The sequence below is a fragment of the Streptomyces sp. bgisy100 genome, from assembly GCF_057709105.1.
The window spans coordinates 111076-165930 of the sequence record NZ_JBYITE010000011.1 but is presented as its reverse complement, the minus strand read 5'-3'; the positions used below and the strand labels follow the sequence as shown (position 1 = coordinate 165930).

Below are 54855 nucleotides of genomic sequence, written 5' to 3'. Positions count from 1 at the left end.
CTGGTGCGCCGGCTGCGCGTCAGCCCCGCGTCGGTGTCCAAGTCCATCGGCTCCCTCGAGGCCATGGCGGTGGTGGTGCGCCGACCGGATCCCGGCGGGCGCCGCGAGCGGTACGTCATCGACGACGACGCCTGGCTCCGGGCATGGCAAGCCGACACCGGCACCCACGCCGACATCGCCACCGCCGCACAGCGGGGTGTCGAGATCTTCGGCGCCGAGACGACTGCCGGCGCCCGGCTCGGCACGATGGGCCGGTTCTTCGCCCGCCTCAGCGAGCAGATGAGCGGCCGCACCCTCACCGCAGCCGCCGTGGACGACGCGCTGACCGTGCTCGCCGCCCTCGTGCACGCCGACCGGCCGCTCACTCCGGGCACGCCGGCCACCGCGCTCGACTGGCCCCGGGGCCGCACCACCGCCGCCCTGGACGTGATCCAACGGCAACCGGCCATCGCCGATCCCCTCGCCCTCAAGGCCGTCGGGCCCCGGACGTACCGTGTCACCACGAGACCGGACCGTCTCAGCCCGGCGCAACGCGCGGCACTCGACCGGTAGGCCGCGCCAACGCCTGGACCGAGCGCCTCCCATGTGTACGATACGCGTATCGTACACATGGGAGGAGGTGGCATGGTTCGGGGCAAGCCGCGAGAGGAAGCGATCTTGGCCGCCGCCATGGCGGTGCTCGCCGACGTCGGTTACCGGGCCTTGACGATGGACGCGGTGGCGGCGCGGGCGCACGCCAGCAAGACCACCATCTATCGACGTTGGCGGAGTAAGGCCGCACTGGTCAAAGCGGCACTGGACACCTACGACAGCAACTTCAACGACAGCGTTCCGGACACCGGGTCGTTGCGCGGCGACCTGTTCGCGGTGATGGAGATGCTGCGCCGCAAGGCCGAGGTGTTTCCGCTGGCGATGGTCCACGGGCTGATCACGGCCATGCGCGACGACGAAGAATTGGCCGCGGCACTCCAGGCTCATCTCGATGACGACGAACTGTCACCGTTCGCCGAACCGCTGCACCGTGCCGCAGCGCGCGGTGACGTACTCGCCGACGTCGACACCGAACTCGTGCACGACATCGCCGAGGCGATGATCCTGCGCCAGCTCCATGTCAACGCCCCATTCGACGACACCTTCATCGCTCGCGTCGTCGATGACGTGCTGCTGGCGCTGCTCACCCGGGGGGAAAGCCAATCATGACTGTGCTCATCGCGGGCGCGGGGCCGGCCGGGCTGACGCTGGCCATCGACCTGGCCCGTCGGGGCGTGCCCTGTCGGGTCGTCGACAAGGCGCCTGGCCTGTTCCCAGGGTCCCGGGGCAAGGGCCTGTCCCCACGCACCCAGGAGGTCTTCGACGACCTCGGCGTGATCAACGCGGTGCTCGCCGATGGCATGCCCTTCCCGAAGTTCCGCCGCTACTCGGGCCACGAGGTGGTGTTCGAGCGTCATGTGAACGAGTTACTGGGAGCCGAACCGCTGCGCCGCGGCGTCGGTGTTCCCTATCCGGACCTGTGGCTGCTCCCGCAGTGGCGTACCGACGAGATCCTGTACGAGCGGTTCGTCCAGCTCGGCGGCCGGGTCGAGTTCGGCACCGAAGTGCTCGGATTCGACCAGGACGCCGACGGGGTCACCGTGCAGACCACCGGTGGCCCGGTCCGCGCCACCTACCTGGTGGGCTGCGACGGCGGACGCAGCACCGTACGCAAGGCGCTGGGTGTGGGTTTCGTCGGCGAGACCTTCGAATCCGAACGGACTTTGATCGGCGACGTTCGGGCCGAGGGCCTTGACGGCGTGTTCTGCCACATGTTCACCACCGGGGCCGACCGGTTCTCCTTGTGGAACATGCCCGGCGGACAGTATTACCAATTCGTTGCCGGCGTTGCGGCGGAGGACGTGCCGGAGTTGACGCTGGACTCGGTGCGCCACCTTTTGCACGAGCGTTCCGGCCGCGCCGATATCCGGCTGCACGACCTGAAATGGATCTCGCTGTACCGGGTCAACGCGCGCATGGCGGACCGCTTCCGAGCCGGACGTGTCCTGCTGGCAGGGGACGCCGCACACGTGCACTCCTCGGCGGGCGGCCAGGGTCTGAACACCAGCATCCAGGACAGCTACAACCTCGGATGGAAGCTGGCCGGCGTGCTCAGCGGGGCGCCGGAGGCACTGCTGGACAGCTACGAGACCGAGCGGATACCGGTGGCCGCCCATGTCCTGGGCATGAGCAGCACACTGCACCGGCTGGACTTCCGGCCGCAGGAGGGCTGGACACCGGCGATCCACCAGCTCGACGTCAGCTACCACCACGGGCCGCTGGCAGTGGACGACCGCCCAGCACGGGGGCGGCTCCGCGCCGGAGACCGCGCACCCGACGGCATCCTCGACGATGGCACCTGCCTGTTCGACGTCTTCCGTGGTCCGCACTTCACCCTGCTGGCATTCGGCGACCTGCAGAATCGGCGATTCGGCGACGGCGTGCGGGTAAGGCAGGGCATCCCCTCGGACGCCTACGACGTGGACGACGGCACCCTGATCCTGGTCCGACCGGACGGGTATATCGGCGTGATGAGCCGGCGCATCGACACCGTACTCACCTACCTCGAACGGGTAACGCCCCATGTGGTGAGCCGATAGGGGTGAGGCCGGCTGTGCTCCGTCCGTCAGGAATGGCAATCCGCCTCCAGCAGCACCCGCGTCCCGCGCCGGCACCACCGGCGCGGCCCGTCGGCCCGTGCCGACTTCGTAGCGCCATCAGGATCCTGCTGCAGCATTAGTCGCCGGTCGTGCCGTCGAGCATCTCGCGCAGGATGTCCAGGTGGCCGTTGTGGCGGGCCGTCTCCTCGATGAGGTGGAGGACGATCCAGCGCAGGTCGACGTGGAGGCCGTCGCGAACGGCTCGCTCGGCCCGGCTGTCCAGGCCGTTCCCGGCGACCAGTTCGCGGTAGCGGGCGCTCTGTTCGGCGTATTCGTCGAGCAACTGCACGAGCGGGAAGTCGACGGCGATGCGCATCTCGCGGTCGGGGTCCTCCTCGGTCCAGGGGCCCCGGTCCTCCTCGCCGAGGAAGACCACCTGGAACCAGTAGTACTCGACCCAGCGGAGGTGGTTGATCACTCCGCTCATGGTCATCAGCGGTGAGCCCGGCAGGAGCGCCTTGTGGGCGTTCTCCGCGGAGACGCCGTCGCACTTGGCGCGGGCGGTGTCACGGGCGTAGTCGAGGAAGGTGGTGAGCTGGGTGCGCTCGTCCCACGCGGGAGGTGTGTCGTCGATTCTGGTCATCGAGCGAAGCGTCCCCTGCCACCGCGAGTGGTGTCGAGGCATTTATCGACGAGCCCACCCCGCTCCACCTGGCTCCTTGTCCGGCGGTCACTACAACGATTCAGCGCAGGCAGGGCCGCTGGGTACTGTCCGGTGGGCCGTTCGCCCCATCGGACACACCGCGCCATCGGACACACCGTCCTCCCGGACACACCGCCCCACCGAGCCGCCGCCGTCAGCGCTGACGTACCGACCCGGTCCCCGAGGGCTGCCGCCGTGCTCCACCCCTTGCCTAGCCCGTCATCCTCCCGCCGCCCCGCTCCGCCGCCAGGTCGGCGGCCGTCCACGCCATTCCGATCGCCCCGTCGAGCAGGGCCCGGTCGGCCGTCGCCGACCGGCTTCGCCCGGACCTCCGAACGGCTCTCGACGGCCTCGACGGGACCCGGTTCCCCGCCCTTCGCCGCGTGACCGCCGCCGGGCCGCACGGCCGCCCGGGCGCCGAGCGGGCGGGGAGGACGCCCTCCTCCGGATGAAGTCCCGGGAAGGTGATCTGCTTGCAGCGGCCCGAATATGCCGGCCCAGCCGCGCACCGGCCGGACCGGAACAATGCGCCCCGGGCCCCCGGTGAGGGCGCCCGGGGCGCAATGAAGAGTGCCCGCGGCCGCCCGGGGGCGATGCTCAGCCCGCGGGGGCGTCAGCAGTCCGGCCAGGCGTTCCCGGCTACGAGAACTGGCCGGGCTGATAGTCGCCGGCCGGCTGCTGGATGATGACGTTCGCCCGGTTGAAGGCGTTGATGAGGGCGATCCCGCAGACCAGGGCGGCCAGTTGCTCCTCGTCGTAGTGCTTGGCGGCGTTCGCCCACGCCTCGTCCGTGACCCCGCCGGCCGCATCCGCGATGCGGGTGCCCTGCTCGGCCAGCTCCAGTGCCGCCCGCTCGGCCTCGGTGAAGACCGTGGCCTCCCGCCACGCCGCGACCAGGTGGAGACGTACCGAGGTCTCACCCGCGGCGGCGGCGTCCTTGCTGTGCATGTCGGTGCAGAAACCGCATCCGTTGATCTGGCTGGCGCGGAGCTTCACCAGCTCCTGCGTCGCGGCCGGCAGCGTCGACTCCTCGAGCACCTTGCCTGCCGCGATGATGTGCTTGAAGATCTTGCCCACGGTCGGGCTGCCGAAGGCGTCCAAACGAGCACTCATTGGTGATCTCCTCTGCCGTTGTGGGTGCTTGCACCGTTACGACGGCACGGCTCGGCAGGATGTGACATGGATGCCTGTGACCTGCGTCTCCCTCTGCCGTGACTCCCGGCACCTGCCCAGCGGCGCGTACGCCGGTGCCCGGAAGCCCGGAAGCCCGGAAGCCCGGAAGCCCGGAAGCCCGGAAGCCCGGAAGCCCGGAAGCCCGGAAGCCCGGAAGCCGGGAAGCCCGGAAGCCGGGAAGCCCGGAAGCCGGGAAGCCGGGAAGCCGGGAAGCCGGGAAGCCGGGAAGCCCGGAAGCCCATCCGCGTTCCGCCGCTCCCCGCCGGGAACTCCGTACGGTCTCCCGCCGACTACCTGCACCGGGTCCACGGACAGCGGGCCCGTACGAGGATTCGAGCGGCAGGGAGAACGCATGCGCCCTCGCATGATGTGCGGTGTCATGGCGGCGGTGGCGGTCCTCGCCACCGGTTGTGGTGGCGGGACCGAAGCCGGAGGCGGAGCGGACGGCGCCGGTGCCGCCGCCCGCGGGTTCCCGGTGAAGGTGGCCGACTGCGACGGGAAGGAGACGACGTTCTCCGCTCCGCCCGAGAAGATCGTCACCAGCAACGCCTCCGGCCTGGAGATGCTGCTGCGCCTCGGCGCGGGCGACCGGGTGGCCGGAACGGGCTTCCCGCCCGGCAAGGGCACCCTGCCCGGCGGGCTCGACGGGCAGGCGCGGAAGGTGCCGGTCCTCGGCAAGGCGGTGATCCCCAAGGAGAAGCTGCTCGGTTCGGGCGCCGACCTCTACCTGGACGCCTTCGCGTCGATGGGCGGCATGGGCGGGATGGGGGGCATGGGTGACGCCCCCACCGACAAGGAGTTCGAGGCCGCCGGGATCAAGCATGTCTTCCTCGCCTCCACCGCCTGTGCCCAGCAGCAGAAGGGCCCCCGCAAGGACCTCTCCCAGGTCACCGGGGACATCCGACGACTGGGCGCGCTCACCGGAACCGGCAAGCGGGCCGCGGAGCTCGTGGCCGGCATGGACAAGAAGGTGTCCGCCGTGCGCACCGCGGTGGACGGCGTTCCCGAGCGGAAGCGTCCGACGTACTTCTTCTTCGACTACGACGCCGGCACCAAGCAGCCCATGGCCCTCTGCAACAAGCAGGTGGGCCACGCCGTGATCAGCCAGGCGGGCGCCCGCAACGTCTTCGCCGGCTGCGACGGCGACTTCAAGCCGGTCTCCTGGGAGGACGTCGTCGACCGGAACCCGGACTGGGTCCAGCTCGCCGTCCGCAACCGGGGCGACAAGGCAGCCAACGAGAAGGCCTTCGACGAGGCCGAGCGCTTCCTGCGCGGCTTCCCCGCCACCCGGGGCCTGAAGGCCGTCAAGGAGCGGAAGTTCCTGCGGATCGGCTCCGAGGCGACGACCATCGCCGGCGTCGGCAACGCCGACACGGTGCAGCGGATCGCCCGCACCCTGTACCCGGGCAAGGTCGAGGCGGACCGCTAGATGACGCTGCTCTCCTCGTCCCGGAACTCAGGGAACTCAGAGAACCCGGAAAGCTCAGAGAACCCGGAAAGCTCGGGGAACTCCCCGGATGCCCCGGAATCCCCCGACTCCCCGCCCCCCGGGAATTCCCCGGACACCCCGACCGGCACCGGTCCCCCCGGCCCGCCGGCGGCGGACGCGGACCCCTCCGGCCGCCGCGCCCACCCCGTACGCCCCGGCCCGTTCGCCGCCGTCCTCGGCGCCGCCCTGCTCGCCGCCCTCACGGCCGCCGTCTCCTGGGGCGCGACCGACGTCCCCCCGGCGGAGGTCTGGTCCGCCGTGCTGCGCCGGCTGGCGGGCGAGGCGCCCCGGCCGGGCACCGACGACCTGATCGTCTGGCAGCTCCGGGTGCCGCGTGCCCTGCTGGCGGCCGTCGTCGGCGCCGGGCTCGGCCTGGTCGGCACCGCCACCCAGTCGCTGGTCCGCAACCCGCTCGCCGACCCGTACCTGCTGGGCATCTCCAACGGGGCCTCGCTGGGTGCCGTCGCGGCCATCGTGCTCGGCGCGAGCGCCGGCGGGCTGCTCGGGCTCGGCCTGTCCGCCGCCGCCTTCGCCGGAGCCCTGGCGGCCTTCTCCCTGGTGTGGCTGCTGGCCCGCCGGGGCGGCGGCTTCTCCCCGCTGCGCCTGGTGCTCGCCGGCGTCGGCATCGGACAGTTCCTCTCCGGCTTCACCAGCTTCCTCGTCCTCCAGACCGGGGACGAACAGCAGACCCACAGCGTGCTGTTCTGGCTCATGGGCAGCCTGAGCGGCGCCACCTGGGACCTGCTGGCCCTGCCCGCCGCGGCGGTCGCCCTCGGGCTGCTCGCCCTCCAGGCCCGGGCCCGCGGGCTCAACGCCCTGCTCATGGGGGACGAGACGGCGGCCGGGGTGGGCGTCGACGTCACCCGGCTGCGCCGGGAACTCTTCGTCGTCACCAGTGTGCTCACCGGCTGTCTGGTCGCCGTGTCGGGCGCCATCGCCTTCGTCGGCCTGATGGTCCCGCACGTGTGCCGGCTGCTCGTCGGCGGCGACCACCGGCGATTGCTGCCCCTCTCCGCCCTCACCGGAGCCCTGCTGCTGGTGGTCGTGGACATCGTGTGCCGGACCGCCATGGACTCCCAGGAACTGCCGGTCGGTGTCGTCACCTCGCTGATCGGCGCCCCCGCCCTCCTCTATCTGCTGGACCGACGCCTGGAGCGCGACAGGTGAGAATCGACATCGAGGATCTGCAGGTCAGCTACGCCGGCCGCACGGTGGTCAGCGGGGTGCACCTGATGGCCGCCGACGGCGAGACCGTCGGCCTCGTCGGGCCCAACGGCAGCGGCAAGTCCACCGTCCTGCGCACCGTCTACCGCCATCTGCGGCCCACCGCGGGCCGGGTGCTGCTGGCCGGGTCCGACATCCGGGAGCTGGCCCCGGACCGGGCCGCCCGCCACGTCGCCGCCCTGCCCCAGGAGCGCGGCAGCGACTTCGAGCTGACCGTGCGCGAGGTGGTCGCCATGGGCCGCACCCCGTACAAGCGGGCGTTCGCCGGGGACGACCGTGCCGACCGGGAGATCGTGCTGCGCTCGCTGGCCCAGGTGGGCATGGACGGGCAGGCCGGGCGGCGGTTCTCCGCGCTCTCCGGCGGCGAACGCCAACGGGTGCTGCTCGCCCGCGCGTTCGCGCAGCAGCCCGATGTGCTCGTCCTCGACGAACCGACGAACCACCTCGACATCCGGCACCAGGTGGAACTCCTCACCCTGCTCCGGGACATCCGCCGGACCACCCTCATCGCGCTGCACGACCTGAACGCCGCCGCCTCGCTCTGCGACCGGCTGCACGTGCTCGTCGGCGGCGCCGTGGTCGCCTCCGGGGGGCCGCGCGACGTCCTCACCCCGGAGCTGCTGTCGGAGGTCTTCGGCGTCCGGGCGGCGGTGACCGACCATCCGCTCACCGGCGACCCGCTGATCGCGTTCGACCACCGGGCGCCGGCGGCGGAGGCCGGTGACCGGGGTCAACGGGAGGCTGTCGCCTCGAAGTGACTGGGACGGCCGTCCCGCAGCACCAGACGGCCCCGCTGCTCCGCCGCACTGCGGTGGAGCAGCTCCCATTCCCCGTCAGGGTGCAGCAGCGGGGCGGCGTGCCAGGGCGTGGTCCAGGCGTCCCGGGCCTCCAGCAGCCGGATGCCGAACTTGGCGGCCCCGCGCGGCTGCGGATGGATGGAGAGCCGGACCGAGCGGGGGTGGTGCTCCGCGATCAGCTCTCCCCAGGCCCGGCTGCGCTGCATCACCCCGTACGCCCGTCTGCGGCAGTCGCGCTGCAGTGCCGACCGCGAGCCGTCGAAGGACGCGGTGTCCTCGACGAGGAAGCGGGTGATCCCGCGGTACAGGCGCAGCGTGCCCTCGTCGGACTTCGCCCGCGCGCGCAAGTCCTCGACCGTCGGCGCGTAGCGGTCGTGGACCTGGGTCCGCTTCCGGTCGCACGGCAGGTCGCCGAAGACGTCCCGCAGATCGAAGGTGTCCAGATGGTCCAGGCCCTCGTCCCGGATCATCGCCCGCAGGCCGTCCCCGTAGGCGTCGATGTGCGCGTCGGAGACCTTGATGAGGTCCCCGAAGACATGGCCGTCGGAGCAGATGAGCATGCGTGCGCCGGGCGGATGCACCGCGGCGATCCGGGCGCACAGCCGGTCCAGGAAGCGCAGTGACCGCCGTTCGCCCTCGTCCGGCAGATGGCCGAGGACCTTGGCCGGGTTGGGGGACTTGCAGGGAAAGCCGGGGAGGGTGAACAGCACCGGTTCCCCGGCCGCGACGAACGGGGCGAGCTGGCGCGTCTGCTCGGGGAACGCGGCCGGCAGGTCCGGGGGCACCGGGGCGGTGTCCACGGTGCGCCGGTGCGGCAGCAGCAGCGACAGGATCGCCGCGCAGGTCCTCCGCTCGGCCGGGGACGGTGACGGGTGGGCAACGGGGCCGGTGAGTACGGTGCCGGCAGACGCCATCGGGGAACTCCTGGGTGGGACGGGGGCGGTGGGGGACGGCGTCCCCGGTCGGAGGCCGGTGACACGGGGACACGCACCGGCTGAAGAAACGGACCGGGGACCGGTGGACGGACCGAGGGGCGGCTGGACGGGCCGGGGCGCCCGCGTATCGGGGCGCCCGCGGACCGGGGACCTGCGGGCATGCCTTAACGGAGAGGACCCGGCACGCTCTGCGCAGCGGGGCCGGGCGCGCCCTACGAGCCGGGGCGGTGCCCGTCCCCCCGCACATCCCCTCCCGGGACGTCGGCGCAGGTCTCGGCACGGGTACCCCCGCCGTGTCCGCCGGACGCACCGGTGACCGGGCAGCCCCCGGGCGTCCAGGTGACCGGGAGTTCGTTCACCCCGCGCGCCAGGACCGCCGGAATCCACCGCAGTTCGTCCTCCGGCACGGCGAGCCGCAGCCCCGGCAGCCGCTCGACCAGCGTCCCGATCGCCACCTGGAGCTCGATGCGGGCCAGCGCCGCACCCGGGCAGAAGTGGATGCCGTGCCCGAACGCGAGATGCGGGTTGGGCGACCGGTCGAAGTCCAGCCGGTCGGGGTCGGGGAAGCGCTCGGGGTCGCGGTTGGCCGCACAGAGCGAGACGATCACCGAGTCGCCGGCCGGGATCCGGGTGCCGTGCAGATCGGCGTCCTCGGCGAAGAAGCGCCAGGTGGTCAGCTCGAATGCGCTGTCGTAGCGGAGGAGTTCCTCCACCGCCCGCGGGAGGATCTCCGGCTCGGCGCGCAGCCGTTCCAGCTCCGCGGGGTGGCGCAGCAGGGCGACGAGGGCGGTGGTGATCTGGTTGGTCACCGGCTCCTGACCGGCCACCAGCAGCTGGAAGATCATGGAGTCCAGCTCCTCCTGGCTCAGCTCCCCGCTGTCCCGGGCGGCGACCAGCCTCCCGAGCAACTCCTCCGAGGGGTGCGACCGCTGGTGGGCCACGACATCGGCGATGTACGTCTGGAGGGCGCGCAGCCGGGCCTCGTACGCGGGGCGGCCGGGGTCGTCGGGGCCGACCGGCTGGACGACCTTCCCCCAGTCGCGGTCGAACCGCCCGGCCAGCTCCGGGGCCAGCCCGATGACCTCGGCCAGCACCTGGAACGGGAACCGGGCGGCGAAACAGGCCACCGCGTCCATGCCGCCGTCCGCGGGCACCGCGTCGAGCAGCGCGTCGGCCATGGCCCGGAACCGGGGGCGCAGGGCCTCGACCCGCCGCGGCGCGAACGCGTCGAGGACCAGTCGCCGCATCGTGGTGTGCTTCGGCGGGTCCTGGTGCAGCAGATGCACCTGGAGCTGGGAGTGCTGCGGTTCCGGCATGATCGAGGCGCGCCGGCGCCAGGCGGCGTTGCCCCGGGAGTGGTGCTTGCCCAGCCGTTCGTCGTTCAGCGCCCGGTGGGCGGCCTCGTAGCCGGTGACCAGCCAGGCGGCCACCCCGCTGGGGAAGCGCACCCGGTGGACCGGACCCTCGGCGCGGAGGGTTTCGTACAGCGGATAGGGGTCGCGCTTGTAGTCGGTGCCGTGCAGCGGCACGGGATCGGGCTGTGTCATGGCGGTCGCTCCTGACCTGCGGGGATCGGCGGACGGAATCGAGGGACGGGACCGGAGTGCGGTTCGCTGAACCGGGACCGGAAGGCTCCGGCGGGAAGCCGGGGCGGGTGGACGCAAGCGGGGACCTGCGGGCTCAGAGGACGAGTTCGGGCCGGTGGTGGCCCAGCCACAGGGCGAGATCGACGACCCGTTCCAGCCGCAGCCGGTCTCCCCACTCCAGCCGCGCGGGGTCGGTGTCCAGGCAGGGCTTGATGGCGCGTTCGTCGACGAGATCGCGGACCGTCCCGCCGTGCGCCCCCAGGGCGTCGCGCGCCATGTCCTGCAGGCCGCGGTTGTAGTCGGGGTGATGGGTGGCCGGATAGTGGTTCTTCGCCCGGTGCAGCACGGAGTGCGGCGCCAGACCGGTGCCCACCGCCCGCAGCAGGCTCTTCTCCCGGCCGTCGGAGCTCTGCAGCTCCCACGGGGTGGAGAAGGCGTATTCGACGAGGCGGTGGTCGCAGTACGGCACCCGGACCTCCAGCCCCTGGGCCATGCTCAACCGGTCCTTGCGGTGCAGCAGTTGCCGCAGCCAGCGGGTGAGCGAGAGGTGCTGCATCTCCCGCTGCCGGTGCTGCACCGGGGACTCGCCGTCCAGGTGGGGCACGGCGGCCAGCGCGTCCCGGTAGGTGTCCCGCTGGAATGCGCCGATGGCCAGCGTGTCCGCCAGATCGGGGTGCAGCGGCATGGCGGCCTCGTCGCCGGTGACGAGCAGCCACGGGAAGGTGTCGGCGGCCAGCGCCCGGGGGCTGTGGAACCAGGGGTAGCCGCCGAACACCTCGTCGGCCGCCTCCCCCGAGAGCGCCACGGTCGAGTGCTGGGCGATCTCGCCGAACAGCAGGTAGAGGGAGGTGTCCATGTCCCCGACGCCGATGGGCGAGTCCCGCGCGGCGACCACGGCCGTGCGGTGCTCGGGATCGAGCAGGGTGCGCGGATCGAGGACGACGGTGCTGTGGTCGGTGCCGATGAACGCCCCGGCCTCGGTGGCGTACGGCGTGTCGTGGCCGGTGCGCAGCACGTCGCCGGTGAACCGCTCGGCCTGGTCGCTGTAGTCGACGGCGTAGGAGCGGAGCCGGGCCTCAGGCCCTTCCCGGAGCCGGAGTTCGTCCGCCAGCAGCGCGGTCAGGACGGTGGAGTCGAGTCCGCCGGAGAGCAGCGTGCAGCGGGGGACGTCGGCCGCGAGCTGCGCACGGGCGGCCCGGTCCAGACGGCTCCGCACCTCCTCGACGGTCTCCTCCGGGCCGTCGGTGTGCGGCCGTGCCTCCAGCTGCCAGTAACGCCGTTCGGTCACGCCGCCGCGGTCCAGGACGGTGATGCCGCCCGGCTCCACTTCCCGGACCCCCGCCCAGAGCGTGGGGCCGGTGGAGAACAGCAGGCTGTAGGCCGCGCGCAGGCCGTCCGCGTCCACCCGCGGCCGGACAGCGGGGTGCGCGAACAGCGCCTTCGGCTCGGAGCCGAAGACCAGGCCACCGGGGATTCGGGCCCAGTGGAGGGGCTTGACCCCCAGCCGGTCGCGGACCAGCAGCAGCCGCTGCCGCTCGCTGTCCCAGACGGCGAACGCGTACATCCCCTCCAGCCGGTCGGTGAGCGCGTCCCCCCACTCCTGATAGGCCCGGAGCACCACTTCGGTGTCGCTCCGGGTGCGGAAGTCGTGGCCCCGGCGCCGCAGTTCGGTCCGCAGCTCCTCGTGGTTGTAGACCTCGCCGCTGTAGCTCAGCACCACTTCCGCGCCCTCCGGCCCGGCGGTCATCGGCTGGACACCGCCCTCGAGGTCGAGCACGGCGAGCCGCCGGTGGCCGAGAGCGGCGTACGGGCCGCACCAGATTCCGGAGGCGTCCGGTCCGCGGAGGGCGAGGGACGCGGTCATCCGCTCGATGACCGGAACCTGACGGCGCGGGTCCTCATCGAACGAGACCCAGCCTGCGATGCCGCACATGGCGCGGCTCCTTTGCTGTCGGGGGAGGGGGAGGGGGAGGGGGAGGGGGGGAGACGGATCCGAGGACGGGCGGCCGAAGGGCACGGGGCCCGGGGCCGGCAGGACGGGAGAGGCAAAGGGGCAGGAGGCGGGACGAGCCGCAAGCCGGCGCGCCGGGCCCTCAGCCCTGCCGCACCGCCGCGGCACCGGCTCTCCGCGGACCGGGCCGCAGCGCGAGCAGCGGAACCGCCGCGCACGCCGCGACCGCGGCGGCGGCCAGAGCGGTCCGTGCCCCGGCGCCACCCGGCCCGGACAGCCCCCACACCGCGGTCGCCAGGGCCGGGCCGAGGGTGAAGCCGAGGCTGCGCGCGAGCTGCACCGTGGACCCGGCGGTGGCCAGCTGTGCGGCGGGCACCGCGCTCATCACCAGGAACTGCGCGGGGCCGCCGTACAGGCCCATCCCCACCCCGGCGATGGCGAGTTGCCAGGCGATCCGCACCGGCTGCCAGCCGTCCCCGGCCGCCAGCAGGACGAAGCCGACGGCCACCAGGACGCCGCCGGCCACCGCGACCGGCCGGGGGCTCCAGCGGTCCGCCAGCCGACCGCCCACCGGCCCGGCCAGCGCCATGCCCAGCGGGAAGGCGAGCAGGGTGAGGCCGGTGACCGAAGCGCTCAGGCCGTCGTCGCGCTGGAGATGCAGCGCCGTCACGTAGTGCACCGCGGCGAACGCCGCACCGAGCGCCAGGACCGCGCCCTGCGTGCCGTACGTCCGTGCCTCCCGCAGCACCGCCAGGACGGGCCGGCCGCCCGGTCCGCGCGCCCAGGCCACCACCAGGGGGAGCACCAGCAGGGCCGCCCACGCCCAGCGCGGCGATCCGGGGGCCAGCGTCAGGGCCAGCAGCGCCGCCGCCACCGCGCCCGCGATCAGGGCGGCGTCCACGGCCTCCCGCCGGCCCGGGGCGGTCAGCCGCCCGCCGCGGGGCAGTGCCGCACGCGCGATACCCCAGGCGACCAGGCACAACGGCAGTTTCACCAGCAGCACCGTGCGCCAGCCGCCGTGGTCCAGCAGCAGCCCGCCGAGGGCCGGTCCGCTGACCGCGCCGAGCGGCCCGAGCGTCGCTGGCACACTCATCGCCCGGCCCCGCACCTCGGGGCGCACCGCCCGGGTGGCCAGCACCGGCATCAGCACGAACAGCAGCGCCCCGAAGGCGCCCTGCAACAGCCGTGCTCCGATCAGCCACCCCATGGCCGGGGCCAGAGCGGCCGCCGCGGCGGACAGCGCGAACCCGGCGACCGAGGTGAGCAGCGCGGGGCGCATCCCCACCCGGTCGAGCCACCGCCCGGCGGGCAACAGCAGGGCCACCACCGGCAGTTGATAACCCAGGACGGCCCACTGGGCGGTCTCGGCGGGAACCCCGAAGCTCTCCCCGATGTCGGCCAGCGCCACATTGACGATGCTCATGTCGAGCATGGCGACGAAGGAGAGAATCCCGGCGACCGCGACCAGGCTCCACCGGTCGGACTCATCGCTCCCCGTGTCCTGCTGCATCACCGCCTCCTTCCTCTGTTCCGCGCGCGGGTGTCGGCGCGTCGGTACAGAGGTCGGGCGAATCCGCACGGGAGTTCCCGTCGATCGCCAGAGATTCCGCGGAAGTTGCCGTCGGGGACGACGGGGGCAGGACGAACGACGATGCGGGCGGGGGACCGGGGCCGGACGAACGACGATGCGGGCGGCGGCGACCGGGCGCCGGATGAACGAAGGCGCGGCCAGGGGCTACCGGGCGCCGGACGAGCGGACCGCCGGCGCCGCCCCGGCCGCTCCTGCCGCTCGAGCCGTCCCGGTTCGCCCGGCTCCCCGACGTCCGGGGACGCCGCGCGAACCGGACGCCTCGGGGCCCGGCCCGGTTCCGGCTCCCGCGCCGCGGGGAGCAGGCGTACGGCATCCGCACCGAAGCCCGCTCCCCGCTCCCCGCGTCCGGCAGGGTGACCGGCTCAGCGAGACGCGCCGGCGAGCAGCGCCGGCCGACGCTTCCGCACCGCCGGAGCGGGCCGGACCACGGGCTCCGTGGCCCGCGGGCCCTCGGGGGTGCCGGAGGTGTCCTCCTCCGCCGCGTCGAGCAGGGAGACCAGGGTCTCCCGGGCCCGCGCGACCCGGGAACGCACCGTCCCGATCGGGCAGTCGGCCACCGCCGCCGCCTCCGCGTACGGCAGCCCGAGGAGCTGTGTCAGCACGAACGCCTCCCGCCTCCCCGCCGGCAGCACCGACAGCAGCTCGGAGAGGGCCACTCCCTCGTCGAAGCCGGGCAGTCCGCGCGGCTGGGCCCGTTCCGCCGCCGACTGCCAGTCCTCGACCCCCGCCAGCCGCGGGCGCGCGGACGTGGCCCGGATCCGGTCGGCCACCACCCGGCGGGCGATCGTCAGCAGCCAGGTGCGCGCCGACGACCGGCCCTCGAAGCCCGGGAGACTGCGCAGCGCCCGCAGATAGGTGTCCTGGACCAGATCGTCCGTGGCCTGGGCATCGCCGCTGAGGTGGGTGACGTACCGGCGGACGTCGAGCTGGGTGCTGCGGACGAACGCGTCCACGGACTCGCGGTCCCCGGAGCGGGCGGCCAGCGCCCATGCCGTCACCTGCGCGTCGTCACGCATGGGCCGCCTCCTCGCCGGAGTGTCGCCGTCCGCCGTACCCCTCGGAGAGGATGGACGCATGCAGTGTTCCCGGATCCGTACCGCCCTCTCCGCCCGCGCCGATGGCGAGGCACTGCCGCCGGACGTCGACGGTCCGGCGCTCGACGCGCATCTGGCGGGCTGTCCGGAGTGCCGCCGCTGGGAGCGGCAGGTCCAGCGGCTGCGGGAGTTCACCGGCTCCGCCGAAGAAGCGGATCCCGGAGCCGAGGGCCTGCTCGCCGCGCTGCGTGCCGCGCTCGACGGGGACGGGGAGACAGGAGGCACGGGACAGGGGGAGTCGCGCGCCGGCTGAGCGGCCCGGCCGCTCCGCGGGCCGCGGTCCGGTGCGGGGGACGGCCGGAGCCGACCGCGGCGCCCGGTTCGCCCCCGTCGCCCGTGTCCGGGCAGGTGTGCAGGCAGGTGTCATCGTGCGAGGTCCTTCGCGTGTGCCGGTCACGGCCGAGGGCGGACCGGTGGAATGGACGGCCGGGGCGGATACGGCGGGTCGCCGCGCCCGTCGGCCGATGGCTCCGTGCTGTCAGCGGACAGCGAGCACGCGCGGCGGACCCCGGGTCGAGATGACGTGGACGAGCAGCAGCCGGGGGAGCGGCGGCCGGGCCTCCCGCGCGGCCCGTCGGGCCGGGAGCGGCTCCGGCACCGGCGCGGCACCGCCCACGGCGAGGGCCAACGGCGCGAACAGCCGGGCGGACACCGCCCGGACCAGCCGGAACGTCGCCCGCTCCGCACCGGACAGCCAGACCGCACCGGCGAGCGCGATCAGCACATGGACCGCGACCATGCCCACGGCCCCGCCGCCCGCCGCCATACCGTCCATCGCCGCGTGCATCCCGTCCATGCCCGCCATGGGGTCGGCGGCCCCGTGGGCGAGATGCTGCGCATGGCCGGCCGGCCCGCCGTGGTCCACCGGGGACATACCACCGCCGGACCCGTGGGCCAGGGCGTCGGCAACTCCGCCGCTCCGCCCCGCCTGTGCCGCGCCCCCGTTCATGGCGTCGGCCGGGTGCGGGGGAGCGCACAGCAGCTGTGCCAGCCACTGTCCGGCGAACGACCGGGAGGGGAGGGGACGGAGGAGGACCTGCGCCAGCGAGAACACCCCGTGGAGCAGAGCCTGTGTCGCCAGCGCGGTCGCACCGACCCGGAGGGAGCCTCGCTCCCGGCCCGTCGGCCGCCACACCCCGGCGGCCGTCAGGGCGGCGGCGCCGGCCACCACCCACCAGGGCAGCGGGGCACCCGACATCGACGCGTGCCCCAGCGCGGAGAGCAGCGCGCACACCGACGCGAACACCGCTGTGCGCAGTGCTCGCAGCTCAGTCCCCGTCCTCATGGTCCGGTCATCGTCGCACCCCGCCCCGCTCCGCGGAGCGACGGGGCTGAAACTGATCACCTGCCAGGCTCGCACCGGTCGCACGGAGTTGCATACGTCGGACGGTCCCGGAACGCTCAACGGCGCCCGTGATCAGTGCCCTTGCCCGTGAGCGTGGGCGCTCGCCGGACCCGGGCCGACCGAGCGGCGGAGCGCCTGATCACGGTGACGGAGGGCGGAATTCCGCGACCTCGCTCGGCCACGGAGACAGCTCGCACCGCGAGAAGCGGGAACGTCTCACCACGTCTCACAGGGAACGGGGAAGGGGAGACGAGGGAACAGGTCCTTGCAGCAACCGGGAGCGGCCCCTGCGGAAGCCGGACGGCTCAGACCATCGCGCGCTCCGGCATGGGCTGCTCTACACCGTCGACCTCCAGGCTGCACCGGGGGATCAGTGCCCCGAGGCGCGGCTGGTGCACGAACACCCGGAACGGCACGGGCGGGTCGCCGGGCAGCTCGCCGGTCAGCACGCTGGTCCCCGTGCCCTGCACGCGCTGACGGAAGACTTCCTTGCCGTCGACCAGCAGCTCGATCCGGCTCGTCCGGCCGGGACGGACGTTCACGGTGATCGAGTGGCCGTGATGATCGAGGTGGAAGTGGTGGCTACGGCCCATGACGCACCTCCGGAATGACGCCGGTACCTCCACCCTAGGTCCGGTACGCCGTCCCTGCCTGCGGGCACATCCTCGCTCCGGGAATCCGGGAAGGTCCCCCCGGTCCGGGCCCCAGGATGGCGGATCACGAAGATCCATCTGGCGCGCGAGCAGGGACGGAAGCCGTTGTCGTATACCCGGTGTACCGGCCGCGGGCTCAGCGCTGGGCGGCGGTGTACCCGAGCAGAGCAACCGCGAACCCCACGATGACCAGCAGCGACCACAGCCAGTTCGGCACGCCGAGCGTGGACGGGTCCGGCGGGCTGCAGTCCGGACGGCCACACTGCGGGCAGGTGTGAGGCGGCTTGGTCATCGCAGCACCTTCTGTAACACCAGGACGGCGACCCCGGCGAGGATGGCCGGGATGGGCGCTACGACCATACAGCCGGAGCTCGTCCCGTTCCCCTGGTCGCCGCCGGGGCCGGGCTTCCTGTGTCCCTTGACCTCGGCCCTGTCGCTGTACTCCTTGTAGTCGCTCATGGGTCTCACTCCTTCATGACGAGGGCATGGCCACGCCGCGGCGGGTGTTTCATGCGGGGTAGAGGTGGGGGCCGCCGGCGGAGGGGGAGTGCCGCCGGCGGCCCTGTCTCAGGTGCGGCGCCGTTCGTAGATGGGGCCGCCGCTCGCGGCCGGGTCCAGGGGCCGGAGTCGGTAGATGCTCATGCAGTCCGGGCAGGAGTAGAGGATTCCGCCTGGGCCGGAGCCGGTCTCGATCAGGGCGATCAGGGTGGGCCGGTCAGTAAGGCCTTGGTGCCAGTGGCACCACCGTTCGGCGGTCACGCTTGCTGCCGGTGCTGGTGGTGGACCAGGAGCCAGTGGCAGTCGCGGGCGAGTGCGTCCACCTGGATGTGGGCGGCGAGTGGCCCCTTGCCGAGTCCCTGCTTCACCTGGTGGTGGATGTTGTCGAGTCGGGCGCGGGCGGTGTACCACGTGATGCTGCCGCGCCAGAGCCGGTCGGCCGCGGCCTCTGCGTCGGGGAGCAGCAGCTCGATGTGCCCGCGCAGGCGGGCTTCCAGGTCGGTCAACTCGTCCATGACGAGTCGGCCGGTGCCGGTTCGTAAGGCTCGGTCGATGGTCGCTTGGATGGTGGCTTCGTCGATGGGGACGGGGGCGTCTGGCGCGGCCGTGCCCTCGGGCGGTTCGTTCATTGCGGCAGTACTCACGATGCGCGCCTTCGTGTCGTCTCGGCGCCCGCTCCACCCCTTGTGCTCTTCAGGGGCGAACCGAGCCGTCAACAGCCGCTCGCGGGGAGTGACCGATACCCAGACAACTCCCTTGCCTGACACCCTGGTTAGGGCGTTGAGCCGCTCACCTGACGGCCTGACCTAGGGCGATTTAGCCGTTCCTTTACCTGGCAGGTGGAGAGTGCGCGGGCTACCGTGCCCGCATGGACGCGATCCGCAATACCGTCCTTGAGGCGTGGATGACCGAGCACGGATACAGCTCCAACAGCCTGGCCGACGCGGTGAACAGGGCTGTTGAAGAGCTGACGGGACACCTAGGCGGGCTCGACGGGTCATCGATCCGGGCTTGGAAAGCGGGCCGGGTTTCCTGGCCGAAGTCGGCAACACGTACCGCACTTGAGGACGTCACCGGATTACCCGCCGTCGCTTTGGGGTTCGTGCCACGGGGCCGACCTGCACCCGCCCCAGCGTCACCGCAGCAAGAGGAGCCCGATATGAAGCGCCGTACCCTCGTCGGCGGCATCGCAGCGGCGGCCGGCGCAGCAGCCGCACCAGGAACCGCGTCACCGCGTCGAATCGGCATGAGCGACGTCAACCGACTGAACAAGCGCTTCGCCGAGATCGTCGCCAGTGACCACCGACACGGTGGGCAACTCGGCATCGAACAGCGGGCCGCCGCGCTAGCAGACGAGGCGCTCAACCTCCAGAACGCGGGCAGCGCCACACAGCGGGTACGGAGCAGTCTCTACGCCTCCGGGGCGGCATTCCGCTCGTCTGCGATGTGGGCCGCCATCGACGGCCGGCGCTACGACGTCGCGAAGGCGCACATGCGCGAGGCCCAGGCCCTCGCGGAGATGTCAGGGGACCAGGCGATCAAGTTCCGCATCTGGAGTCACGCGGGCACCATGTATCGCCACATGGGGCGCCCTGCCGATGGGGGCGCCGCCAACGACGTCGCCCGCAACCTCCACCTCACACGCCGTGACCCACTGTTCGCATCCCTCGGCCTGGCCCGCCAAGGTGCCATCCACGGCACGGCGCAGAATCGGAGCGGTGCCCACCGTGCGTTCGAGCAGGCGCAGGACGCAATGCTGCGCGCCGATCCTGCCGACCACCGGCCAGTATGGTTGCTTGCTTTCTACGACCAGGCCGAACTGGACTCCCTGGCTCTCTCCGCATACTTGGCGCTCGGCGACTACCCGACCGCCGAGTATCACGCTCACCGCTGCCTGTCCTCGCTCCGGCCCCACATGGTCAGGTCCCGGGCGATCGCGACGACCCGTCTCGCTCACGCCCTGCTCGCGCAGGGCGCCGCCGACGCTGCTACGGCCGCCGCGATGAAGGTTCCCGCGGACGCTGCCACTCGCCATGCCCGGGTGTCCCGCATGCTCCAGGAGTTCGGGGCCGCGCTCCGCGCCACCGCACCGCGCAGCACCGCCGTTCAGACCTGGACCGAGCACACCACAACCTGGAGCACTGCCGCATGACCATGGCACCCGCCACCGACCTGCGCACGTTCACCAACCTGGACACCGCCCGCGGCGACCTGCTCGACGTGTACGCCGAGGTGCGTGCCCCACTGCTCCACCTGCCGAACTACGCCGTCACCGCGTTCGGCGAGCGCATCGACCGGCACGCTACCGAGGCTGGATTCACAGCCGTCCTCGCGTACGCGGACGGGCATCCGGTCGGCTACGCGTACGGCAACACCATCGAGCACGGCGACCGGTACTGGCAGCGCACCAGTCCGACGCCGGCGGAGAAGTACACCGAGCACCCGGCCGTGGCTCTTAAGGAGATCGGCGTCCGACCGACCTGGCGCAAGACCGGAACGGCCCGCCGCATCCACGACGCCCTCCTCGCCCCACGCGAAGAGCGGTTCGTCACGCTCATGGTCAACCCGTCCGCCGGGGAAGGAAAGGTCCGCGCGCTCTACGAGTCCTGGGGGTACGAGGACATCGGGCACAGCCAGCCATCACCAGCCTCGCCTCTGCTGACCGTGATGATCCGCGCCAACCGTTGACCACCACGGAAGTTGCGCATGTTCCACCACTACGCACCCACACCTCCAACCGCACAGGCCCAGGAACGCACTGGTCAGACGCTCGAAACTGCGTGAGCGATGCGTGAGCGGACGACAGAGCACCAGCCGTCACGAGCAGGGGCAAACGACCTGCCGGATGGTGCTGACCTGCAAGGACAGCACCATCCTGCACGCACGAACACCCTCGATCACCGGGTCCCGTCCCGCTCCCCGGGCCCCGCTCACCCCGAAGCCGTCACCCGTTCGGCCGAGTCCGCCGGCCGGGCCCCGGTGCCCCGCCGGGCGGCTGGGACCACCAGGGGGGTCCCGGTCTCGGGGTCGTCGATCACCTGGCAGGGCAGCCGGAAGACCTCCTCCACCAGCTCCGCCGTCACGATCTCCCGCGGCTCGCCCTCCGCGACCACCCGGCCGTCCCGCATCGCGATCAGATGGGTCGCGTACCGGGCCGCCTGGTTCAGGTCGTGCAGCACGGCCACCAGGGTGCGGCCCTGCTCCTCGTGGAGCCGGGCGCACAGGTCGAGCACCTCGATCTGGTGGGCGATGTCGAGATAGGTCGTCGGCTCGTCCAGCAGCAGCAGCGGCGTCTGCTGGGCGAGCGCCATGGCGATCCACACCCGCTGCCGCTGCCCGCCGGAGAGCTCGTCGACCAGCCGGTCGGCCAGGTCCGCGACCCCGGTCGACGCCATGGACTCGGTGACGATCCGCTCGTCCTCCTTCGACCACTGGCGCAGCAGCCCCTGGTGGGGGTAGCGCCCCCGGGACACCAGGTCGGCGACGGTGATCCCGTCCGGGGCGATGGACGACTGCGGCAGCAGGCCCAGGGTCTGCGCCACCTTGCGCGCCGGGGTCCGGGAGATGTCCTGCCCGTCCAGCAGCACGGTGCCCGAGGCCGGCTTCAGCATCCGCGACAGGGCCCGCAGCAGGGTGGACTTGCCGCAGGCGTTCGGCCCGACGACGACGGTGAAGGAGTCGTCCGGTACCGCGACCGTCAGGTCCTGGGTGATCGTCCGCCGCTCGTAGGCGAGGGTCAGCCCGCTGCCGCTCAGCCGCGTTCCGGCGCCGTCCATGGTCCGCTCTCCGTTCTCGCCCGTGCCCGTGTCGCTCGTCCGTGGCCCGCTCATATCCGGCCCGCCCTGCGCTCGGTGGCGAGCAGCCACACCAGGTATCCGCCGCCCAGCACACCGGTCACCACACCCACCGGCAGCTGGTGCCCGGCGAAGATCCGCTGGGCGATCCAGTCCGCGCCGACCAGCAGCGCGGCCCCCATGCACAGCGAGGGCACCAGGTTCGGGCCCGGGGCCCGGGTCAGCCGGCGGGCCAGCTGGGGTGCGGTGAGGGCGACGAAGGCGACCGGTCCGGCGGCGGAGGCCGCGACGGCCGCCAGCACCACCGCGGCACCCAGCAGGGACAGCCGGACCGCCTCCACCGGGACCCCCAGGGCCGCCGCGGCGTCGTCGCCCATCTCCAGCATCCGCAGCGCCCGTCCGCAGCCGAGGACGACCAGCGGCACCAGAACCGCCATGGTCACCAGGAGCGGGCCGGCGTTGTCCCAGTCGCGGCCGTCGAGGCTCCCGGTGAGCCACAGCACGGCCCGCGCCGCGTCCTCGATCCTGGCCCGGGTCAGCAGATAGCCGTTGACGCCGGTGAGGATGGACGCGACCCCGATCCCGACCAGGATGAGCCGGTATCCGTGGAGGCCCCGCTGCCAGGCGAGGGCGTAGATGGCGGCGCCGGTGACCACGCCTCCGGCCACCGCCCCGCCGGCGAGTGCCAGGCTGCCGCCGCCGAAGAGGACGACCGCGGCGAGCGCGCCGGTGGCCGCGCCCTGGGTGAACCCGAGCACGTCGGGGCTGCCCAGCGGATTGCGGACCAGGGACTGGAAGACCGCTCCCGCCAGCGCCAGCGCGCCGCCCACCAGGAGGGCGGTGACCACCCGGGGCAGCCGCACCTCGTTGACGATGAAGTCGTCCGCGGGGGCGCCGTTCCCGGCCAGGGTCTGCAGTACCTGGCCCGGGCCCATCGGGTAGTCGCCGCTGCCGATCGCCAGGACGCCGAGGCCCAGGGCCAGCAGGGCGCACACCGTGCCCATGAGCAGCGCCCGGGGGCGGTAGCGCAGCGAGACGCCGTCCGAGATTCGCAGGACGCTCATGCCCGTGCCACCTTCCGCCGCCGGACGAAGTAGAGGAAGAGCGGGCCGCCCAGCACCGTGGTGACCATGCCCACCTGGAGCTCGCTGGGCCGCGCGGCGACCCGCCCCAGCACGTCCGCGCCGAGCAGCAGCACCGGTGCGAGCACCGCGCAGTAGGGGAGCAGCCAGCGCAGGTCGGGGCCGGTCAGGGCGCGCACCATGTGCGGCACCATCAGCCCGACGAAGACGATCGGCCCGCAGGCCGCGGTGGCCGCTCCGCACAGCACGGTGACGGCGACGATGGCGCCCACCCGGATCCGGGCGGGGCGCGAGCCGAGCGCGCGGGCCGAATCGTCGCCCAGCGCCAGGGCGTTGAGCGGCCGGGCGAGGGCCAGCGACAGCAACAGGCCCGCCAGGACGAACGGCGCCACCTTCACCACGGTCCCGGCGTGGGCGTCGGCGAGCGAGCCCACCGTCCAGAAGCGCATGCGCTCCAGGGATGCCGAATCGAGCAGCATCACCGCGCTCACATACGAGTAGAGGGTGGCGTTGAGCGCCGCGCCGGCCAGCGCCAGTCGGGCCGGGGTCGCCCCCCGGCCCCCGCCGACCGCGTACAGCAGGACGGAGACGGCGGCGGCGCCGAGGAAGGCGAACCAGATGTATCCGTCGAACGTGCCCACGCCCAGCAGGGCGATCGCCGAGGCGACGGCCGCGGAGGAGCCGGCGTTGATGCCCATCAGACCGGGGTCGGCGAGCGGGTTGCGGGTCAGCGCCTGCATCACTCCGCCGGCCAGGCCGAGCGCGGCCCCGGCCAGCAGGCCCATCGCGGTGCGCGGAAGCCGCATGTCGTGCACGACGGCGTAATCGGGAGAGTGCGGATCGAAGAGGGCATTCCAGACCTCTCCGAGCGACAGTGGCTTGGAGCCGATCGCGATGCTCAGGGCCAGGACGGCGAGCAGGATCAACAGGGAACCGAGGAGGCCGGCGGCGCGCACCGACCGGCGTCCGCCGGGCGGGCGGGTGCGCGGCGGCGGCTCGGCCGTCGAATCCCCGGCAGCCGGCGGTGACTTGGTGAAGGACACGTACGGGCTCCGGTACGGGCCGTTCCGGTTGGGGGCCGGTCGGCCTATCGATATGAACTTAGGCTAGGTTAACCTAACCGGCGTTCGGCCTTCCGGGCCCCTACCGCACGAGAGAAAGACTCTGCCATGTCGCACCCCCGTGGAACCACCTCTCTGTCCCGCCGTGGGCTGCTCGCAGCGGGCGGCGCCGTCGGGCTCGGCGCGCTGGTCGCCGCCTGCGGCGAGGGCGGTTCGGCCTCGTCCCAGGGCGGAGACAAGGGCGGTGCCTGGTCGTTCACCGACGACCGTAACAAGAAGGTCTCCGCCAAGAGCACCCCCAAGCGCATCGTCGCCTTCACCGGAACCGCCGCCGCGCTGCACGACTTCGGGCTCGACGAGGAGCTCGTCGGCGTCTTCGGCGAGACCAAGCTGAAGAACGGCAAGCCCGACCCGCAGGCGGGCGACCTCGATGTCGACCAGGTGAAGATCCTCGGAAACGTCTGGGGCGAGTTCAACATCGAGAAGTACGCGGCGCTGCGCCCCGAGCTGCTCGTCACGCACATGTACGACCCGGGGGCCCTCTGGTACGTCCCGGCGGAGAGCCAGAAGAAGATCCTCAAGCTGGCCCCCAGCGTCGCCATCACCACCGCCCGGGTCCCGCTGCCGGAGCCGATCCGCCGCTACGCGAAGCTCGCCGAGTCCCTGGGCGCCGACCTCAAGGCCAAGAAGGTCACCGACGCCAAGGCCCGGTTCGAGGCGGCGGCCGAGCGGCTGCGCAAGGCGGCCAAGGCGGCCGGCGGCCTCAAGGTCATGGCCGCCTCCGGCAGCGCCGACCTGTTCTACGTCTCGAACCCGAAGCTCAACACCGACCTCATGTACTTCCGTGAGCTCGGCATCGACTTCGTCGTCCCGGAAAAGCTCGACAAGGGCGGCTACTTCGAGAGCCTGAGCTGGGAGAACGCCGACAAGTACGACGCGGACCTGATCCTGCTCGACAACCGCACCAGCGCGCTGCAGCCCAAGGCCCTGGAGTCCAAGCCCTCCTGGTCCAAGCTGCCCGCGGTGAAGGAGGACCAGGTCGCCTCCTGGAACGCCGTCCCCCGCTTCTCCTGGGCCGGCTCCGCGCCGCTCCTGGAGGACCTGGCCAAGGCCGTCGAGGGCGCCAAGAAGGTCCGCTGACCCCCACCACCCGGGAGGAGTTCCCGCATGACCACTGCCACCGCCACCGCCGCCCCGTTCCGCTTCTTCGACGCGTATGTGCTGCGGAGCGAACGCCTCGGACCGTCCATGGTCCGGGTCACCTTCGGCGGTGAACCGTTGCGGGACTTCGCCGGAGGCGGCCGGGACCAGAGCTTCTCGCTCTTCCTGCCGCACCCCGGGCAGCTCGCCCCGGTGGTCCCCACCGGGGCGGGCGACGGCTGGTTCGCCGAGTGGCGGGCCATGGACCCCGCGGTCCGGGCCGTCATGCGCTCCTACACCGTGCGGGAGCACCGCCGTGAATCCGGCGAGGTGGACGTCGACTTCGCGCTGCACGGCGACCTCGGGCCGGCCTCCCGCTGGGCGGGCCGCGCCCGGCCCGGTGACCCGGTGGTGCTGCTCGGTCCGGCCGTCGAGGACAACAAGAGCGTCGGGTTCCGGCCGCCCGCCGGGACCGACTGGGTGCTGCTGGCGGCCGACGAGACCGCGCTGCCGGCCGTCGCCGGCATCCTGGCCTGGCTGCCCCCGGGCGTCCGGGCCGCGGTGTGGATCGAGGTCCCGCACGCCGAGGACATCCAGCGGCTGTCCACCCTGGCCGACACGGAGATCACCTGGCTGGTCCGCCGCGGCCCGTCCGGCTCCGACCGCCCGTTGCTCGACGCGGTGCGGGAGGCGGCGCTGCCCGACGGTGTCCCGTACGCCTGGATCGCGGGCGAGTCCGGGACCGTCCGGGCGCTCCGCCGCCACCTCGTGGGGGAGCGCGGCTTCGACCGCCGGCAGGTCACCTTCAGCGGCTACTGGCGTCGGGGTACCTCCGAGGAGGCCCTGCTGGCGGAGGCGCTGTCCGGGGCGGCCGCCGAACGCTGAGACCGGGCCCGGGCGGGCCCCGGGCCCGGTGCACGACCCTCGGGCCTGCCGGCCCGGGGCGGCACGGCCTCCGGTGTCCGCCGCGGCGGACACCGGACGGGCCGGTTTCCTCCGGGAGTTGGGCGGAGGGGGCCGGAGAGGAAGGGGACCGGGCTCGCAAGGGTCCGGTCCATAGGTGTGCGCCATGGACGGAGCACCCGGTTCCGGGGGTGGGCCCCTGTGCCCGACGGCCGGCGTGCGGGCCCGTCCGGCCTCGCCGTCCAGGGCTTGGGCGCCCCCCGATTCGAAGTTGAATTTAGGTTAGGCTAACCTAAGTCATCGCAGGTCGGGTGATCTTTCCGGCCGCGCCCGCAACTGGGAGGACAGACAGTGAGTTTCCACGAGCACCCCGGCGACGCACCCGCGACGGGAGGCGTGTCCGGGACGGCGGACAGCAGGTCCCACCTGCTGAACCACCGCACCGCGGAGCAGTACCGGACCGCGGTGGCCGACGGGGTCGACCGCGTCGCCGCCAAACTCACCGGGGTGCGCGGACCGTTCACGGGGATCTCGCCCGAGCAGCTCGCTCCGACCGTCGACGCGATCGACCTCGACCGGCCCCTGGGCGACGCGGCCGCCGCCCTCGACGAGCTGGAGAGCGTCTACCTGCGGGACGCGGTGTACTTCCACCACCCCCGCTACCTGGCTCACCTCAACTGCCCGGTGGTCATCCCGGCCGTCGTCGGCGAAGCCGTCCTCTCGGCCGTCAACTCCTCGCTCGACACCTGGGACCAGAGCGCCGGCGGAACGCTGATGGAGCGCCGTCTGATCGACTGGACCGCCGAGCGCATCGGCCTCGGCCGGGCCGCGGACGGCATCTTCACCAGCGGCGGCAGCCAGTCCAACCTCCAGGCGATGCTGCTCGCCCGCGACGAGGCCTGCCGGATCGTCCAGAAGAACTCCGAAACGGAACTCCGCAAGCCGGAGATCCTCCCCAAGCTGCGCATCCTGGCCTCCGAGGTCAGCCACTTCAGCATCACCAAGTCCGCGACCCTCCTCGGCCTCGGCGCGGACGCGGTCGTCACCGTGCCCTGCGACCGGGACAAGCGGATGAGCGCCGTCGCCCTGGCCCGCGAGCTGGAGCGCTGCCGCCGCGAGGACCTCGTGGTCATGGCCGTCGTCGCCACCGCCGGAACCACCGACTTCGGCAGCATCGACCCGCTCCCCGAGATCGCCGACCTGTGCGAGCGGGAAGGCACCTGGATGCACGTCGACGCGGCCTACGGCTGCGGGCTGCTGGTCTCCAAGCGGCGCCACCTCCTCGACGGCATCGAGCGCGCCGACTCCGTGACCGTCGACTACCACAAGTCGTTCTTCCAGCCGGTCAGCTCCAGCGCCGTCCTCGTGCGCGACGAGCGGACGCTGGGCCATGTCACCTACTACGCCGACTACCTCAACCCGGAGCGGATGGCCAGGAAGCGCATCCCCAACCAGGTCGACAAGTCGATCCAGACCACCCGCCGCTTCGACGCGCTCAAGCTCTGGATGACGCTCCGCATCATGGGCGCAGACGCCCTCGGCGAGCTCTTCGACGAGGTGGTGGACCGGGCCGCCGACGGCTGGAAGCTGCTCGACGACGACCCCCGCTTCGAGGTCGTCACCGAACCGCAGCTCAGCACCCTGGTCTTCCGCTACCTGCCGCCGTCCGGCGCGACCCCCGAGCTCACCGACCGGGTCAACCTGCACGCCCGCGAGGCGCTGTTCGCCTCCGGTGACGCGATCGTCGCCGGAACGGTCGTCGACGGCAGCCACTACCTGAAGTTCACCCTGCTCAACCCGGAGACCTCGCTCGACGACATCGCCCACGTCCTGGACCTCATCGCCGAGCACGCCGGCCGGTACCTGGCGGAACACGCCACCCCGGAACTGAGCCACCGCCGCGCCGGCTGAACCCCCTTCCTCACCGAAATCCCCCCAGCACGGGAGACGCTGTGTCCACCCCGCACGACTTCATCGCCATCGGCCTCGGCCCCTTCAACCTCGGCCTGGCCTGCCTCACCGAGCCCATCGACGAGCTCGACGGAGTGTTCCTGGAGAGCAAGCCGGACTTCGACTGGCACTCCGGCATGCTGCTGGAGACCAGTACCCTCCAGACCCCGTTCATGTCCGACCTGGTCACCCTGGCCGACCCCACCTCGCCGTACTCCTTCCTGAACTACCTCAAGGAGTCCGGCCACCTCTACTCGTTCTACATCCGGGAGAACTTCTATCCCCTGCGGAGCGAGTACAACGACTACTGCCGGTGGGCCGCCGCCCGGCTGAGCAGCGTCCGGTTCAGCCACACGGTCACCAGCGTCGAGTACGACGCGGCCGACGAGGTCTACGTCGTCCACGCCGACGACCTCGCCGCCGGTGAGCGCCGCACCTTCCGCGCCGAGCGCCTCGTGCTGGGCACCGGGACCCCGCCCTACGTCCCCGAGTCCTGCCGCGGCCTCGGCGGCGACCTGATCCACAACTCCCGCTACCTGGACAGCAAGGACACCCTGCAGTCCAAGGACAGCATCACCATCGTGGGCAGCGGCCAGAGCGCGGCCGAGATCTACTACGACCTGCTCCAGGACATCGACGCCCACGGCTACGAGCTGACCTGGGTCACCCGGTCCCCGCGCTTCTTCCCGCTGGAGTACACCAAGCTCACGCTGGAGATGACGTCGCCCGAGTACGTCGACTACTACCACGCGCTGCCCGAGACCACCCGCGACCGGCTGGTGACCTCGCAGAAGAACCTCTACAAGGGCATCAACTCCGAGCTGATCGACGAGATCTTCGACCTGCTCTACATCAAGAACCGCCGCGGCCCCTGCCCCACCCGGCTGCTCACCAACACCGCCCTGACCGGCACCACGTACGACGAGGCCGCCGGCGCCTACACCCTGGGCCTGCGCCAGGAGGAGCAGGGCACGGACTTCGCCCTCACCACCCAGGGCCTGGTCCTCGCCACCGGCTACCGCTACGAGGTGCCTCGGTTCCTGGCCCCGGTCACCGACCGCATCGCCTGGGACGCCCAGGGCCGCTACGACGTGGCCCGCAACCACAGCATCGACCACGGCGGGAACGGCATCTTCCTGCAGAACGCCGCCGCCCACACGCACAGCATCACGGCACCCGACCTGGGCATGGGCGCCTACCGCAACTCCGCCATCATCCGCGAGATGCTCGGCCGCGAGGTCTACCCGGTCGAGAAGCGGATCGCCTTCCAGGAGTTCGGCGTGCCCGCCGGCGCGAAGGAGGCCGAGACCGTATGAGCACCACCGCCACCGTCTTCACCCGCACCGACGCAGGGCTCGGCGAGTTCGCGCTGCGCCCGGTCGACCCGGCCGCCGACGCCGCCCTGCTGCACCGCTGGGTGACCCACCCCAAGTCCGCGTACTGGCTGATGCAGGAACTCGGACAGACCGAGGTCGAGCACGAGTACCGCGAGATCGACGCCCACCCGCACCACGAGGCCTTCATCGGGCTGCACAACGGCACCCCGGCGTTCCTGGTCGAGCGCTACGACCCGGCCCACGTCGAGCTGGTAGGCCTCTACCCGGCACAGGACGGCGACGTCGGCATGCACTTCCTGTGCGCGCCCACCGACACCCCCGTGCACGGCTTCACCCGGGCGGTCATCACCACCGTCATGGAGCTGCTGTTCGCCGACCAGGCGACCCGCCGCGTCGTGGTCGAGCCCGATGTGCGCAACACCGCGGTCCACGCGCTCAACGCGGTCGTCGGCTTCGAACCGGTCGAGACCGTCGCGAAGCCGGAGAAGGACGCGCTGCTGAGCATATGCACGCGCGAGCAGTACCTCGCCGCCACCCGCACCCCGGCGTCCGCCGCGCAGTCCAGGAGCAGCAGCATGACCACCACCCCGGCCGAACCCGGCGACGCCGTCGCCCACCTCACCCCGCGGCACTGGGACCGGGCCAACCGGCTCCTCGTCCGGAAGGGCCTCGCCGAGTTCTCGCACGAGCGCCTCTTCACCCCCGAGCGCCGGCCCGACGGCCGCTACACCGTCAGCAGCGACGACGGCACCACCACCTACGACTTCGCGGCCCGGCTGCTCTCCCTCGACCACTGGCAGATCGACGCCGACAGCATCGTCCGGCGCCGCGGCGACCACGAACTCCCGCTCGACGCCCTGGAGTTCTTCATCGAGCTGCGGGGCGCGCTCGGCCTGAGCGACCGGATCCTCCCCGTCTACCTGGAGGAGATCAGCTCCACCCTCTCCGGCACCGCGTTCAAACTGGCCGGCCACAAGGCCAGTGCCGGCGAGCTGGCCCGCGCCGACTTCCAGAGCATCGAGACCGGCATGACCGAGGGCCACCCGTGCTTCGTGGCCAACAACGGCCGTCTCGGCTTCGACATCGCCGAATACCGCGCGTACGCCCCCGAGGCCGCCACCCCTGTCCGGCTGATCTGGCTGGCCGCCCGGCGAGACCGCTCCACCTTCACCGCCTCCGCCGACCTCGACCACGACGGGCTGCTGCGCGACGAGCTCGGCGAGGCCACCCTCGGCCGGTTCGCCGCCACCCTCGCCGACCTCGGGCTCGACCGCGCCGACTACCACCTCATCCCGGTGCACCCCTGGCAGTGGTGGAACAAGCTGTCGGTGACCTTCGCCGCCGAACTCGCCCGCCGCAACCTGGTGTGCCTCGGCCACGGCGACGACACCTACCTGGCCCAGCAGTCGATCCGCACCTTCTTCAACACCACCGACCCGACGAAGCACTACGTGAAGACGGCCCTCTCCGTCCTCAACATGGGCTTCATGCGCGGCCTGTCCGCCTCCTACATGGAGGCCACGCCGGCCATCAACGACTGGCTGGCCGACCTCATCGCCCAGGACGAGGTACTCACCTCGGTGCGCTTCTCGATCATCCGCGAGCGGGCCGCCATCGGCTACCACCACGAGCAGTACGAGGCCGCCGCCCCCAAGGGCTCCCCGTACCTCAAGATGCTCGCCGCCCTCTGGCGGGAGAGCCCCGTGGCCGGGCTGGAGCCGGGCAACCGGCTGGCCACCATGGCCTCCCTGCTGCACACCGACTACGACGGCGCGTCGTTCGCCGGCGCCCTCATCGAGCGGTCCGGCCTCGAGCCCCGCGACTGGCTGCGCCGCTACCTCGATGCGTACCTCACCCCGGTGCTGCACTGCTTCTACGCCTACGACCTGGTGTTCATGCCGCACGGCGAGAACGTCATCCTGGTCCTGGACGAGCAGGGCGTCCCGCAGCGCGCCGTCTTCAAGGACATCGCCGAGGAGATCGCGGTCATGGACCCGGACGCGGCGCTGCCGCCCGCGGTCCAGCGCATCCGCGCCGAGGTGCCCGAGGACCTGAAGCTGCTGTCCATCTTCACGGACGTCTTCGACTGCTTCCTGCGGTTCCTCAACGGCATCCTCAGCTCGGAGGGGACCCTCGACGAGGACGCGTTCTGGTCGACCGTCGCCGAGTGCGTCGCCGACTACCAGAAGACGGTCCCGCACCTGGCGGACCGGTTCCAGCAGTACGACCTGTTCGCCGAGCGGTTCTCGCTCTCCTGCCTGAACCGCCTCCAGCTGCGCAACAACGAGCAGATGGTCGACCTCCAGGACCCCGCCGGAGCCCTCCAGCTCGCCGGCACCCTGGAGAACCCGATCGCCCGCTTCGCCCCGCGCGCCTGACCATCAGGGCCGGCCGGTGTCCCACGCGGGCACCGGCCGGCCCGGGTTCTCCCGCCCGGACCGGACGGGCCCCCTCGGCGGCACCAGGCCGTCCATGGGCCCGCCGGACCCGAACGGAGAACCCAGCCGCCCCCCACCCCAACCGGAGCCCGCTTTGTCCGTCGTGGCCGCCGACGTCACCACCCCCGGCAGGGACGTGAGGCCCCCGACCCGCTGGCTGATCCTCGCCGGCGTCTGTCTCGCCCAGCTCACCGTGCTGCTCGACAACACCATCCTCAGCGTCGCCATCCCCTCCCTCAGCGGGGAACTCGGCGCGACCACGGCCGACATCCAGTGGATGATCAACGCGTACTCGCTGGTCCAGTCGGGTCTGCTGCTCACCGCCGGCAACGCCGCCGACCGGTACGGCCGCAAGCGCATGCTGATCGCCGGACTCGTCCTCTTCGGACTCGGCTCGGCCGCCGCCTCGTTCGCCCAGAACCCGGGCCAGCTCATCGCCGCGCGGGCCGGGATGGGCATCGGCGGCGCACTGCTGATGACCACCACCCTCGCCGTCGTCGTGCAGACCTTCGACGACTCCGAGCGCCCCAAGGCCATCGGGATCTGGAGCACCGTCAACTCGCTCGGCTTCGCCGCCGGGCCGCTGATCGGCGGCTCGATCCTCGCCCACTTCTGGTGGGGCGCCATCTTCCTCATCAACGTGCCGGTGGTCCTCATCGGCCTCGTCGCCGCCGTCCGGCTGCTCCCGGAGTCCAAGGGGCCGACGACCGGCCCGCCCGACCTCCTCGGCGCGCTGCTGTCCACCATCGGCATGGTCGGGGTGGTCTTCGCGATCATCTCCGGCCCGGACGAGGGCTGGCTCTCCGGCCCGGTGCTGATCTCCGCGGCGATCGGGCTGACCGCCTTCACCGCGTTCACCGTCTGGGAGCTCCGCGTCCCGCACCCCATGCTGGACATGCACTTCTTCCGCAACCGCCGGTTCATCGGCGCCCTGGCCGGCGGCATCCTCGTCGCCTTCGGCATGGGCGGCTCGCTGTTCCTGCTCACCCAGCACCTCCAGTTCGTGCTCGGCTACGGCCCGCTGGACGCCGGTCTGCGGACCTCGCCGCTCGCCCTCACGGTCGTCGCCCTCAACTTCACCGGCCTCGGCCCCCGGGTGCTGGCCCGGCTCGGCACGCCGTTCACCATCGCCGTCGGCATGTCCACCCTGGCCGGCGGCCTGGCCGCGGTCGCCGTCCTCGGCGCCCACGGCTACGGCGGCATGCTCACCGGACTGATCCTGATGGGGGTGGGCGTGGCCCTGGCGATGCCCACCATGGCCAACGCGGTCATGTCGGCGATCCCGCCCCGGAAGGCGGGTGTCGGCGCCGGCATCAACGGCACCCTGGCGGAGTTCGGCAACGGCCTGGGCGTCGCGGTGCTCGGCGCCGTCCTCAACTTCCGCTTCGCCGCCCTGCTCCCCGCCGCCGTCGTAGGCGCGGGCTCCCTCCCCGCGGCCCTGGCCGCGGCCGGCTCCGACCCGTCCGACCGCGCCGCTGTGGCGGACGCCTTCGCCTCCGGACTGGAGACCAGCCAGCTCTTCGGCGCGGCCGCGGTGCTGCTCGGCGGCTGGGTCGCGGCCTTCCTGCTGCGCAAGGCGGAACCGGACCGGGCGCCCGCGGCAGCGGAGTGACGGTGGGCAGGGGCGCCCGTCCACCAGGGTGACCCGCCATGACGACGGCCGGGGGCTCTCTGCCCCCGGCCGTCGTCATGGCGGGCAGGCACCGCGCCGACTATCCGTAGCGACAGGCCGCGCCGCACCCCTTGACAGCGACCTTCCCCTGCTGGATTACTGGCCCCACGCGCACGCTAACCGAATGTTCGGTCGGTTCACTGGGTGGTGGCACGGATGGCAGACGTCCCCGGGGCATCGGGGCCCGCGCAGGCGATCTTCGCTGACGACCGGGCCGCCCGCGGCCTGGGCATCGAACTGATCGAGGCCGGCCCCGGCCGGGCCGCCCTGCGAATGAGCGTCACCGAGCACATGGCGAACGGCCACGGCACCGCCCACGGCGGATACGTCTTCCTGCTGGCCGACACCGCCTTCGCCGTGGCCTGCAACAGCCACGGCCCCGCCACCGTCGCCGCCGGGGCGGACATCACCTTCGTCGCCCCGGCCCGGGTGGGCGACGTGCTCCTGGCGACCGCCGAGGAGCGCACCCGCTACGGCCGCAACGGCCTCTACGACGTCACCGTGCTCCGCGGCGACGAGGTGATCGCGGAGTTCCGGGGGCGCAGCCGGAGCGTCCGAGAGGCGAGTGTCCGAGAGGCGGAGGAGGCGCGATGAGCAGCGCGGACACGGGCCCGGGTGCCCAGGACCGGAGACTGGGCGAGGCACTCCCGGAGGAGTTGCTGGACGCCGGGGAGCGGATGACGTCCGCGGAACTCGCCGCGTACCAACTCGACCGGCTCCGGGCCACCCTGCGCCACGCGTACAACCATGTCGAGCTCTACCGGAAGAAGTTCGACGCGGCCGGCGTCGGCCCCGGCGACTGCCGCTCGCTCGCCGACCTCGCCCGCTTCCCGTTCACCACCAAGGCCGACCTGCGCGACACCTACCCGTTCGGCATGTTCGCCGTCCCGATGCCCGAGGTCCGCCGGATCCATGCCTCCAGCGGCACGACCGGCCGCCCCACCGTCGTCGGCTACACCGAGCGGGACATCGCCATGTGGGCCGACGTCGTGGCCCGTTCGCTGCGCGCCGCCGGCGGCCGGCCCGGCCACAAGGTGCACATCTCCTACGGATACGGCCTGTTCACCGGCGGGCTCGGCGCCCACTACGGCGCCGAGCGGGCCGGCTGCACCGTCATCCCGGCCTCCGGCGGCATGACGGCCCGGCAGGTGCAGATCATCCAGGACTTCCGGCCCGAGATCATCATGGTCACCCCCTCCTACATGCTCACCCTTCTCGACGAGTTCGAACGGCAGGGCATCGACCCGCGGTCCACCTCCCTCCGCGTCGGCATCTTCGGCGCGGAACCCTGGACGGAGGAGATGCGCCGGGAGATCGAGGAGCGCCTGGACCTGCACGCCGTCGACATATACGGCCTGTCCGAGGTCATCGGCCCGGGCGTCGCCCAGGAGTGCGTGGAGACCAAGGACGGTCTGCACGTCTGGGAGGACCACTTCTACCCCGAGGTGGTCGACCCGCTGGCCGACGAGCCGGGGCCGGACGGGGTGATGGCGCAGGGCGAGAGCGGCGAGCTGGTCTTCACCTCGCTCACCAAGGAGGCCATGCCGGTCATCCGCTACCGCACCCGCGACCTCACCAGGCTGCTGCCCGGCACCGCCCGCCCCGCCTTCCGCCGCATCGAGAAGATCACGGGCCGCTGCGACGACATGATCATTCTGCGCGGGGTGAATGTCTTCCCCACCCAGATCGAGGAGATCGTGCTGCGCACCCCCGGCGTCGCCCCGCACTTCCAGCTCCACCTGACCCGCCGGGGCCACCGGGACGAGATGACGGTGCGTATCGAGGCCCGCCCGGGCGCCGGCGCCGACCAGCGGCAGGCCGCCGCCGCGGCGATCACCCAAGCGGTCAAGGCGGGCGTGGGCGTCACCGTCGAGGTCGAGGTCGTGGACCCCGAAACCCTGGAGCGCTCGGTCGGCAAGATCCGTCGCATCGTCGACGCGCGGGGGAAGTGAGGGGCGGAGCCGGCCCGGCGTCCGTGGAGTGACGGCTCACGGCCGTGGACGGGGCTGCGACGCGCGGAGTTCCGTCCCCCGGGCCGACGCCGCACGGCCGTCCGCGGCCCGCTGCCGCTCTGTGGGGAGGCGTCCGTGGAGCTCGGACGCAAAAGCAAAGGCAAGGAGGTCATGCGCCCCTTGCCACTCTCAAGGTATAGCGCACCAGGGGGCTTGCGGCAAGGCCCCGGTCGTGCTGCAGAATCTCCGCTCGAAGGCCAGTACCTGCGGAAATCCGGGATTTACGACGTACCTGCGCATGCGCCGGTGTGGGGTTCTCGTGGGACGTCGAACTGCCGGTGGGACGCGCGGTGCGTTCGCGGGACCCGGCGTGGAGGCGCGGGTGTGCGCCGCCGGAGTGCGCGGAGCGGCTGGCCGAACATCGCTCTCGGAACGGGGACATGGATGATTGACGTGATCGTGGTCGGCGGCGGGCCGACCGGACTGATGCTGGCCTGCGAGTTGCGGCTGCACGGCGTGCACGTGGTCGTGCTGGAGAAGCTGACCGAGCCGACCGGGCAGTCCCGGGGGCGCGGCCTGCATGCGCGCAGCGTCGAGATGATGGACCAGCGCGGCATCCTGGACCGGTTCCTCGCGGTCAGTGAGAAGTTCCAGGTCGGCGGGCTCTTCGGCGGCATCGTCAAGCCGTGGCCGGACCGGCTGGACACCGCTCACCCCTATGGCCTGGCCACCCCGCAGCCGGTCACCGAGCGGCTGCTGACCGAGCGGGCCCTGGAACTCGGCGTCGAGATCCGGCGCGGCTGCGACGTGATCGGACTGAGCCAGGACGAGCACGGGGTGACCGTCGAGCCGGCGGGCGGGGACACCGCCCCAGAGGGCGCAGCCGGGGGCTCTTCCGACAGCGGGACCCCGGCCGCCGGGGGAGCGGGAGGGGGTGGCACGCGCCTGCGCTCGCGCTACCTCGTGGGCTGCGACGGCGGCCGCAGCACGGTGCGCAAGCAGCTCGGAGTCCCGTTCCCCGGCGAGCCCGCCAAGGTCGAGACGTTGCTGGGCGACATGGAGGTGACCGAGGATCGGGCGACCGTCGACGCCGTCGTCGCGGAGGTCCGCAAGACCCAACTGCGGTTCGGAGCCATCCCCGACGTCGACGGGAACGAGGGGCTGTACCGCATCATCGTGCCCGCCGACGGGGTGACCGAGGACCGTGCGGCCGCGCCGAGTCTCGAGGAGTTCAGGCAGCAGCTGCGTGCCGTGAGCGGAACCGACTTCGGCGTCCACTCGCCCCGCTGGCTGTCCCGGTTCGGCGACGCCACCCGGCAGGCCGAGCGTTACCGGGTCGGCCGGGTGCTGCTGGCGGGCGACGCGGCGCACATCCATCCGCCGACCGGCGGGCAGGGGCTCAACCTCGGTATCCAGGACGCGTTCAACCTCGGCTGGAAGCTGGCCGCCGCGGTGGACGGCTGGGCCCCGGAAGGACTGCTGGACAGCTACCACACCGAACGGCACCCGGTGGGCGCCGCCGTGCTGGACAACACCCGTGCGCAGATCACCCTGCTCGGCACCGATCCGGGGGCGACGGCACTGCGGGAGCTGTTCACGCGGCTGATGGACATCGAGGAAGTGAACCGGCAGGTGACCGAAATGATCACCGCCGTCGGCGTCCGCTACGACGTCGGCGAGGGTCACGAGATCGGCGAGGGCCACGAAAACGGAGAGGGCCACGAACTGCTCGGCCGCCGGATGCGGGACCTCCAACTGAAGCAGGGCCGCCTCTACGAGCTGATGCACCAGGGCCGCGGACTGCTCCTCGACCGGACCGGCGGGCTCTCGGCGGCGGGCTGGGCGGACCGGGTCGACCACGTCGTCGACACCACCGAGGAACTGGACGTACCCGCGGTGCTGCTGCGGCCGGACGGCCATGTGGCGTGGGTCGGTGACGACCAGCAGAGTCTGCACCGCCGGATGACCACCTGGTTCGGCGCGCCTGCTGCCTGAGCGCAACAACGGGTGTCCGGCGGCTCGTCCTGCACCCATACACGCTGCTCCGTACGGCGGTCCTCGACGGGGTGGGGTATGACGGTTCAGGCCGCCGCCGGTGTTGCCTTCACCCTCGTCCGCTCGTCGGCGGCGGGGCCTGGATGCTGTGACCAAGGGGGCGGGATGAGAGAGATGACGGACGGGGCGTTCGAACTCCTGTCAATCGCTGGGGAGATCGCACGCTCCCGCAGCGCGCAGCAGTGCTCGACGAAGGACTTGGCCCTCGCGGCAGTCGTCTACCGGAGGATGCTGGTCGAGCGGAGGATCGACATCGACGGCATCGAGCCGGACAGCGGATCACCGGAGATGCTGCCGATGGCGCCGCTGCTGGAGGAGCGCCTGGTGGGTCAGGTCGCGGCAACACTCGACGTCGGCGAACTCATCGACTTGGCCGCGCAGCACAACCCTGATCTGGCCGAGTACCTCAGGTGACGGGTCTACAGCTGGAGAGTTGATGGCCCGACCCCGGTGGTGTCCGGCCACGAAGCCCACGACGAACTGCCGGGGAATATCCGGCAGGTCCACGCCGCCGGGATGTGCGGCTCAACCTGAACGGACGCCCTCCTCAAGGTTGAGGGCGTCCATATCGGCCGCACGCCGGCCCGTCGGCTTCACGGCAGGCTTACCCTGGTCACGATCTCCTGTGGCTCGCGGTCTTCCGCTATGCACTGGAGGGCTTCTCGCACGGCGAGGGCGCCGAGCCGGACAAAGCCGCGCTCGCAGGAGTCGACCCAGTGCCAGGTGAGAGATCGCACGATGACCAGGGAACTCACTGTCGCGCTCCGGCGCGCTTGGGGGCCGTCGGTCTGCTCGCCGGCCAGTTCCTGCATCACGCCCTGGGTGAGTGCCTCTTCGAATTCGGCATTCGGTTCCGGCCGCGCCGTGCAGGCGAACTCACACGACGACTCCGTCCCCTCCGGGGCCGGTTCGAAGTCCAACTCCACCCTGCCGAAAGTCGGCGAACAACCGCCGAGCATCTGGCGGGAGTACACCTTCACTCCCCGTACCGGGCGCGCGAGTCCAACGGTTCGTGAGTCAGCCATGACGGACAGCGTACGAGTGCCGAAGTCTCAGTGCCTGCGGATTACCGGCCGGCCGCAGCTGCACATCAGGTGTCGGCATCCGCCGGACCGGTTCAGTTCCAGCGGCGTCGCCCGGCACATGACCAGCGAACAGGACGGCTTCGTTCCCCCCGACGCGCTGGTCGACCACGTCGATGGCTGCGGCGACGGTGTCCATGCCCCGGACCGCTCCCAGCCCATGCTGCCGATGGTCCCCGGCGTTCCCGAACGCCGCAGCCACGACTGCATCCATGCTGCCGCGAGCACCCCCACCTTCTCAGGCAGGGCAGCCGTGTGCGGACCGCAGTCGATGCTTACCCGTGGGTAACTTAGCGTACAGTGCTGCATCCGCGGGCAGTTGGCCCGCGGGTGGCTGTCTGGAGGACAGGCAGTCACCGCACGGCAAACGGGCTGCTCCCCCCACGTCGTAGCCCGTGCAACGGAAAGGACCCGTCCTCATGGCCCCCCCACGTCGGCTCCGCGCCATACTGCTGCCGCTGGCTCTCCTCGCCTCCGGAATCACTCTGGGTACCGGAGCCGCAATGGCCGTACCGGAGGACAAGCCCTCCGAGACCGCGCCCCGCACCACCGAACAGCGCCCCACCTGGGCCATCGCCCACCGGGTGCTGACCACGGGCGGGGTGACCACGGCGCTCAAGAACGGTGCCAACGCCCTGGAGATGGACGCAACCGCCTGGCGCAAGGGCTGGTGGGCCGACCACGACGGCACTCTCACCAGCTACGGGGACACCATGTCCGCCATGTTCGACCAGGTGGCAAAGGAGCATGACGGCGGGCGTCAGGTCTCCTTCGTCTGGCTGGACATGAAGAATCCCGACTGGTGCGACAGCAACGACCCCGAGTGGCGCCACTGCTCCGTGGCCGGGCTGCGGGACCTGGCGCGCAAGAAGCTGGAGAGCAGGGGCATCCGGGTGCTCTACGGCTTCTACGGCACGGAGGGCGGCAGCGGCTGGAAGACCGCCCTCGGTGATCTGAACTCCAAGGAGGCGGTCAGCTACAGCGGCGACTACGCGCAGGTCCGGGACGGCTTCGCCGAACACGGGCCGAACGTCCCCGGCAACCAGCGCGTGATGGACAACGGCAAGTTCGACATGGCCTTGAAGTTCGACAGCATCCGGAAGGAGCTGGAGGCCGGCAGGAAGGCCCGGGACGCCGGAGAGCTCGGGCAGACCGTCGGGTGGACCGTGGGCAAGGGCGACGGGGAGCGTGCCGCCACCCTGCTCGACTCCTCCGGCGGGCGTGCCGCCGTGGACAGCCTGATCTACGGCAACCGGATGTCGTGCTACCCGGACGGCGTCAGCGGCCCGAAGGGCTGCGGCACGGACGACAGCGCGGTGCGGGAGCCGCTCTCGTACATCACGGACTACGTGAAGGCCCACCCGGACACCCGCCGGATGGCCACCCCTCGGGACATCCCCTTCGGCAGCTGACGTCCTGAGCTGCCTCGTCCGGCCCCGGTTCCGGTCGGCGCCATCGCCGCCCGGAACCGGGGACCGAGTCGTAGCACCGCACCGCTCCCCAATCCTCGTAGGCTGGCATTCAGGTCATGAATGGACCTATATGGCTCCTAACGTGGTCTCTGTCGACGGAAAAGACGAGGAAAGAGGGAGACCATGGCGGTCAACGAGCTGTTCAGCAACGACGCGGCCGAGGCGGCGGGGGTCACGGGCGAGCGCGCCGACCTGCTGGCGATGCTGGCGCAGCAGCGGTACTTCCTGCGCCTCACCACCAAGGATCTCTCCGACGAACAGGCCCGGCTGCGTCCCACGGCCAGCGAGCTCTGTCTGGGCGGCCTGATCAAGCACGTCACGTCGGTGGAGCGGCACTGGATCGGCTTCATCCTGGAAGGCCCGTCGGCCATGGGCGACGTCACGGACATGACCGAGGAAGACCTCGCCAAGCGGGCCGACGAGTTCCGGCTGCTCCCCGACGAGACGTTGGCCGGCGTACTCGCCGACTACGCCGAGGTGGCCCGCCGCACCGACGAGCTGGTGGCCACCGTGCCCGACCTGAACGCGAGCCAGCCGCTGCCGAAGGCACCGTGGTTCGAGCCCGGCGCGCAGTGGTCGGTCCGCCGGGTGGTGATGCACATCTGCACGGAGACCGCTCAGCACTCCGGCCACGCCGACATCATCCGCGAGACCATGGACGGGTCCAAGAGCATGGGCTGAGCCGTGGCGTGGAGGGCGGGGCGCTGCCATGCGCCCCGCCCTCCATGTCAACCGCGGAGCGGTAGGCGGCCAGGAACCCGGTGGGCATTTTGTGCTGGACACTTCGCACGGTTGGGGTATCTGGGAGGCCCGCGCCATGGCCTGGTCCCCCCAGCCGCAGGAGGTAAAGCTCAGGGAAGCGCGCTCTGGGCTCAGGAGCTCACGAGTCAGGGCTGCGTCAATGTCCCCGGTCGGATGAATGCCGTCTCGGCCCTGAGCCGCCCTCCAGCGGTGCCGCTGATGACCGTGCAATCATCTCGTGCGCTTGGCACGTTCGCGCTCTGTGTTGCTGATGATGCTCTCTGCGCCGTGGATGTGGTGTAGGAGCTTGTTGAGTACGTCAGCACGTGCGGACTCGATGAGGTGGATTGTGGTGGGAGTGTTGCCTGCGTGAGTTCCGGTGGGGACCCAGAATGTTTTGTGGCTGTGGTCGCGGATGATCATCTGGCAGGTGCGGATCACCCAGTTCATCGCCACCGTGATCTCATGGCGGTGGAGTTGGTCCCATTCCGCAGCATCGTTCCGGTCAGGTTGGCGTGTCATCGATCAATCCCCAGCCCGGGCCGTGTTCGGATGATCTGGAATGTGTGCCGTCGCGCACAGGCCCGGAAGTCGTGGGAGCCGCCATTCCTGGGAGCATCTACCGGGTTCGGTGCGGCTCACAGCGGCTGAGCGCGAGGAGGGCACGGCGGTGAGCGCATCTGGGGGGATGGTGAACTCGGCCCAGCACCGCTTCCCGGTCGAGGTCGGTTCCACGGCGTATCGAGTGGCCATCGCCATGACGATGAGCAGTCCACGGCCGTTCTCATCGGCGGCCGTCGGGCATCGCCGCTTGGGGAGATCGGGGCTGGAGTCGCACACGTCGATCCGCACCGTGTCGCCCTGAAGCCGGACAGCGACTGAGACCGGCTCGGCGTATGAGTGTTTGACGGCGTTGGTGATGAGTTCGCTCGCTGCCAGTTCGATCGTGTGGAGCACGTCGCTGCCCGGTCGCAGCCCCCATTCGCATAAGTCGGCGAGGACCTGTCGCCGAGCGCTTGCGACGGCGGAAGCTGTACCGGGGAGGGTGAAGGTGCAGTGATGCGATTCCATGTGCGTCTCCAAGGTGAAGTGGGTCCACTCCACGAAACGGCTCCCGGCTGCTGCGCGGTCGATGCCTGCCGGAGCCGGGCATGACTTATGCAGGATCTGCATCGTCACGAATCTCCGCTGCCCTACGCTCCGTTGAAGAAGCCATATGGGTGCCGGCAGGAGGGGCCGTGGCAAGCATGATCGAGGCGCATGACCAAGGAAGACGGCTCGGTGACCTCATCCGTGGTGCCCGAGTCCTCCAGAAGCGCTCGCAGGCGAACGTTGCCGCAGCCCTGGGCTACCACCAGTCCAAGGTGAGCCGGTTGGAGAATGGGCGAGGGACTGAGGACGCCCGGTTGCTGCGCGCCGTAGCAGCGGAACTCGACATCCCGCTGTGCCGTCTCGGCCTCCTCCCCACGTCCCATCGCCCTGCTGATCGTGACGCCCACCACGAGGCGGAGGATATGCACCGCCGCACTTTTCTCGCTGGGAGCATCGCTTCTGTCACTGCACCCTCGGCGCCGGTCGCGGGCCGTCCGGATTTGGTCCGTGCCCTGCTACCCGGACCGTCACCTGATCCAACGGGCGGGGAACCAAGCGCGCAGGAATTGAACAAGCGAGTATCCGCTGTGCGCCGCTTGTTCTGTACCTGTGACTACGCTGAACTGGGATACGCCTTGCCTCCGCTCATCGCGGACTTGCGGGCAGCAGCAAGCTCGTGGGAGACGGACACGGTCACTGGCTTGCTGGCCACCGTGTACCAGACCTCGGCGAGCCTCCTGCTCAAGCTCGGCGACAGTGGCAGTGCGTGGATGGCTGTCGGTCGGGCCATGGCAGAGGCCGAGAGGTCCGGCGATCCTGTTGTACTGGCCTCCAGCGTGCGTGTGCATGCCCACGCTCTCGCCCGGGAGAAGCATCCCAACCAGGCGGTCGCACTCGTCCGGCACACCGCTGACCAGCTCAGCGGCTCCTATGACCGCCGAACCCCCGAGTACCTGGCAGCCCTCGGACTCATGCTGCTACGCGGTGTCACGGCCGCGAGCAGTGGAGGGGACCGCGCGGCCACGCATGACTTCCTGAACGAAGCGAACGATATCGCTCGCTACGTGGCGCTCGACCACGCCGACGTCTGGGCCAACTTCAGTCCGACCAACGTCGCGCTGCACGCTGTCAGTGCCGCCGTCGTCCTCGGGGACGCGGGCCTCGCCTTGGAGACGGCCCGGCCGCTCATGCGGCGGCGGATCCCGGTCCCCGAACGTCGCGCGGCACTATGGATCGAGGCAGCCCGTGCCTACAGTCAGCAGGGCAGGCTGGCCGATGGCTACCGGGCGCTGCGCGTGGCCGGGAGCTGCGCCGCCCAGGACATCCGACGTCCCGCTGTTCGTAAACTCGTCGCCGACATGGCTGCGCGTGACCATCGCCGAACCCTGCCCGAACTCCACCACTTCAGCAGACAACTGGGAGTACCCGCTTGAGCGAGCGCAAGCGTCCGTTCCTGTACGTCGTTGTCTGTGCCGCAGGGATCGCGGACGACGTCGGCAAGCTGATTACGGCAGCCCAGCTGCAGGGTTGGGAGGTCGGCGTGATCTCCACCCCCCGCGGGCTGAACTTCATCGATGCAGAGGCCATCGAGGCACAGTGCGGCTATCCGATCCGTTCCGCCTGGCGCTCGCCAGGCGATGCGCGGCCCCTTCCTCCTCCGAGCGCGATCGCCGTCGCCCCCGCGACCTTCAACACGATCAACAAGTGGGCCGCCGGGATCGCCGACACCCTGGCCCTGGGCGTCCTGTGCGAGGCGTACGGCTTGCGCATCCCCACAGTCGTCCTGCCCTACCTGAACGCCGCCATGGCCGCACACCCCGCCTACCCCCGGAGCCTGGAACAACTGCGCGCCATGGGGGTCCTCGTCGGCAGCTACCAACCGCACCAGCCGAAGGCAGGCGGGGGACGTGAGACGTTCCGGTGGGAGCAGGCCGTCGAGCTCCTGAAGCCCGTTGTGGGGTGAGCGGCAGGAGGCGAGTATCTGTCCCCGGGCGCTCGTCGACGGTGCCTCAGGAGCGGAAGCGGGCTTCGTCGCCTTCGACGTGGAGCAGGAAGTCGTGGATCGGCCCGGAGTGGGGAGCCGGGACGAGGGACAGCCGCAGTGCGTCGACGGCTTCCAGCGCCGCAGTGAGCTCGTGATCGTCGCCGTCGCCGCGCTCGACCGCCCTGGTCCACGCCTCAACCGTGGGGCGGACGGGTTCCCAGGCGGGCGTCGGCGAGAAGCGGCAGTGAAACCACGGCTGGTCGAAGCGGTCGAGCACGAGGCTGCCCAGCAGAGTGTCCCCCTGCATCAATCGCCATGATCGATCGGACACGGCTCTCCTGCTGTCGACGGCTCAGGCGCCGTACGGTGTCGACGGCCCCGTCACCGTACCGCGGCGCCGACCGGCCCGTGGGTCCGTCGCGCGGGCCTCGGTCGGGCGGTCCCGCCACCCGACTGCCGGGTCGGAGGGCCGGTGATTCGTGGGCGTCGGCGGTTATGTTCTCTGGGCGAGCAGTCGGCGGACAAGGGCCGGTGCGGGCCCGGGAGGTGGTGACGATGAACCGCTTGCTCCGTTTCCTGCGGCGGCCTGTGGTCATCGCGGCGCTGGTCGTGGTCGCCGCGGCGGTGGTGTTCGGTCTGTTCTGGTTCCAGCCCTGGAAGCTCTGGGTGAACGAGGAGGTCGACGAGGATCTGCCGTCCGGAGTGGCCTCGCCGACGGCGACGGGGTCGCCGGGCCCGTCGCAGCCCGGTGGCACCCTCGCCACCGGGAAGCTGATCAGCCAGGAACATCCCACCCGTGGCACGGTGAGGATTCTTCAGGGCGCCGACGGGAAGCGAGTGCTGCGGCTGGAGGACCTGGACACCAGCAACGGACCCGATCTGCACGTCTGGATCACCGATGCCCAGGTGAAGGACGACGAGTCCGGGTGGCACCTCTTCGACGACGGGGCACATGTGAGCCTCGGTGAGCTCAAGGGCAACCAGGGCAACCAGAACTATCCGCTGCCGGCCGGCCTCGATCTGGGCCGGTACACCAGCGTGTCGATCTGGTGCGACCGCTTCGATGTCTCCTTCGGCGCCGCCCCGCTCACCCGTACGTGAGGGAGCCGGGAGGGCCGGTGGACTGGCTCGGCAGGCAGGGCCGTTCGGGTGATGATCGGCCGCCGTGGCCGGTGAGCGGGTGTCGCCGGGTGCCGCTCGGCCGTTGGCTCTCGTATGACGCCCTCGCCCATTCGACTGTGGTTCCTCCCGGCCAGCCTCGCGGCCCTGCTGGTGACACCGCAGACGCAGACCGGGGCGGAGGCCCTGACGCCGGACGGGGCGACGGGCGGTGCCCCATCCTCCCCGGGCGGGCCCGCGCCCGGCTCTCCGCGTGACGGGAATCCGCGTGACGGGAATCCCGGGGACGCGGCTCCGCAGGACCGGAACGGTCCGGCGGGGAAGCCGCACGACGGGAACCCGGGGGGCGACACCGCGGGGGGCAGCTCCCCCGAGAGCAGGGATCCGGAGGCTGCCGAGGACGCCCCCAGGGATGCCGGCGAGCGCGAAAAGAGCTGATGGGAGCGGTGTCCGGCACCTGCTGTGACGTTCGGCTCACCATATGTGGCGGGCGGTTGGCATCGGTCATAGCTTCGTGGCATGACAAAACACCGCGTAATGCACCTCGGACTGATAACAGCCGTTGTCGCCACCGGATTCGTCGCCGCTCCGTCGGCCCACGCCGATTCCCGGCTCGTCGTGCGCCCGGGGGAGTCCATCCAGGAAGCCGTGGACGCCGCCGAACCGGGCGACACCGTATACATCGCGCCCGGCACGTACCGGGAGAGCGTCCAGATCTCGACCCCGGGTCTGACCCTGCGCGGGGCCGGTGACCGGACCGTCATCAAGCCGGCGGCCACCCCGTCCAGCAAGACCAGCAAGTCGAGCAAGACCAGCAAGACGAGCAAGTCCGCCAAGTCGGGCAAGAGCAAGTCCACCAAGGCAGCCAAGGCCGCCAAGCGTTCCGAGAACGCCTGCGCCAAGGCCGGAAACGGCATCTGCGTCACGGGAACCGAGGGCAACCGGCTGGAGGGCGTGACCCTCCGCTCGCTGACCGTCTCCGGATTCAAGAAGAACGGCATCTGGGCCTCGGACACCGACGGGCTGGAGGTCCGCTGGGTGACCGCCCGGAAGAGCGGCGTCTGGGGCATCGCCCAGCAGAAGTCAGTTCGTGGGGAGTTCCGTTACAACACGATCTCCGACAGCGGGGACTCGGGTCTCTTCATCGCCAACACCGTCGACCGCGAGGGCGGCTCGCTCGACACCGAGGGCGCCGTGGTCCGCGGGAACTTCCTCACCGGCAACCGGATCGGCGTGACGATCCGGCGCACCAGGAACCTGGCGATCCGCAGCAACATCCTCACCGGGAACTGCGGTGGAGTCTTCGTGGTGGGTGACGAGTCGAAGCCCCGCGCCGGGGACCTCACCATCCGCGACAACAACATCTCCAGGAACAACAAATACTGCCCCGGCAACAGCCGTCTCCCCTACATCCAGGGATCCGGCATCGTCCTGACCGGCGCCGAGGACACCCTGATCCGGGGGAACCTGATCCGGGACAACGTCGGCGAGTCCCCGCTGTCCGGCGGCGTCGTGCTGTTCCGCAGCTTCGTGGGGGCCGTCAACAACCGCAACGTCGTCAAGTACAACGTGGCTCTCAACAACGAGCCGGCGGACCTGGTGGACGGCGACAAGGGGGAGGGGAACAAGTTCGTCCGCAACCTGTGCGGCGTGTCGAAACCTGCGGGTTCGTGCTGACCGGTGCGGATCCGACCAGTGGGAAATGGAGTCGGTATGACCACGGTACGTTCCACCCCCCATCCGGCCATGCAACTGCGCGAACTGGTCTTCGGAGCCGCCTGTGCCGCGGCGCTGCGGGCCGCCGCGCGCCTGGGCGTCGCGGACGCCCTGGGGGAGGAGCCCGCCACGGCTGACGAACTGGCGGCGGCGGTGCGGGCCGAGCCGCTGCCGCTGCGCCGTCTGCTGCGTGCCCTCTCCTGCTACGGCGTCTTCGCCGAGACCGACGACGGGCGGTACGTCCACACCGAGATGTCCCGGCTGCTCAAGGACGACGCCCCCAACAGCCTCAAGTACATCTGCCTGTGGTGCACCGAGCCCTGGACCTGGGACGCCTGGCCGGTGCTCGAGGACGCGGTGCGCAGCGGCCGGACCGTCTTCCGCGACCTGTACGGCAAGGACTTCTTCCAGTACCTGCACGAGGACGCGACCGACTCGGCGCAGGTGTTCAACCGGGCCATGACCACCTCCAGCCGGCAGTCGGCCCAGGACGTCGCGGAGCTCCTCGACCTCACCGGGATCACCACGGTCGCCGACATCGGCGGCGGGCAGGGCCATGTACTGGCCGGCCTGCTGGAGAAGCACCCCTCCCTCAAGGGCACCCTGCTCGACCTGCCGGGCGTGGTGGCCAACGCCGATCCCCGGCTGCGGGACGGCGGGGAACTGGCCGGGCGGATGTGCATCATCCCCGGCGACTGCCGCCGCGAAGTGCCGGTCCAGGCCGACCTGTACATCATCAAGAACATCCTCGAATGGGACGACGAGAGCACCCGCCGGACGCTCCGCAACGTCGTCGCGGCCGCCCAGCCCGGTGCGCGGGTCGTGGTCATCGAGAACCTCGTCGACGACAGCCCGTCCATGAAGTTCACCACCGCCATGGACCTGCTGCTGCTCCTCAACGTCGGTGGGGCCAAGCACACCAAGGAGAGCATGATCAGCCGGATGACGGAGGCGGGGCTGCGGGTCGGGGAGATCCGCCCGATCAACGCCTACCTCCACGCCTTCGACAGCACGGTGCCGGAGTAGGGGAGGCGGCAGGCGCGCGAGCGACACCACCTTCGCTAGCACGAGCGGACGCCACGGGCCGCGAGCGGACCACGAGCATCGGGCCGCGACCATCGGACCGCGACCACAGGACCACAGGTACGAACGAGCACGGTGCCGGAGTAGCGGCCGGCACCCGAGGGCCGAGCGCGGTCCGGCGGGAGAGGCCAGTGAGGGGCCGGTCCCGCCGAACGTGCCGGACGGCGGAGGAGTCCGTCCGGCGCACCGCACGCATCGGTCCGACGGCAGGGCCCCGGGAGTCGGACCGACTCCCGGGGCCCTGCCGTTCGCGGATCGTGGGCGGGGATCGTGGGCGGGCCGTCGGGCCGTAGGTCAGGTGGAAGGGCCGGTCGGTGGTGTGAGGGTGGTGGCCGGCGTCGGCATCGAGCGCATGCATGACCGGCCGCCGTCACTCACCCGACTCGTCCCCCTCACCCGACTCACCCAGCTGCGTCAGTCACCCGGCCGCGTCACTCACTCGTCGGCGTCGAGCACCTTCGCCACCAGCCCCGTCGTGTGCTCCGCGGCCCGGAACTCCGGCCTCACCAGAATCCGTCGCAGGAAGTCGACCGTGGTGCTGACGCCCTCCCCGGCCACCCGGAACTCGCCCAGCGCACGGTCCATCCGGGCCAGTGCCTGATCCCGGTCCGGGGCCCAGACGACCGTCTTGGCCAGCAGCGAGTCGTAGTCCGGGCCCACCTGCCAGCCGGGCAGGGCGTGGGTGTCGACCCGGACGAACGGGCCCGACGGAGGCACGAATTCGGTGAGCCGGCCGGGGGCCGGGGCGAAGTCGCGTGCCGGGTCCTCGGCGTTGACCCGGCACTCCAGCGCCACACCGCGCGGCACCACGTCACCCGGACGCAGGCTCAGCGGCAGCCCGGCGGCGATCAGGATCTGCTCGCGGACGATGTCGACCCCGGTGACCATCTCGGTCACCGGATGCTCCACCTGGAGCCGGCAGTTGATCTCCATCAGATAGAACTCGTGCGACGGTGTGAGGACGAACTCGAAGGTGCCCGCGCCGACATAGCCGACGGCCCGCGCTCCGCGCACCGCGGCCTCGCAGATCGAGGTGCGCAGCTCCTCGGAGAGCCCGGGGGCCGGGGCCTCCTCGACCAGCTTCTGGTGCCGCCGCTGCACCGAACAGTCGCGCTCGCCCAGATGGATCGCCGAGCCGTGCCGGTCGCACAGCACCTGGACCTCCACATGGCGGGCGTCGTCGATGTACCGCTCCAGATAGAGCCGGTCGTCACCGAAGACCGCGTAGGCGTGCGCCCGGGTCTCCTGGAACGCGGCCGAGAGGTCGTCCGGGTCCCGCACGACGGCCATGCCGCGTCCTCCGCCCCCGGCCGCCGCCTTGAGGATCACGGGGAAGCCGGTCTGCTGCGCGGTCTCCTTGGCCTCCGCCGGCCCGGACAGCGCGGTGGTGCTGCCGGGCAGGACGGGCAGCCCGGCCTCGGCCATCGCCGCCCGGGCCGCCGCCTTGTCGCCGAGCTGCTGCATCACCCGGGCCGAGGGGCCGATGAAGAAGATGCCGTTCGCCTCGCAGACCTCGGCGAAGTCCGGGTCCTCGGAGAGGAATCCGTAGCCGGGGTGGATGGCCTGGGCGCCGGAGAGCAGCGCCGCCTCCAGGACCGCCGGGATGTTGAGATAGCTGGCCTTGGAGGGGGCCGGGCCGATGTGGACGGCCTCGTCGGCGAAGCGCACCACGGCGGAGTCGCGGTCCGGGGTGGAGTACACCGCGACCGTCCGCATGCCCAGTTCGCGGCAGGCGCGGGCGATCCGGAGCGCGATCTCCCCCCGGTTGGCGATGAGAACCGTGCTGAACATCGGGCTCAGCCCTCCCCGTCGGAGAGCGGCTCCAGCGCGATGAGGCGCTGCTGGAACTCCACCGGGTGCGCGTCCGGAGTGAGGAACTCCACCACCCGGCCCGCCGTGTCCGCCTCGACGGTGCTCATCATCTTCATCACTTCGAGGATCCCGACGGGCTGCCCCGGGCGGACCACGTCGCCGACCGAGACGAACGGCGCGGCCCCCGGTTCCGGAGCGTGGTAGAAGGTGCCGACCGTCGGGGCGAGGAGATACCGCGGAGTGTTCTCCGGCGGGGCCGGTGCCGGTGTGCCGGCCGGGTCCGGCGGCAGCGCCGCCGCCGCGGCGGCCAGGGCGGCCGCCTCGCCCGGGAGGGGGTTCGCCGGGTGCCCGGCCGCTTCCCCGGGCCGTGCCGCCGTGCCGCCCGCGGAGTCCGCCCACTCCATCTCGACCGTCATCTGCCCGTGCTGCAGCCGGATGCGCAGCGGCGGACGCGGTGCCGTTCGGGCCAGCTCCAGCGCGCTGCGGCAGACGGTGTCCAGGTCCGTGCGGCCGATCGGGGCGAGACCGGTTCCGGCGAAGCCGTCGGCTCCGGCGAAGCCGTTCCCGGTGAAGGCCCGGGTCCGGCCGTTCTCACGGTGGTGGTTCGTGGATATGTCCGGGGTCACGATGTACCTCTTCCGGTTGCGGTGGGAAGGACGGCTCGGTCGCTCTCGGCGGCCGCGGAGGCCGGCTCGGCCGCGGGGGCCTCGGCGGCTCCGGCCACCGGAGCCCCGTGGGCGGACGTGGTCCCGTCGACATCGGCGGTCTCGTCGGCCGGGGCGGTTCCGTCGGCCGGGGCGGTCCCGTCGCCGAAGCGCTGGAAACGGCGCCGGCGGTCGCGGATCAGCTGTCCGGGTGCCCGGCGGACGAGGTCGTCGACCGCCGCGTCCACGGCGTCGCGCAGCAGCGCAGCCGCGCCGGCGTGGTCCCGGTGGGCGCCGCCGGGCGGTTCGGGCACCACCCCGTCGACGACACCCAGCCGGAGGAGTTCGCGCGCGTCCAGCCGCAGGGCCGCCGCGGCGGCGGGGGCCGCCTCCGGCTGCTTCCACAGAATCGCCGCGCAGCCCTCGGGGCTGATGACCGAGTACACGCCGTTCTCGCTGACCAGCACCCGGTCGGCGACGGCCAGGGCCAGCGCGCCACCGCTGCCGCCCTCGCCGGTCAGGACGGCGACGACCGGCACCCGCAGCCGGGACATCAGGCGGAGGTTCTCCGCGATGGCGACCGCCTGCCCGCTCTCCTCCGACGCGGGGCCCGGGTCCGCCCCGGGGGTGTCGATCAGGGTGATCACCGGCATGCCGGTCTTCTCGGCCAGCCGCATCAGCCGGGCCGCCTTCCGGTAGCCCGCGGGCGTGGCCATGCCGAAGTTGCGCCGGCGCCGCTCCGTCAGGCCCGGGCCGCCCTTGTGGTGGCCGATCAGCATCACCGGCAGCCCGTTCAGCCGCCCCGGGCCGCCCACGACGGCGGCGCAGTCCGCGCCCAGCCGGTCGCCGTGCAGTTCGTGGAAGTCGTCGAGCAGCAGGTCCGCGTAGTGCAGGGTGCCGGGGCGGTCCGGGTGCCGGGCCAGCCGCACAGCCTCCCAGGCGTCCCGCTCGGGCAGTTCGCCGGGCTCGCGCAGCACCCGTCCGCGGCGGGTCAAAGCGGGCGCCCGGCGCGCCGCCGGTGAGCCGAGGGCCAGCAGCCGGCCGAGTGTGGGCCGCAGCGCGCTCCGCGGGACGACGTTGTCCACCATGCCGTGTTCGAGGAGGAACTCGGCCGTCTGGAAGCCCTCCGGCAGCTGCTGGTGCGTCGTCTGCTCGATCACCCGCGGCCCGGCGAACCCCAGCCGTGCCCCCGGCTCGGCGAGGATCACATCGGTGAGTGTGGCGAAGGAGGCGGCCACCCCGCCGTACGTGGGGTCGGTGATCAGCGACAGGGTGAGGACGCCCGCCTCGTCGAGTTCCGTGAGGGCCTGCGCGGTCTTCGCCATCTGCATGAGGGACAGCACGCCCTCCTGCATCCGGGCGCCGCCCGACGCGGTGACCAGCAGCAGCGGGATGCGCTGCCGCAGGCTCGTCCGGGCGGCCTCCGTGATCAGCGCACCGACGCCGCAGCCCAGACTGCCGCCGAGGAAGCGGAAGTCCATGACGGCCACCACGACCGGCTGGTCCTGGATGCGCCCGCGCGCGCAGACGACCGCCTCCCCGAGTCCGGTGGCCGCACGGGCGTCGGCCAGCCGCTCCCGGTAGGGCCGGGTGTCGGCGAACGCCAGCGGATCGTGCACCGTCGGGACGGGGCCGAGCTGCCGCGCCGAGCCCGGGTCGAGCAGCTGGTCCAACCGCTGGTGTGCCGTCAGGTGTGCGTGCCGGCCGCACTCGGGGCAGACGCGCAACGAGCGGTCGAACCGTTTGCCGTACACCAGCCCGGCACAGTTCTCGCAGCGCACCCACGCCGGGCTGCGGCCCGCCGGACGGTCGTCGCACTGGACCATGGTGGGGTTCCTTCCGGGTCGAGCGCCGCTCCTGGTAGGCCCTAGCCCACCCGGCCGCGGTCCCAGCGGTAGAACTCGTGAGCCATCGCGTCCTTGGGGCTCTTCCACGTCTTCGGGTCGTACGGGTCGACGTACGCCTGGAGCCGGTCGCTGATGTCCCGGAACGCCGGGTGGTCCGCGTGCCGGGCCACCTGGGGGCCGGGCGGCTGGTCGGACTCGATGAGGTGGATGTAGACATCGCCGAACTGGAAGAGGCTGCGGCCGGTGACGCCGATCAGGAGCGGCAGTTCGCCCCGGTCCGAGTCGGCGAAGACACCGGCGATGTCCGGGGCCGAGCCCGGTGCCATCCGGGCGACGATCAGAGCGCGGTGCTGCATGGCAGGTCCCTTCGTCGGGCTTCCTGGCGGAGCGGTGCCGCCGGCGGGGGCGGGGGAGCCCCCGGCCGGTCGGCCGGGGGAGTGCGGCCGGGCACGGTCCCGGCCGGGCACCGGTGGCCGGCGGGCCATCGGTGTTCGTGCGGCGGACGGCCGGTGCGTCGGCACGCACCGGCCGGTGGGCACCGGCCGTCCGTTGTACACCGTCCGTTGTGCACCGTCAGTGGCGCACCGTCAGTGGTGCACCGGCGGTCAGTTGGGCACCGCGGGAGCGGAGTCGCGTCCGCCCTCCCGGGCCCGCTGTTCGATCTTGTCCCGGATGAGTTCCAGCTGGATCCGGGAGTTGCGGTTGATGAGCTCGGTCATCCCGGCGTCGTCGACCGGCGCCTCCGGCTTCATCGCGAAGTCCTGGAACCACCGCATCCGGGTGCCGCCGGGGATCTCCTCGTACTCCCAGCGGATGTTCATGTGCTGGAACGGGCCGGGTTCGATCCGGCGCGCCCGGACGTTCAGCCCGAGCCGGTCGGTCACCCGCTCCGAGACCCAGCTCCAGACCTTGCCGTTGTCGTCCGGGTGCATGGTCAGCCGGAACGTCGTCCTGGTGCCCTCGCGCGAGAGCACCTCGACGGCGGCGTACTCGCTGAACAGCTGCGGCCAGTTCTCCAGGTCGTTGGTCATGTCCCAGACGAGGTCCAGCGGGGCCGCGATGGTGATCTCGTTCTCCGTGTGTGCGGGCATGTCACGCTCCAGCCGTGAGGGAGGTGTTGACGCGTTCGATGAAGTCGTGCGGGGTCTTGCACAGCTCGGAGTCCGGCGGCATGGGCCGGCCGAGCCGGTTCTCCAGCTCTCCCACGATGCCGAGGAGGCCGAGGGAGTCGAGGCCGTAGTCGGCGAAGGTGGAACCGGGGCTGGTCTCCATCTCCCGGGGGTCGACCGTGATGCCGGCGCCGTTCTTCATCAGCGCGGCCAGCTCGTCGAAGGTCAGTTGAGCGGTCATCTGCGGTTTCTCCTCACTCGCGTGGTCCTCGCCTGGGGGTGTCACTCGGTTCCGTCGCCGCCGCGCCGGAGCACCAGCGCCGCGTTCGAGCCCATCAGGCCCCGGCTCAGCACCAGCGCGGTCCGCAGGTCCGCCGGGCGGGCCACACCGGTCACCAGATCGAGGTCGTGGCAGACGTCGACGACATTGGGGGTGGGCGGCACGACGCCGTGCTCCATCGCCAGCACCGCGGCGGCGGCGTCCAGCACCGGAGCGCCGCAGTACGCCCGGCCGATACCGGTCTTGGGCGCGGTCACCGGCACGTGCCGGGCGCGGTGCCCCAGCGCGTCGCCGAGCGCGAGCGCCTCGGCCCGGTCGGCCGCGGGAACGCCGAGCGCGTCGGCGAACACCACGTCGACCTCCTCCGGGGCGCACCCGGCCTCGGCCAGCGCGCCGCAGATCGCCTGCGCCAGCCCCTCGCGGGACTTCTCCCACTGGGCCGCGCCGGTGAAGGTCGCGGCGTGACCGGCCACTTCGGCCCGGATCCGGGCGCCGCGCGCGAGCGCCTCCCGCTCCGCCTCGACCACCAGCATCGCCCCGCCCTCGGCGGGCACGAAGCCGCAGGCCCGCGCGGTGAAGGGGAGGTAGGCGCGGGTCGGGTGGGACGCGCGGCTGAGGTCGGCGTAACCGAGCTGGCAGACGATGGAGTACGGAGCCAGCGGGGCCTCCGCCGCTCCGACGACGACCGCGTCGGTGCCCCGCCGGATGTTCCGGGCGGCGTGGGCGAGCGCGTCCAGACCGCCCGCCTCGTCACTGGCCACCACACCGCAGGGGCCCTTGAAGCCGCCGCGGATGGAGATCTGGCCGGTGCTGGCCGCGTAGAACCAGGCGATGGACTGGTAGGGGCCGACGTAGCGCGACCCCTTCCCCCACAGCCGCTGCAGTTCCCGCTGCCCGAACTCACCGCCGCCGGACCCAGCCGCCGTGACCACGCCCACCCCGAACGGCGAACCGCCGGGGTCCAGCCGGGCGTCGTCCAGCGCCAGCCCGGCCGCGGCCATGGCGAAGTGGGTGAACCGGTCGGTCTGGACGAGGTACCGCTCCTCGATCACGGCGCCCGGGTCGAAGCCGCGGACCTCTCCGGCGACCCGGAGCGGCAGCTCCTCGCACCCCTCGCGGGTCACCCGGTCCAGAACGCTGACCCCTTCCTTCGTCGCTTTCCAGAAGGCGTCGGTGCCCGTCGCGTTGGGGGCGACCACACCGATGCCGGTGACGACCGAACGCCGTTCTTCCTGGGGGCTCATCGCGTCCTCCCGCGTGCTGTGCTCATGAGCACGGCGGACTGGAATCCGCCGAACCCGCTGCCGACCGAGAGCACGGTCCGCAGCGGCATGGGGCGGGCGGTCCGGGGCACGTAGTCGAGATCGCACTCCGGGTCCGGTGTCTCGTAGTTCGCCGTCGGCGGCACCACGCCGTGCGCCATGGCGAGGGTGCACGCCACGATCTCGATCGCCCCGATCGCGCCCAGCGAGTGCCCCACCATGGACTTGATCGAGCTCATCGGGATCTCGTACGCGTGGGCGCCGAGCGAGCGCTTCACCGCGGCGGTCTCGTGCCGGTCGTTCTGCTGGGTGCCGGAACCGTGCGCGTTGACGTAGTCGATCTCCGAGCTGTCGATCCGGGCGTGGGCGAGGGCGCGGTCGATGGCCTCGGCCATCTCCAGGCCCTCCTTGGTCAGCCCGGTCATGTGGTGGGCGTTGCCGAACGTGGCGTAGCCCCGGATCTCGCAGTAGACGCGGGCGCCGCGGGCCCGGGCGTGCTCCAGTTCCTCCAGGACGAGGACGGCGCCGCCCTCGCCCATGACGAAACCGTCGCGGTGCG

55 protein-coding genes and 1 pseudogene (2 of these 56 cut by a window edge) are annotated in these 54855 nt (G+C 71.8%); 27 read left to right on the top strand and 29 right to left on the bottom strand.

Annotation, left to right across the window (positions count from 1 at the left end; all coding sequences use genetic code 11):
- From AC3EQ1_RS10790 to AC3EQ1_RS10780, 3 genes are all read left to right on the top strand, one after another.
- A protein-coding gene (locus AC3EQ1_RS10790) for a GbsR/MarR family transcriptional regulator (protein ID WP_432094096.1) crosses the window boundary here: on the top strand, positions 1–552 show its 3' portion. Its footprint begins 372 nt before the window's first position; the window shows 552 of its 924 coding nt (coding positions 373–924); its start codon lies beyond the left edge, outside the window; it ends in the stop codon at positions 550–552.
- Positions 553–624: 72 nt separating this feature from the next.
- Positions 625–1200, top strand: coding sequence for a TetR/AcrR family transcriptional regulator (locus AC3EQ1_RS10785; protein WP_432094095.1), 576 nt, complete (start codon positions 625–627; stop codon positions 1198–1200).
- Positions 1197–2630, top strand: a complete 1434-nt coding sequence (locus AC3EQ1_RS10780) for an FAD-dependent monooxygenase (RefSeq protein WP_432094094.1) — start codon at positions 1197–1199, stop codon at positions 2628–2630. Before AC3EQ1_RS10785 ends, AC3EQ1_RS10780 begins: the two co-directional genes overlap by 4 nt.
- A gap of 136 nt (positions 2631–2766) precedes the next feature.
- Here the strand turns inward: AC3EQ1_RS10780 and AC3EQ1_RS10775 are convergent, their stop codons facing one another.
- Complete coding sequence (locus AC3EQ1_RS10775) at positions 2767–3273, bottom strand: DinB family protein (RefSeq protein ID WP_432094093.1); 507 nt, start codon at positions 3271–3273, stop codon at positions 2767–2769.
- 699 nt (positions 3274–3972) lie between these two features.
- A complete protein-coding gene (locus tag AC3EQ1_RS10770) occupies positions 3973–4446 on the bottom strand; it encodes a carboxymuconolactone decarboxylase family protein (protein WP_432094092.1) in 474 nt (157 codons plus the stop codon).
- A 412-nt stretch (positions 4447–4858) separates the two neighbouring features.
- Between AC3EQ1_RS10770 and AC3EQ1_RS10765 the strand changes: the two genes are divergently transcribed.
- Genes AC3EQ1_RS10765 through AC3EQ1_RS10755 form a run of 3 tightly spaced genes read left to right on the top strand, consistent with a single transcriptional unit; the run spans position 4859 to position 7977 of the window.
- Positions 4859–5935 carry an ABC transporter substrate-binding protein gene (locus AC3EQ1_RS10765; protein WP_432094091.1) on the top strand — a complete coding sequence of 359 codons (1077 nt, stop codon included), beginning with the start codon at positions 4859–4861 and terminating at the stop codon, positions 5933–5935.
- The gene (locus AC3EQ1_RS10760; RefSeq protein ID WP_432094090.1) at positions 5936–7162 is read left to right on the top strand and encodes a FecCD family ABC transporter permease; all 1227 of its coding nucleotides are present in this window, start codon (positions 5936–5938) and stop codon (positions 7160–7162) included.
- Positions 7159–7977, top strand: a complete 819-nt coding sequence (locus AC3EQ1_RS10755; protein WP_432094089.1) for an ABC transporter ATP-binding protein — start codon at positions 7159–7161, stop codon at positions 7975–7977. The genes AC3EQ1_RS10760 and AC3EQ1_RS10755 overlap by 4 nt, the downstream gene beginning before the upstream one ends.
- Here AC3EQ1_RS10755 and AC3EQ1_RS10750 read toward each other — a convergent pair.
- From AC3EQ1_RS10750 to AC3EQ1_RS10730, 5 genes are all read right to left on the bottom strand, one after another.
- On the bottom strand, positions 7950–8930 hold the full coding sequence (locus AC3EQ1_RS10750; protein ID WP_432094088.1) for an L-tyrosine/L-tryptophan isonitrile synthase family protein: 981 nt from the start codon (positions 8928–8930) through the stop codon (positions 7950–7952). The two genes, AC3EQ1_RS10755 and AC3EQ1_RS10750, sit on opposite strands and share 28 nt — an antisense overlap.
- A gap of 233 nt (positions 8931–9163) precedes the next feature.
- Positions 9164–10498 carry a cytochrome P450 family protein gene (locus tag AC3EQ1_RS10745; RefSeq protein ID WP_432094087.1) on the bottom strand — a complete coding sequence of 445 codons (1335 nt, stop codon included), beginning with the start codon at positions 10496–10498 and terminating at the stop codon, positions 9164–9166.
- A 133-nt stretch (positions 10499–10631) separates the two neighbouring features.
- Complete coding sequence (asnB, locus tag AC3EQ1_RS10740) at positions 10632–12470, bottom strand: asparagine synthase (glutamine-hydrolyzing) (protein WP_432094086.1); 1839 nt, start codon at positions 12468–12470, stop codon at positions 10632–10634.
- Between the two features lie 160 nt (positions 12471–12630).
- Positions 12631–13998 carry an MFS transporter gene (locus tag AC3EQ1_RS10735; protein WP_432094085.1) on the bottom strand — a complete coding sequence of 456 codons (1368 nt, stop codon included), beginning with the start codon at positions 13996–13998 and terminating at the stop codon, positions 12631–12633.
- Positions 13999–14441: 443 nt separating this feature from the next.
- Complete coding sequence (locus AC3EQ1_RS10730) at positions 14442–15095, bottom strand: sigma-70 family RNA polymerase sigma factor (RefSeq protein WP_432094084.1); 654 nt, start codon at positions 15093–15095, stop codon at positions 14442–14444.
- 58 nt (positions 15096–15153) lie between these two features.
- Between AC3EQ1_RS10730 and AC3EQ1_RS10725 the strand changes: the two genes are divergently transcribed.
- Positions 15154–15426: a zf-HC2 domain-containing protein gene (locus AC3EQ1_RS10725; protein WP_432094083.1), complete on the top strand. Its 273-nt coding sequence runs from the start codon at positions 15154–15156 to the stop codon at positions 15424–15426.
- Between the two features lie 225 nt (positions 15427–15651).
- Here AC3EQ1_RS10725 and AC3EQ1_RS10720 read toward each other — a convergent pair whose 3' ends face one another.
- From AC3EQ1_RS10720 to AC3EQ1_RS10695, 6 genes are all read right to left on the bottom strand, one after another.
- The gene (locus AC3EQ1_RS10720; protein WP_432094082.1) at positions 15652–16458 is read right to left on the bottom strand and encodes a PE-PGRS family protein; all 807 of its coding nucleotides are present in this window, start codon (positions 16456–16458) and stop codon (positions 15652–15654) included.
- A 365-nt stretch (positions 16459–16823) separates the two neighbouring features.
- Positions 16824–17111, bottom strand: a complete 288-nt coding sequence (locus AC3EQ1_RS10715) for a hypothetical protein (RefSeq protein WP_432094081.1) — start codon at positions 17109–17111, stop codon at positions 16824–16826.
- Between the two features lie 196 nt (positions 17112–17307).
- The gene (locus tag AC3EQ1_RS10710) at positions 17308–17463 is read right to left on the bottom strand and encodes a hypothetical protein (protein WP_351503814.1); all 156 of its coding nucleotides are present in this window, start codon (positions 17461–17463) and stop codon (positions 17308–17310) included.
- Positions 17460–17630 (bottom strand): hypothetical protein, encoded by a 171-nt coding sequence (locus AC3EQ1_RS10705; protein ID WP_432094080.1) that lies wholly within the window; start codon positions 17628–17630, stop codon positions 17460–17462. The genes AC3EQ1_RS10710 and AC3EQ1_RS10705 overlap by 4 nt, the downstream gene beginning before the upstream one ends.
- Before the next feature lie 108 nt (positions 17631–17738).
- Positions 17739–17930: a hypothetical protein gene (locus AC3EQ1_RS10700; RefSeq protein ID WP_432094079.1), complete on the bottom strand. Its 192-nt coding sequence runs from the start codon at positions 17928–17930 to the stop codon at positions 17739–17741.
- Positions 17927–18313, bottom strand: a complete 387-nt coding sequence (locus AC3EQ1_RS10695; RefSeq protein ID WP_432094078.1) for a DUF6415 family natural product biosynthesis protein — start codon at positions 18311–18313, stop codon at positions 17927–17929. The genes AC3EQ1_RS10700 and AC3EQ1_RS10695 overlap by 4 nt, the downstream gene beginning before the upstream one ends.
- Before the next feature lie 224 nt (positions 18314–18537).
- Between AC3EQ1_RS10695 and AC3EQ1_RS10690 the strand changes: the two genes are divergently transcribed.
- Positions 18538–19821, top strand: coding sequence for an NsdA family TPR-like regulatory protein (locus AC3EQ1_RS10690; protein ID WP_432094077.1), 1284 nt, complete (start codon positions 18538–18540; stop codon positions 19819–19821).
- Positions 19818–20357, top strand: coding sequence for a GNAT family N-acetyltransferase (locus AC3EQ1_RS10685; protein WP_432094076.1), 540 nt, complete (start codon positions 19818–19820; stop codon positions 20355–20357). The genes AC3EQ1_RS10690 and AC3EQ1_RS10685 overlap by 4 nt, the downstream gene beginning before the upstream one ends.
- A gap of 242 nt (positions 20358–20599) precedes the next feature.
- Here the strand turns inward: AC3EQ1_RS10685 and AC3EQ1_RS10680 are convergent, their stop codons facing one another.
- The 3 genes from AC3EQ1_RS10680 to AC3EQ1_RS10670 are packed head-to-tail and all read right to left on the bottom strand — an operon-like array spanning position 20600 to position 23588.
- Entirely contained in the window at positions 20600–21445 is an 846-nt protein-coding gene (locus AC3EQ1_RS10680) for an ABC transporter ATP-binding protein (protein WP_432094075.1), read from the bottom strand.
- 50 nt (positions 21446–21495) lie between these two features.
- Positions 21496–22527 (bottom strand): FecCD family ABC transporter permease, encoded by a 1032-nt coding sequence (locus AC3EQ1_RS10675; protein WP_432094074.1) that lies wholly within the window; start codon positions 22525–22527, stop codon positions 21496–21498.
- Positions 22524–23588 (bottom strand): FecCD family ABC transporter permease, encoded by a 1065-nt coding sequence (locus AC3EQ1_RS10670; protein WP_432094073.1) that lies wholly within the window; start codon positions 23586–23588, stop codon positions 22524–22526. Before AC3EQ1_RS10670 ends, AC3EQ1_RS10675 begins: the two co-directional genes overlap by 4 nt.
- A gap of 126 nt (positions 23589–23714) precedes the next feature.
- On the opposite strand from AC3EQ1_RS10670, the gene AC3EQ1_RS10665 reads away from it, so the two are divergent.
- The 11 genes and pseudogenes from AC3EQ1_RS10665 to AC3EQ1_RS10615 all read left to right on the top strand — a co-directional run bounded on the left by AC3EQ1_RS10665 (position 23715) and on the right by AC3EQ1_RS10615 (position 37467).
- Entirely contained in the window at positions 23715–24746 is a 1032-nt protein-coding gene (locus tag AC3EQ1_RS10665) for an ABC transporter substrate-binding protein (RefSeq protein WP_432094072.1), read from the top strand.
- A 27-nt stretch (positions 24747–24773) separates the two neighbouring features.
- A complete protein-coding gene (locus tag AC3EQ1_RS10660; RefSeq protein ID WP_432094071.1) occupies positions 24774–25631 on the top strand; it encodes a siderophore-interacting protein in 858 nt (285 codons plus the stop codon).
- Positions 25632–26000: 369 nt separating this feature from the next.
- The gene (locus tag AC3EQ1_RS10655) at positions 26001–27560 is read left to right on the top strand and encodes a pyridoxal phosphate-dependent decarboxylase family protein (RefSeq protein WP_432094070.1); all 1560 of its coding nucleotides are present in this window, start codon (positions 26001–26003) and stop codon (positions 27558–27560) included.
- Positions 27561–27601: 41 nt separating this feature from the next.
- Positions 27602–28915, top strand: coding sequence for a lysine N(6)-hydroxylase/L-ornithine N(5)-oxygenase family protein (locus AC3EQ1_RS10650; protein ID WP_432094069.1), 1314 nt, complete (start codon positions 27602–27604; stop codon positions 28913–28915).
- Positions 28912–29397: pseudogene (locus AC3EQ1_RS10645) on the top strand (GNAT family N-acetyltransferase); the annotation flags it as partial. The gene AC3EQ1_RS10650 and the pseudogene AC3EQ1_RS10645, both read left to right, overlap by 4 nt.
- 114 nt (positions 29398–29511) lie before the next feature.
- Entirely contained in the window at positions 29512–31314 is a 1803-nt protein-coding gene (locus AC3EQ1_RS10640) for an IucA/IucC family protein (protein ID WP_432094119.1), read from the top strand.
- 154 nt (positions 31315–31468) lie between these two features.
- On the top strand, positions 31469–32986 hold the full coding sequence (locus AC3EQ1_RS10635) for an MFS transporter (RefSeq protein ID WP_432094068.1): 1518 nt from the start codon (positions 31469–31471) through the stop codon (positions 32984–32986).
- Between the two features lie 216 nt (positions 32987–33202).
- The gene (gene paaI, locus AC3EQ1_RS10630; protein WP_432094067.1) at positions 33203–33640 is read left to right on the top strand and encodes a hydroxyphenylacetyl-CoA thioesterase PaaI; all 438 of its coding nucleotides are present in this window, start codon (positions 33203–33205) and stop codon (positions 33638–33640) included.
- A complete protein-coding gene (gene paaK, locus AC3EQ1_RS10625) occupies positions 33637–34998 on the top strand; it encodes a phenylacetate--CoA ligase PaaK (RefSeq protein ID WP_432094066.1) in 1362 nt (453 codons plus the stop codon). Before paaI ends, paaK begins: the two co-directional genes overlap by 4 nt.
- Before the next feature lie 444 nt (positions 34999–35442).
- Positions 35443–36993: an FAD-dependent monooxygenase gene (locus AC3EQ1_RS10620; RefSeq protein WP_432094065.1), complete on the top strand. Its 1551-nt coding sequence runs from the start codon at positions 35443–35445 to the stop codon at positions 36991–36993.
- 165 nt (positions 36994–37158) lie between these two features.
- The gene (locus AC3EQ1_RS10615; protein ID WP_432094064.1) at positions 37159–37467 is read left to right on the top strand and encodes a hypothetical protein; all 309 of its coding nucleotides are present in this window, start codon (positions 37159–37161) and stop codon (positions 37465–37467) included.
- 179 nt (positions 37468–37646) lie between these two features.
- Here AC3EQ1_RS10615 and AC3EQ1_RS10610 read toward each other — a convergent pair whose 3' ends face one another.
- Both AC3EQ1_RS10610 and AC3EQ1_RS10605 read right to left on the bottom strand, forming a co-directional pair.
- Positions 37647–38078, bottom strand: coding sequence for a hypothetical protein (locus AC3EQ1_RS10610; RefSeq protein ID WP_432094063.1), 432 nt, complete (start codon positions 38076–38078; stop codon positions 37647–37649).
- Positions 38071–38274: a hypothetical protein gene (locus AC3EQ1_RS10605; RefSeq protein ID WP_432094062.1), complete on the bottom strand. Its 204-nt coding sequence runs from the start codon at positions 38272–38274 to the stop codon at positions 38071–38073. The genes AC3EQ1_RS10610 and AC3EQ1_RS10605 overlap by 8 nt, the downstream gene beginning before the upstream one ends.
- A 280-nt stretch (positions 38275–38554) precedes the next feature.
- Here AC3EQ1_RS10605 and AC3EQ1_RS10600 point away from each other — a divergent pair, with 280 nt between their 5' ends.
- Positions 38555–39547 carry a PI-PLC domain-containing protein gene (locus AC3EQ1_RS10600; RefSeq protein ID WP_432094061.1) on the top strand — a complete coding sequence of 331 codons (993 nt, stop codon included), beginning with the start codon at positions 38555–38557 and terminating at the stop codon, positions 39545–39547.
- 183 nt (positions 39548–39730) lie between these two features.
- A complete protein-coding gene (locus AC3EQ1_RS10595) occupies positions 39731–40288 on the top strand; it encodes a DinB family protein (RefSeq protein ID WP_432094060.1) in 558 nt (185 codons plus the stop codon).
- A gap of 291 nt (positions 40289–40579) precedes the next feature.
- On the opposite strand, the gene AC3EQ1_RS10590 is transcribed toward AC3EQ1_RS10595, so the two are convergent.
- Entirely contained in the window at positions 40580–40870 is a 291-nt protein-coding gene (locus AC3EQ1_RS10590) for a hypothetical protein (RefSeq protein WP_432094059.1), read from the bottom strand.
- Between the two features lie 3 nt (positions 40871–40873).
- Positions 40874–41521, bottom strand: coding sequence for an ATP-binding protein (locus AC3EQ1_RS10585; RefSeq protein WP_432094118.1), 648 nt, complete (start codon positions 41519–41521; stop codon positions 40874–40876).
- A 74-nt stretch (positions 41522–41595) separates the two neighbouring features.
- On the opposite strand from AC3EQ1_RS10585, the gene AC3EQ1_RS10580 reads away from it, so the two are divergent.
- Positions 41596–42873 carry a helix-turn-helix domain-containing protein gene (locus AC3EQ1_RS10580; protein WP_432094117.1) on the top strand — a complete coding sequence of 426 codons (1278 nt, stop codon included), beginning with the start codon at positions 41596–41598 and terminating at the stop codon, positions 42871–42873.
- Positions 42870–43403, top strand: a complete 534-nt coding sequence (locus AC3EQ1_RS10575; RefSeq protein WP_432094058.1) for a flavoprotein — start codon at positions 42870–42872, stop codon at positions 43401–43403. The genes AC3EQ1_RS10580 and AC3EQ1_RS10575 overlap by 4 nt, the downstream gene beginning before the upstream one ends.
- A 46-nt stretch (positions 43404–43449) precedes the next feature.
- Here AC3EQ1_RS10575 and AC3EQ1_RS10570 read toward each other — a convergent pair whose 3' ends face one another.
- Complete coding sequence (locus AC3EQ1_RS10570; RefSeq protein WP_432094057.1) at positions 43450–43731, bottom strand: hypothetical protein; 282 nt, start codon at positions 43729–43731, stop codon at positions 43450–43452.
- A gap of 248 nt (positions 43732–43979) precedes the next feature.
- Between AC3EQ1_RS10570 and AC3EQ1_RS10565 the strand changes: the two genes are divergently transcribed.
- The 3 genes from AC3EQ1_RS10565 (at position 43980) to AC3EQ1_RS10555 (ending at position 47285) form a co-directional block, all read left to right on the top strand.
- The gene (locus tag AC3EQ1_RS10565; protein ID WP_432094056.1) at positions 43980–44525 is read left to right on the top strand and encodes a DM13 domain-containing protein; all 546 of its coding nucleotides are present in this window, start codon (positions 43980–43982) and stop codon (positions 44523–44525) included.
- A gap of 537 nt (positions 44526–45062) precedes the next feature.
- Positions 45063–46220 (top strand): right-handed parallel beta-helix repeat-containing protein, encoded by a 1158-nt coding sequence (locus AC3EQ1_RS10560; protein ID WP_432094055.1) that lies wholly within the window; start codon positions 45063–45065, stop codon positions 46218–46220.
- 36 nt (positions 46221–46256) lie between these two features.
- The gene (locus AC3EQ1_RS10555) at positions 46257–47285 is read left to right on the top strand and encodes a methyltransferase (protein WP_432094054.1); all 1029 of its coding nucleotides are present in this window, start codon (positions 46257–46259) and stop codon (positions 47283–47285) included.
- Positions 47286–47777: 492 nt separating this feature from the next.
- On the opposite strand, the gene AC3EQ1_RS10550 is transcribed toward AC3EQ1_RS10555, so the two are convergent.
- The 8 genes from AC3EQ1_RS10550 to AC3EQ1_RS10515 all read right to left on the bottom strand — a co-directional run.
- Entirely contained in the window at positions 47778–49133 is a 1356-nt protein-coding gene (locus AC3EQ1_RS10550; RefSeq protein WP_432094053.1) for an acetyl-CoA carboxylase biotin carboxylase subunit, read from the bottom strand.
- A gap of 5 nt (positions 49134–49138) precedes the next feature.
- Complete coding sequence (locus AC3EQ1_RS10545) at positions 49139–49780, bottom strand: acetyl-CoA carboxylase biotin carboxyl carrier protein (RefSeq protein WP_432094052.1); 642 nt, start codon at positions 49778–49780, stop codon at positions 49139–49141.
- Positions 49777–51624, bottom strand: a complete 1848-nt coding sequence (accD, locus tag AC3EQ1_RS10540; RefSeq protein ID WP_432094051.1) for an acetyl-CoA carboxylase, carboxyltransferase subunit beta — start codon at positions 51622–51624, stop codon at positions 49777–49779. The genes AC3EQ1_RS10545 and accD overlap by 4 nt, the downstream gene beginning before the upstream one ends.
- Before the next feature lie 41 nt (positions 51625–51665).
- A complete protein-coding gene (locus AC3EQ1_RS10535) occupies positions 51666–52001 on the bottom strand; it encodes a TcmI family type II polyketide cyclase (protein WP_432094050.1) in 336 nt (111 codons plus the stop codon).
- Positions 52002–52250: 249 nt separating this feature from the next.
- Complete coding sequence (locus AC3EQ1_RS10530; RefSeq protein WP_432094049.1) at positions 52251–52736, bottom strand: SRPBCC family protein; 486 nt, start codon at positions 52734–52736, stop codon at positions 52251–52253.
- Between the two features lies 1 nt (position 52737).
- Entirely contained in the window at positions 52738–52995 is a 258-nt protein-coding gene (locus tag AC3EQ1_RS10525; RefSeq protein ID WP_432094048.1) for an acyl carrier protein, read from the bottom strand.
- Positions 52996–53036: 41 nt separating this feature from the next.
- A complete protein-coding gene (locus tag AC3EQ1_RS10520) occupies positions 53037–54278 on the bottom strand; it encodes a beta-ketoacyl synthase N-terminal-like domain-containing protein (RefSeq protein WP_432094047.1) in 1242 nt (413 codons plus the stop codon).
- Positions 54275–54855 carry the 3' end of a beta-ketoacyl-[acyl-carrier-protein] synthase family protein gene (locus AC3EQ1_RS10515; protein WP_432094046.1) on the bottom strand. Its footprint extends 688 nt past the window's final position, so only the last 581 of its 1269 coding nucleotides appear in the window; its start codon lies off the right edge, out of view; it ends in the stop codon at positions 54275–54277. Before AC3EQ1_RS10515 ends, AC3EQ1_RS10520 begins: the two co-directional genes overlap by 4 nt.

Coding starts and splice junctions, on each gene's coding strand:
- AC3EQ1_RS10710 (WP_351503814.1), bottom strand. CDS start 17,463: ATGACCAAGCCGCCTCACACCTGCCCGCAGTGTGGCCGTCCGGACTGC.
- AC3EQ1_RS10640 (WP_432094119.1), top strand. CDS start 29,512: ATGACCACCACCCCGGCCGAACCCGGCGACGCCGTCGCCCACCTCACC.
- AC3EQ1_RS10760 (WP_432094090.1), top strand. CDS start 5,936: ATGACGCTGCTCTCCTCGTCCCGGAACTCAGGGAACTCAGAGAACCCG.
- AC3EQ1_RS10555 (WP_432094054.1), top strand. CDS start 46,257: ATGACCACGGTACGTTCCACCCCCCATCCGGCCATGCAACTGCGCGAA.
- AC3EQ1_RS10570 (WP_432094057.1), bottom strand. CDS start 43,731: ATGCAGGGGGACACTCTGCTGGGCAGCCTCGTGCTCGACCGCTTCGAC.
- AC3EQ1_RS10595 (WP_432094060.1), top strand. CDS start 39,731: ATGGCGGTCAACGAGCTGTTCAGCAACGACGCGGCCGAGGCGGCGGGG.
- AC3EQ1_RS10720 (WP_432094082.1), bottom strand. CDS start 16,458: ATGAGGACGGGGACTGAGCTGCGAGCACTGCGCACAGCGGTGTTCGCG.
- AC3EQ1_RS10665 (WP_432094072.1), top strand. CDS start 23,715: ATGTCGCACCCCCGTGGAACCACCTCTCTGTCCCGCCGTGGGCTGCTC.
- AC3EQ1_RS10785 (WP_432094095.1), top strand. CDS start 625: ATGGTTCGGGGCAAGCCGCGAGAGGAAGCGATCTTGGCCGCCGCCATG.
- AC3EQ1_RS10590 (WP_432094059.1), bottom strand. CDS start 40,870: ATGACACGCCAACCTGACCGGAACGATGCTGCGGAATGGGACCAACTC.
- AC3EQ1_RS10775 (WP_432094093.1), bottom strand. CDS start 3,273: ATGACCAGAATCGACGACACACCTCCCGCGTGGGACGAGCGCACCCAG.
- AC3EQ1_RS10745 (WP_432094087.1), bottom strand. CDS start 10,498: ATGACACAGCCCGATCCCGTGCCGCTGCACGGCACCGACTACAAGCGC.
- AC3EQ1_RS10520 (WP_432094047.1), bottom strand. CDS start 54,278: ATGAGCCCCCAGGAAGAACGGCGTTCGGTCGTCACCGGCATCGGTGTG.
- AC3EQ1_RS10565 (WP_432094056.1), top strand. CDS start 43,980: ATGAACCGCTTGCTCCGTTTCCTGCGGCGGCCTGTGGTCATCGCGGCG.
- AC3EQ1_RS10610 (WP_432094063.1), bottom strand. CDS start 38,078: ATGGCTGACTCACGAACCGTTGGACTCGCGCGCCCGGTACGGGGAGTG.
- AC3EQ1_RS10715 (WP_432094081.1), bottom strand. CDS start 17,111: ATGGGCCGTAGCCACCACTTCCACCTCGATCATCACGGCCACTCGATC.
- AC3EQ1_RS10560 (WP_432094055.1), top strand. CDS start 45,063: ATGACAAAACACCGCGTAATGCACCTCGGACTGATAACAGCCGTTGTC.
- AC3EQ1_RS10765 (WP_432094091.1), top strand. CDS start 4,859: ATGCGCCCTCGCATGATGTGCGGTGTCATGGCGGCGGTGGCGGTCCTC.
- AC3EQ1_RS10535 (WP_432094050.1), bottom strand. CDS start 52,001: ATGCAGCACCGCGCTCTGATCGTCGCCCGGATGGCACCGGGCTCGGCC.
- AC3EQ1_RS10580 (WP_432094117.1), top strand. CDS start 41,596: ATGATCGAGGCGCATGACCAAGGAAGACGGCTCGGTGACCTCATCCGT.
- AC3EQ1_RS10730 (WP_432094084.1), bottom strand. CDS start 15,095: ATGCGTGACGACGCGCAGGTGACGGCATGGGCGCTGGCCGCCCGCTCC.
- AC3EQ1_RS10750 (WP_432094088.1), bottom strand. CDS start 8,930: ATGGCGTCTGCCGGCACCGTACTCACCGGCCCCGTTGCCCACCCGTCA.
- paaK (WP_432094066.1), top strand. CDS start 33,637: ATGAGCAGCGCGGACACGGGCCCGGGTGCCCAGGACCGGAGACTGGGC.
- AC3EQ1_RS10660 (WP_432094071.1), top strand. CDS start 24,774: ATGACCACTGCCACCGCCACCGCCGCCCCGTTCCGCTTCTTCGACGCG.
- AC3EQ1_RS10550 (WP_432094053.1), bottom strand. CDS start 49,133: ATGTTCAGCACGGTTCTCATCGCCAACCGGGGGGAGATCGCGCTCCGG.
- AC3EQ1_RS10600 (WP_432094061.1), top strand. CDS start 38,555: ATGGCCCCCCCACGTCGGCTCCGCGCCATACTGCTGCCGCTGGCTCTC.
- AC3EQ1_RS10530 (WP_432094049.1), bottom strand. CDS start 52,736: ATGCCCGCACACACGGAGAACGAGATCACCATCGCGGCCCCGCTGGAC.
- AC3EQ1_RS10685 (WP_432094076.1), top strand. CDS start 19,818: ATGACCATGGCACCCGCCACCGACCTGCGCACGTTCACCAACCTGGAC.
- asnB (WP_432094086.1), bottom strand. CDS start 12,470: ATGTGCGGCATCGCAGGCTGGGTCTCGTTCGATGAGGACCCGCGCCGT.
- AC3EQ1_RS10770 (WP_432094092.1), bottom strand. CDS start 4,446: ATGAGTGCTCGTTTGGACGCCTTCGGCAGCCCGACCGTGGGCAAGATC.
- AC3EQ1_RS10690 (WP_432094077.1), top strand. CDS start 18,538: ATGGACGCGATCCGCAATACCGTCCTTGAGGCGTGGATGACCGAGCAC.
- AC3EQ1_RS10525 (WP_432094048.1), bottom strand. CDS start 52,995: ATGACCGCTCAACTGACCTTCGACGAGCTGGCCGCGCTGATGAAGAAC.
- AC3EQ1_RS10620 (WP_432094065.1), top strand. CDS start 35,443: ATGATTGACGTGATCGTGGTCGGCGGCGGGCCGACCGGACTGATGCTG.
- AC3EQ1_RS10735 (WP_432094085.1), bottom strand. CDS start 13,998: ATGCAGCAGGACACGGGGAGCGATGAGTCCGACCGGTGGAGCCTGGTC.
- AC3EQ1_RS10680 (WP_432094075.1), bottom strand. CDS start 21,445: ATGGACGGCGCCGGAACGCGGCTGAGCGGCAGCGGGCTGACCCTCGCC.
- paaI (WP_432094067.1), top strand. CDS start 33,203: ATGGCAGACGTCCCCGGGGCATCGGGGCCCGCGCAGGCGATCTTCGCT.
- AC3EQ1_RS10585 (WP_432094118.1), bottom strand. CDS start 41,521: ATGCAGATCCTGCATAAGTCATGCCCGGCTCCGGCAGGCATCGACCGC.
- AC3EQ1_RS10605 (WP_432094062.1), bottom strand. CDS start 38,274: ATGGACACCGTCGCCGCAGCCATCGACGTGGTCGACCAGCGCGTCGGG.
- AC3EQ1_RS10780 (WP_432094094.1), top strand. CDS start 1,197: ATGACTGTGCTCATCGCGGGCGCGGGGCCGGCCGGGCTGACGCTGGCC.
- AC3EQ1_RS10725 (WP_432094083.1), top strand. CDS start 15,154: ATGCAGTGTTCCCGGATCCGTACCGCCCTCTCCGCCCGCGCCGATGGC.
- AC3EQ1_RS10675 (WP_432094074.1), bottom strand. CDS start 22,527: ATGAGCGTCCTGCGAATCTCGGACGGCGTCTCGCTGCGCTACCGCCCC.
- AC3EQ1_RS10615 (WP_432094064.1), top strand. CDS start 37,159: ATGAGAGAGATGACGGACGGGGCGTTCGAACTCCTGTCAATCGCTGGG.
- accD (WP_432094051.1), bottom strand. CDS start 51,624: ATGGTCCAGTGCGACGACCGTCCGGCGGGCCGCAGCCCGGCGTGGGTG.
- AC3EQ1_RS10705 (WP_432094080.1), bottom strand. CDS start 17,630: ATGAGCGACTACAAGGAGTACAGCGACAGGGCCGAGGTCAAGGGACAC.